This window comes from Liquorilactobacillus ghanensis DSM 18630 (assembly GCF_001435235.1).
Classification (GTDB): Bacteria; Bacillota; Bacilli; order Lactobacillales; family Lactobacillaceae; genus Liquorilactobacillus; species Liquorilactobacillus ghanensis.
Genome location: NZ_AZGB01000018.1, coordinates 290,172 through 335,703, shown reverse-complemented (window position 1 = coordinate 335,703; position 45,532 = coordinate 290,172). Strand labels below are relative to the sequence as shown.

The following is a 45,532-nucleotide window of genomic DNA, read 5'->3' as shown; positions in this document are numbered from 1 at the left end:
GTTGGCAAAAGATTGATCTATCCATTGATCAAACAAGAAAGCGATGTTGGAAACCATACTATTTCGATGATGTGCCAAGTATTATCTGTCAGCCGCCCCGACTATTACCGTTGGTTACACAAGCGGGAGCGTGAAACCAAAGATTTAAAGGAACGAATCAGTCGTATTTGGCTGACTAGTGAAAAGCGCTATGGCGCTGGTAAGATTCTTAGAAAAATCCTACAAGAACTAGTTCCGCTGAATCGAACTTGTAGTATAAAGCGGCTTCAGCGATTAATGAAACAGTTGGGTATTCGATCCATTACACGCAAAAAATGGCGGCCAGTTACCATTAAGGAAGCGACAATGCAGGAGCCTGTTTCGGGTGGTTCATCTAAAGGAAAGTGGGAATATATGTATACTTATGGTCCATATGCTTTCTTTAAAAACACTGCCACAGGTAATTGGAAAACTGTACAAATTATTTCTACTACTAAGTATACGATTAATGTTATTATTAACGGGTATGAACAGACATTTGAGCGATATTTAAAAGGTGAATATGCTGCTGGATAACGCAGTTAAGATAGAGAGATGATATAGTTGTTTAAATCAGACAAGCAAAAATATTTATTGGACTTCTTAGAAAAACACCCAAACTTGAATAAGACTGAACAACGGCTTATTGTGGACACCTCAGAAAATCTCAGTAATTCTAAGGTTGTGCAGGAACGTGAAATAGTAAAACTTACAAATTCTTTAAAAACATTATCCTTAAAAGGTCATCTATCAGATGATGGCCGGATTTTATTAAAAAAGTTAAATAAGGGTGGTTGGATTGGAGGACTAATTTACAATATGAATCTTTTTGGAAATTAGTACCCTTGTTCCTATTTCTCTTCTAAAAAAAATACTCATATATAAAGAAGTTTCCAAAACATGTTGCTTTGGAAACTTCTTTTGTATTATGCTCTTATCAAGATAAGAAAAGAGGAATTTGAATGAACGCCTTACCTAATAAATTACGCGAAGCTCGACAAGCTAACGGTTTTTCTCAAAATGAAATTGCAACTATTTTACATATTTCAAGGCAATCTATTTCAAAGTGGGAAAATGGCCGTGGATATCCAGATTTGGATAATTTAATTGCATTAAGTGACCTTTACAAAATTTCAATTGATGAACTACTAAGAGAGAACGAACAATTACAAAATAAAATTGAAAAAAATAATATTGAAATTAAAGAAAAGCAGCAAAAATTAAACTCGATAAATACAAAGCTCTATCAGAATAAAGACGAAGGTCTTTTATTGTTTATCGTTACCGTTATTTCTGCACTTATTCCTTTATTAGGATTAATCGTTCCAATTTATATATTATGGCGTAACAACAAGTATAATAGTCTTTATAAGACCATTATTACAGCTTCGATTTTGGTTATTATGATTAGTGCATATAATATTTATGCTTTTTCTGTAGAAAACTGGTTTATACCATCTCAAACAACAGTTGTTAAAGTCAAATAACAGTTACAATTATTTTGTGATTGTAATACTTAATTCTAAGTCCATATCTACTAGCAACGTAGCTTTACCAACTTGAAAAATTGTATAGTTGCGTCGGCCAGCTTTGAAATTATTGAGTAAAGTATCTTGAACCTTTTTGAGAACATTTAAATCTTTGATTGGTAAGACAACTTGTTAGTTATAGACCCTGAGGTACTTGTATAGGAATTTGCGTTAGGGTTTCAATGTTTTTTAGCTAGCACCCCCATACTGAACACAAAGGGACCATTACCGTGTTTGACTATAATAACTACTTACCAAAAAAGTGTGTTTTAATAAAATTTCCAACCAAAATAATAAGAGCCAACACTAGTGTAGCTTTAAAATCTGTTACAAATCTAAATATTAAAAATAAAATCAATCCGGCCACTAAACACAAACATAAAATCTTAATAATATTTTCCATATATCTCATTTTACACTAAGATACCAACGGCTGTAGTAATAATTGTTGCCGCCGTATTTGCAATTCCCTTAGGAACACCACATGACTGTAATCCTTTAGAAATTGTACTTTCCAAAGCAGCTCCAGTTGCAACACCAATAGTGTTATTCCAAATACTCATGAACTTAGCCTGACTAACTTTTTTACCAATTAGTTTTGTAACTTTCTTGTATAAAATCTTGGGTAACGTCTTAGTAACATATACTTTCCCATATTTGGCAATTAGCCGTGCCATTAACCCTAATGCCGCTCTAGATTGAAAACGTGGCGTTGTTGTCTCAATTGTAGGCGCACTTTGCAATAATTCAGATTTCAATTCTTCCAGAAGCTGAGTTGAATAGATATTAACCACATCTTCTTGTTCGGTAGTTAAATTATTCATGTCATATGTACCAACAATATTACCCAATTGATCTGAATTCATACTTTGATAATCAACTTTTGTAACAGATGAAGTTCCTGTTGTATCCGCAAAAGCAGATGCAACAGGAACAGCAGTACTACTTAAAGTTATAGTTGTTAATGCCAATGTAACTAACTGAATAGATTTTTTCATAAGAACCCCCGTGCCTAGAAATATATTTATCAATCTCATTCATCGATATTTATATAATCTCAAAAGTTTAGGAAACAAAAAAGAAACCACACATTTACGTAAACAATTAGTTTCCTCTGTATTAATGTTGTGTCTATAAAATTACCTAGCAAGCTATCCAAAACAAAATTCTTGACACTCCCTTGAATTTGAATGTAAACATATCTAAACCACACAGATTACCAATTTTAATTACAATTCAAATAATTTATTTATCAATATCATTGGCACAACAATCTTTTTTTCAGTATAAAAATATAGTATAATTAATAATAGTAATTACAGCTAAGGAGTTGGTTTCCTGTGAATCAAACTGATATTGACCGTGAAAAAGCCAAAAATAACATCAAAAAATTGCTGCAACAACTAGATCAAACATCGGCACGTCCAGCTGAATTGTTAGATATTATCGATGTCTTACTGCAAGTTTATTCTAAATTAGATCAAACGAAAGAACCTGCTGTTTTAATCAATCATTTAATCAATTATCTTCGAAGTACTGCCTTAAAAGGAAAATTGCATTTTCCACCAGCTGAAGAAAAAATAATCATTGAGTTGGAAATTTTGGGGCAAAAAGCCGGAATAAATGGTAATTATTTAGGTGGATATAACGATAAATCACAGTTTTACAATATTTTTGAACAAGTTCCTTATCGGAAATAAAAAAACGATTTGATACTGCTAACATTTCAGTATCAAATCGCTTTTTTATTTATAAAAATTATTTAACTGCTGCTTGTTCACACGCAGTTACTAACTGTTCAGCTGTTTGACTGCCAAAAATGACTGGTTGATCCGCAATCATTGTCGCTGGAACACTCATGATATGCTTTTCTTGTCGCAACTGTGGAAATAGCTGCAGATCCAACATTTCAGCAGAAATATTTGGGTTGATTACTGCCATATGCTGACAAGCAGCCACTACATCAGGACAAAAATGACAAGTTAATGCTACCCCAATTTTAATCTTCAGCGCTGGCAAAGCTTTAATTCTTGCAATTAAAGCTGGATCCATCTCTTGACCAGGACCAGCCAAATTATAGATTGCCAAAACTAAAGAATTTAATTCATGCCCTGTTGGTACACCGGCAAAGCTAATTCCTGTCGGTTGCAGTTGTTGATCTAACAATTCTAATCTTGGTAAAAATGTTTCATCACTTGCAGCTGGCTGAATTTGATAATCAAAATGTTGATCCAACTCGCAAAATTCTTTAACAAAACTTTGAAGTTCTTGACTCTTTTGACTATCATCACTCAAAACCTGCAATGTAACCTTTTTAGTTAGTCGGGCAAAAATCGATTTTAATTGCTGTTGCAGTTTGGCTGCAAACCATTTTCCTTGATGAGCAATCGGTGTTGCCGTTGCTTCAGCTAATTTGGTTGTTTGCCCAACTGGTTGAGCAGCTGGCTTATCCCGACGTTCAACTGGAATCTGCAACCGCTGTTTGAGAGCTGTCACATAGTGCTCAGCGCTAGTTGCTGCGACCGCACCATCACTAGCAGCTGTTACAATTTGCCGCAGTGGCTTTACTACTATATCTCCCGCTGCAAAGACACCTGGCAAATTAGTTTCTAAAGCGGAGTTAACTTTTAAATAACCACGTTTATCATGATCCAATTCAGCTGTCAATCCAGCTGTTGCTGGCTGTGTGCCAACATAGATAAAGATTCCGAAAGTCTGTTCATTTGGATCAGGCTGGTACGAAAACTCTTTTCCAGTTTGATTATTTTTAAAAACAGCTGTTTCCAGATAATCTTTCCCAGTGACACGCACAATTTCAGTATTAAACTTGACGTCAACCTTAGGATTATTCAAAGCCCGCGCTGCAGTTAACGGTGCGCAAGTAAATGCCGCTTCACGAGAGATAACTGTTACATGTTTCGCATAACGAGTTAAATAATCCGCTTCTTCTGCCGCTGCATAGCCGCCACCAATTACAAAAATCTGCATACCGGTAAATAACTCTCCATCACAAGTTGAACAAAAAGCTATTCCATGGCCACGAAATTGTTTTTCTCCCGGAAAATTTAATTCCCGTGGTTTAGCACCAGCAGCAATAATGACGCTGCGTGCATAATAATCATATTGACCATGCAGAACTTTTGTATCACCTTTCAACTCATAACCAGTAATTTGATCATGGACAATTTGTACTCCAAAATCAGCCGCTTGTTGCTGCATTTGATTCATTAGTGCAGTTCCATCAATCTTTTCAACTGCCGGATAGTTCCAAACTACTGAAGTTGTTGTTACTTGTCCACCAACTTGGTCAGCCTCGATTACTAAAGTATCCATCGTTGCTCGTCCAGCATAAATTGCCGCACTTAATCCGGCAGGACCAGCACCAATGATTACCGTATCATAAATTTTTTTATCTGCCATTGTCAGGCCCTCTTAAATTTTGCCGACTAAATCTAGACTTGGTGTGATTGTGTCATCACCCGGATGCCAGTGAGCTGGGCAAACCTTATCGCCGTGTTCTTCAACAAATTGAGCAGCCTGCAATGTCCGTAAAATTTCACCAGCATCACGGCCGATTCCCATGTCGTTAATAGTATATGATTTAATTTGGCCTTGTGGGTCTACAATAAAGACTCCGCGAAAAGCTTGACCAGCTTCTTCATCTAAAACACCAAAGAAACGAGCTAGTTTTCCGGCTGGGTCAGCCAACATCGGGTACTGAACTTTGCCAATCGTATCGGTTGCTTCTGCCCAAGCTTTGTGCACAAATTCTGTATCTTCGGAAACTGAATAAACCTCTGCGCCAGCTTGTTTGAACTCCGTATAATGATCCTGCAGATCACCTAATTCTGTTGGACAAACAAATGAAAAATCTGCTGGGTAAAAGAAGAAAACTGACCATTTGCCTAAAACATCCTGTAAAGAAACAGAGTGAGTCTTACCTTGTTGATAAGCATTAACCTTGAAGTCGGTCAACTTTTGATTGATAAAGTTCATAAAAGCACCCTTCCTTTGTAGTAATTTAGAATTTTTCTAATTCCATCACCTATTATAGAATTAATTGTGCACAATGTAAATAGCTAGCGCAAACTTATTGAAAAAATTATTTTACGCTAATGACTCTTGGTGGATTGTTTATGATTAATTCATCTGTATCAGTAATTGGTAACTCACATTAAATGTTTTTTTGTTTTATATTTAACAAGTTTAATACACCACCATTTAATTTTTCTTAGTCCTTTTGATCCCTTCCACAAGCCTTCCAGCAGGTATTATTACTGCTTAAAATCACAATTAATTGAAAAAATTTAATTTTATCATTGACAAACAATGATAGATAGATTAATATACAGACAACAAATAATTAAATTCCGGTTAAAAGCAATGACAAGGACAGTAATCTATATCAAATGTCAGGGAGCTGCTGGTTAGTGAAAAGCAGTCAGGAGATATCAGATGAACATCACCTTAGAGCTGTGAGCTGAATTTCTTAAGCTTAACTGTTTCCCTTCATTATCGGGGTGGTCAATTGATAGTAATAGTAGTTGACTAACTAAGATAAGACTAGCTTGTTTGATTATAGCCAGTCTAATAAAGGTGGTACCGCGTTATTACAACGCCCTTTAACAGCAGCAAATGTTGTTAAAGGGCGTTTTTTTAATTAGAATTTAAAATCCGTTTATAAGTGAGGTGGGGGATCGTGCATGATTCCAGTCAGATTAAAAATACCGATGATAGCCAGATTCAGATTATGAAGTCAATTATTAGTCAACCAAAACAACTGTCAGGTGCAGTTCTCTCACGTGTGGGCAACTGAACTGCCAAACATAAAAAAACGGAGGAATCAATTATGACTCAAACACAAACTGCAACAACTAAATTAACTGCTAATGAAGAAAAATTCGCTCAGGCATTGTATCAAGCTTATACTACCCAAAAGCCGCTAACTGAAAAAGATTGGCAAGCGACTGTTACCGATGATGCAGCTGCTTATAATGTCCAAGCACGCTTAACTGAATTAAAAAATGAAACGGTCGGTGGTTATAAAGTTTCTCTAACCAGTGAACAGACTCAGAAAATGTTTGCTTCTGATTCACCACTTTACGGAGCTCAAGTAAAAAGTCATTTTCTGGCATCACCAGTTAAACGCAGCTTAAAAACCTTAATGGAACCATTAGTAGAAGTTGAGCTTGAATTTAGAGCTAAAGAGGATCTCCACCCCAACGATTCATTGGATGATCTAATGAAGAAAACTACCGTTGCTGCTGGAATGGAAGTTCCCGACTCACGTTTTTCTAACTGGTTTCCCAAGCTTTCAAAATACATGGTTATGTCAGATGCAGCAGTTGGTGGGTTAGTTCTATATGGTAAAGAATTTGCTACAAATGATGTCTTTAAAGATGTTGCAGCGGCAGCAACTGTTAAATGTCAATTATTCCATAATGACAAAAAAGTTACCGAGGGGCTTTCTTCAGAGGTACTCGGCAACCCATTAAAATCCTTGCATTGGCTAGTTGCCAAATTAGCCGAACAAGGAAAAGTTTTTAAAGCTGGACAAATGGTTTCTTCTGGAACTTTTGTTTTACCACCTAAATTAACTGTTGGTAAATGGTCAGCCCGGTTTGATCATGGTTTGGGAAATGTTGATTTTGAAGTTACTGATTAATTAATACTAAGCAGCTGAGGGCCGAATGCTTATTCAGTCCTCAGTTTTTTTGCGTTTAATCGGTGGTCGTTTTTTTGAGTATAAACTAAAATTAATTAAAGAATTCATTAAAACAGCTGATTTTACTTAATAAAATTGTTTAAACCTCTTAATTGCTGTATGATTAATCAGTAAAACTGATTTTTGAATAAGGAGAATTTTTCATGTTTGATATTATCAAAGCAATTATTCTGGGAATTGTTGAAGGAATTACTGAATTTTTGCCAATTAGTTCAACTGGGCATCTGGTTTTGGTTGATGAATTCATTAAACTGCAGCAATCAAAACAATTTATCGATATGTTTAATGTTGTTATCCAGCTAGGTGCAATCATGGCTGTTGTTATCATCTACTTCCACAAGTTGAATCCGTGGTCTCCGAAAAAAAGCCGTTTGGAAAAAAAGAACACTTGGACTCTTTGGAAAAAAGTTATCATTGCTGTTATTCCATCCGTAATTGTCGGTTTACCGCTCAATGATTGGATGGATGAACATTTAATGAATTGGCAAGTAGTTTCAGCGGCATTGATTATTTATGGTGTTTTATTTATCATCATTGAAAATCATAATAAGAATACTGCTCCTCACTACGCTGATTTGAATACTTTGCCTTATTCAACAGCCATTGCGATCGGGATTTGCCAAGTCCTTTCATTAGTTCCAGGAACTTCTCGTTCAGGCTCAACCATTTTAGGTGCGATCACAATTGGAACTTCACGGTATGTTGCCACAGAATTTTCATTCTTCTTAGCAATTCCCACCATGTTTGGAGCCTCGATTTTAAAACTGCTTAAGTACTTTATGCACGGTGGTAGTTTAGCTGGTTTACCCGGCGTTGTTTTATTAGTCGGTGTGGTTGTTTCATTTGTTGTGGCTTACATAGCAATTCGTTTCTTACTGAATTACATTAAGAAAAACGACTTTAAAGTATTCGGCTGGTATCGTATTATCTTAGGAATTATTGTAATTGGCTATTTTACGCTGGTACATTAACCAAACTTAAACTAAACATTTAATAACTCTATTAACTCCTAAAGTTAGATTTTCAATCTAATTCTTAGGGGTTTTTGTTAATTTCAGAAAATTGATAGCACTTATCTCAGAGATTCAGCAATTTCTTCAGCAATCTGCTGACTTCGTGTTATTCCTTTATTTAACGCTGTAAAAAGGGGTGCTCCTGCTTGTAAGCTGTTAACAATTGCCTCAGTGACCCCACCTTTTGTTGCCATCTTTAAAAGATACTCTTGCTTTTCGGATGCAGAAGAAAACACTGGCAAAACTGTTTTCGACCATAAATAGACATCTCGAAACCAAGGATACTGTTGCGTCAATTTGGTAATTGCATACTGTATTTCTTTTTCATCAGTATATGTTAGCAGCAGTCCTGGCAAACAAACACCTGCTGTGAATGCATTTAAGTCACTTTCATGTGTTACCTTAAAAAGTCTCAAACCTATCATCCCTGTTAATATTTGCTCAGCCAAATGATCATTAGGGTACAGCATAGCAATTCCTTTTCCCTTCACGATAGTGTCTGGTCCGCTGACCATCATCCGCATAATAGTTCTGTTGAATATCTTTTTTAAAGTTCCAGTTGACAAGCCTGCCACACAAGAAATAATCTTCAATTTCTTTGGCACAGTCAGTTTACTTAAATCAATCACATCTTGGGGACGTACCGTAATAAAAACAAAATCTGCTTCACTAAATAATCGTTTATTATCTAAAATACAATTAGCTAGTCCCTTTTTTACAAGCTGCTTGTACGTGGCCGGATTACCATGATAAGAAACATAAATATTATTTTTATTGAACCCATGCATGAGCAATGACGTTGCAATCGCTTGGCCTAAATGACCACAGCCTACTATGCCGATCTTGGTATTATTTAGTTCAGTTAAAGCAGATAAATTCATTTTTTTGGCCTCTTTTTTATTTGAATTCATATCCAACGAATTTTATAGCTATATACTATCATTTGTGTGAACCATTTAACAAAAAAAGAGCTGCAGCTTTAGAAATTGCAGCTCAAAAACATTCAAAAGCCGAAATTTATTTTTAAATTAAGGATTTAACTCCTAAAATAGCCAGGAAAACACCAATAGCTGGTTTTAAATAATCTGTAATCTTTGTTTTTGCTAGAACAATGGCTAGACGTGGTGCAATCATCGCGCCAATTAAAGCACCGATCATTAACGGTAATCCTGCTTGCCAATCAACTTGACCACCAGCAATATGAAACAAGGCCCCCACCGTAGACATGAAAACCAGGACATACGTTGAGGTCGCAGTTGCATTAAAAGCTTTTAAACCCAATAAGAAAAGGCCCGCAATAATAACCGCACCGCCACTCATACCAGCGACACCAACCATCAAACCGCCTAAAATTCCATAAAGTCCCGCTTTCAACCGAGAATGCTTTGTCGCGCTAGGATGTTTATCGGTCGAATGTAATGAACGAATATATTGAACAAGCATATTAATCCCCAGAACGATCAATATGATTCCTATAATCCATTTATATATCCAATCAGGAATATAGCTTGAACATAACGACCCAATAATGACCGCCGGAATTGCCGTCAATAACATCTGATTTCCAATTTTAAAATCTATCTGTCCTTGTCGATAATAACTCCAGGCTCCCATAAAAAGACAAGGCAAAACGGTAACCAATGATGTAGAAGCTGCTGATGATGCTTTCAAACCAAACACTCCGGTTAAAATTCCCAAATAAATTGCCGCACCACCACCGCCAAATAAAATTACAAAGGTACCAATAATTAAACCAATGATTCCAAGCCAAATAATATTCATAAAATCAACCTTTCTCTGTATAATAAGTATTAGAAACAATGAAATTCATAACTACACAATGTAATTATAAACTTCATAGTGTAATAATAAAACACAAAAAATGGAGATAAATTATGAAACATCAGATATTAACCAAAGAAATCATCATAAAAACCAGTATTGAAATAATTGAAAAAGACGAAAAACTTACTTTTACGACTATCGCCAAAAAAATAGGAATTCGTTCACAGTCTTTGTATACTTATTTTGAGAACATAAATGAATTGAAATATGCAATTGTAGCCTGGGGAATTCAAACCATAAAAAAACAAATACAAGATCAATTATTTGGACAATCTGGAATAGAGGCTATCATTAACTTTTCAAAAGAACTTAGGCATATTGCCTTGCAGCATAGCAAACTAAGTCAATTTATCTTATTGTCCACACGACCGACAGATTATCCCGCTGCAAATGATGCATTTAAACAACTGCGAAACCTACTCTATAAATTACTAGAAAGCACCTTTCAAAATGAATCTGTTCGAATTATGGTCAGCCGTTGTCTCCGTGATTTAATTATTGGAGATATTATTAATATTGGAACTGGCTGGTTTACTGATGAAACAATTCCACCAGAGGAAAGTTTTGACAAATTCATCCAGCAAAACTTAGCTGCATTCCAAGAAATGGATCAAAAATCAAAAAATTAAAGTCGCTGATAACGATATGTTCATTGTACCGTTCTATTAATGAACTTAGTCGCTTTGCATCATTCATGGGCTCCAACTTAATTGTCGGAGTTCATTTTTTATTTAGAACTTGTTGGCTCTTTTTTGATAAACAACACACAATGACACATCAGCAGTAATAAAAATATAGTTATAACCAACTTCTTCCTTACTTAAAATTATCAAGCAAAATTAAACGGTAAGCCCCTAGTAAAATACTAAGAACTTACCGTCCAGAAAGCTGTTTAATTTTAAAAACCGATAACCAAGTTTATTACAAGTTACATCGATGGTTATTGTAATTAAGAAGTTTACTTATTTATAAATGTCAGTCATATCAATCCGTTCTTATAACCGAACTTCACAAGAATGAGCTACCTGATCTGCTACCATCCGGCCTTCATGGATTCCCCAGATAACCAAACTTGGACCACGGCGAGCATCCCCAGCTACAAAAACACTTTCCTCGTTAGTTGAGTAATCGTCATTAATCTGAGTAATTCCAAAGGCATCCATAACACTCTTTTGTGGTCCGGTAAAGCCCATAGCCAACAATACCAAATCAACCGGCTGATCTTGTTCTGTTCCAGCAACTGGCTTAAACAAGCGTGCTTTACTAGTGGTCATTTGTGTTACCCGACCATCCTTACCGCTAAAACCAACTGCAGTTGTTTCATAGGCAGTCAACTTATCACCAAACAAGGTTTGCGCCTCTTGCTGGCCATAACCCGTTTTAGCAACCATCGGCCACTGTGGCCAAGGATTGCTGGCTAAGCGCTGTTTAGGTGGCTGTCGAGTAATTTCCAGCTGATGAATCTCCGCAGCTCCCTGACGAACTGCTGTGGCGATACAATCATTACCAGTATCTCCGCCACCGATTACTACTACTTTTTTCCCAGCCAGCAATTTAGTTGCTTTCGTTCCATTTTGTAAAACTTCTTTGGTCGCTTGTGTTAGAAAATCAACAGCTTGCATGACCCCTTTTAATTCACGGCCGGGAACTGCTAAATCTCTAGCGGACCGAGCCCCAACAGTTAAAATAATCCGTTGATACTGAGCTTTAAGTTCAGCGGCTGTAATATCTACGCCAACTTCGGTATTGACAATAAATTTGATTCCGACAGCTTCCATTGCTGCAATCCGCCGGGAAACAATTTCTTTTGGCAATTTCATATTAGGAATACCATACATCGTTAACCCACCAGGACGATCATCCCGTTCATAAACAGTAACATCAAAACCAAATTTATTTAATTGCCAAGCAGCTGATAAACCAGCCGGTCCACTGCCAATTACGGCAATTTTTATACCATTTCGATGCTGTGGCATGCCACTGTCAATTACCCAGTCAAATTTAAAACCCTGTTCAATGATAAAACGTTCGTTATCTTTAATCGTAATTCCCTGTCCATTCAAAGCCTCATTACAAGCCACTTCACATGGTGCAGGACAAACCCGACCGGTAAATTCCGGTAAAGGGTTAGTTTTAGTTAATCGTTCAAAAGCCCTTTTATCTTCCTGACGATAGACCAGATCATTCCACTCAGGAATTAAATTGTCATTCGGACAGCCGCTGACGGCCTTGCCACCAGCATAGAAAAAGCCGGCATGGCAATGTGGAACCCCACAATTCATACAGCGAGCGGCTTGTTTACGCCGTTCTTCATCGCTCAGCGGCAGCTGCATTTCAGCAAAGTCTTTGATGCGTTCTTTCACATCACGGTAAGGGTTGGTTTCTCGCGGATATTTCATAAATCCAAATGGATCAGCCATAATGATTTCCTCCTTTACTTCATGAGTGTTGGTTGAGCTCCGACAACAACATCAAATGCTTTTTGCTGCAGCTGTGCAGCTGACAAATTTTGGTCGGCATATTGTGCCATAATTTCATTAATTTGCCGATACTCTTTTGGATAAACTTTAACAAAATGCTGCCGTTCCGTCTGCCAATTAGCTAATAAATACTTGGCTTTCAATGAACCGGTGTATTTATAATGCTGCTTAATCAAATTTAATAGCTGCTGTTCATCAGTCGCTTGCTCTAACTTGAATAACTCAATCATCTCAAAGTTACACTGCTGTGAAAAATTATCTGCTGGATCATAAACATAAGCTAATCCGCCAGACATCCCGGCTCCAAAATTGCGTCCAGTCGAGCCTAAGATTACAGCAACTCCATTGGTCATATATTCACAGCCATGATCACCAATTCCTTCAACCACTACCTTAGCTCCAGAATTACGGACACAGAAACGTTCGCCTGCTCGACCATTAAAGTATGCTTCACCACCAGTTGCTCCAAAACACGCAACATTGCCGACAATTGGTGCATTGCTGTATAGCTGCTTAGCATCTTCTGGAGCGCGAACGATTAATCGACCACCACTGAGTCCTTTACCAACGTAATCATTAGCCTCGCCAATTAATTCTAACTCCAAGCCTTGTGCCGCAAACGCTCCAAAACTTTGGCCGGCAACTCCGGTATATTGATATTTCAATCTGCCAGCTGGTAATCCAGTATTGCCAAATCGCTGAGCGATCCAACCGCTCATACGTGCTCCCACTGTCCGCATTCGATTATTGATTGGACTTTTGATAACGATTTGCCGCCGCCCAGTAATGGCTGTTTGCGCAAATGCATTTAACTCCGGCCATTGATCAGTCGGTGCAAATGGATCGGTGGTTTTCCGCTGAATCCCAATTGAAGTTCCTAAAATTCTTGAGAAATCAAGCGATTTTGCTTTGCCTTTCGCAATGAAACGCGGCTGCAGGTTTTCAGTATGACCAACTAATTCATCGATTGTTCGGTAGCCAAGCTTGGCCATTTCTTCTCGCAGATCTTCAGCCAAAAAACGCATGCAGTTTTTAACATGTTCCGGTTTGCCGACAAAGAATTTTCGCAATCCCGGATTTTGGGTTGCAATTCCTGTTGGGCAAGTATTTTTGCTGCAGACTCGCATCATAATACAGCCAATAGCAACTAATACCAATGAAGCAAAACTGAATTCTTCAGCCCCCAACATAATCGCAATTGCAATATCACGACCCGTCATCAACTTACCATCAGTTTCCAAAGTGGTCCGCTGCCGCAAATTATTTAATGCTAAAGTTTGATGAGCTTCTGCTAATCCCATCTCCCATGGAAGTCCGGCATCACGCACCGAATTCCGTGGTGCCGCTCCAGTACCGCCGTCATAACCACTGATGATAACCTTATCTGCCCCGGATTTAACTACTCCGGTCGCAATCGTCCCAACACCGGTACTTGAAACTAGTTTGACTGTAATTTTCGCAAATGGATTAACCTGTTTCAAATCATGAATCAGTTGTTTTAGATCTTCAATCGAGTAAATATCATGATGCGGTGGCGGTGAAATCAATCTGACTCCGGGTACTGACCCACGAATCTCCGCTACCCAAGGGAAGTTCTTATTACCAGGCAGTTGTCCGCCTTCACCCGGTTTAGCTCCTTGTGCCATTTTGATTTGCAGTTCTTCTGCACTCATCAAATATTCAGTATTAACGCCAAATCTTGCCGAAGCAACTTGTTTAATTTTGCTGTTTAAATTTCGACCATCTGCTTGAACTTTGAAACGTCGCCGATTTTCGCCGCCTTCACCACTATTGCTTTTAGCTCCCAATTCGTTCATTGCCTGTGCTATGCATTCATGTGCTTCTTGCGATAAAGAACCAAAGCTCATGGCCCCGGATTTAAAACGTTTAACGATTTGACTAACTGGTTCAACTTCACTCAAAGGTACAGTTGAATGAGTTTTCTTAATTCTCCATAAAGCTCGCAGGGTCGTTGGTGTCTGTTCTTCTTCTTGTCGCATTTCTTTAACATACTCTTGGTACAGTTGATAATCTCCACTACGAACAGCCTGCTGAAATTTATACATTGTCAGCGGATTATACAAATGATGTTCGCCGTCACGCCGATATTTGAAACTGCCACCAGATGGCAACGGTTCAACAGCTTTCATTCCAAAAGCTCGCTGATAGCGGGTTAAGTATTCTGCTTCGATCTGATCAAGCGTCAACCCGCCGATCCGACTTTCAGTACCGGTAAAATATTCATCAACAACCGCTTGCGATAGACCAATGGCTTCAAACAATTGTGCTCCCTGATAACCAACGATCGTCGATATTCCCATCCGGCTCATAATTTTAATAATACCTTTTTCTGCTGCTTGCCGATAATTTTCCAAATGATCTGCCAAACCATAAGCACTTAAAGTTGCATATGCTCCATAAGGATGAATTGCTGAAGCACCATAACCGAGTAAAGTAGCAAAATGATGAATTTCGCAAGCTTCACCAGTATCAACTATAATTGAAGCTAATTCTCGTTTGCTTTTCCGCACTAAGTAGTTATTCAAACCGGCAACTGCTAATAAAACCGGTATAATCAACTGATCGCGGGTTGCTCCCCGGTCAGTCAAGATAATCAAATTAGCTCCTTGATCAATTTGATTTTCAGCAGCTTTAAACATATCATCCAGTGCTTGTTCCAAACGGTTGGTCCGTAAAACATGCTCATAGCAAAGTGATATTTCAGCAGCCTTAAAACCAAATTTATCATTTAAGTGTCGTAATTTCTCATATGCTGCTGAGGTCAACAAGGGTGATTCCAATTTAATTTTTTTGGCATTTTTTTCTGCGTCGGCAGTGATATCACCGTCAGCCCCTAAAAACATTTCTTTTCCAATAACCAGCTTTTCGCGGATCGCATCAATCGGCGGATTGGTTACTTGGGCAAATTGCTGTTTAAAATAAGTAAACAATGATTGCGGTTGTTGACTAAGAACTGACAATGGTGAATCATATCCCATAGAAATAACCGGTTCTTCACCATTTTTTGCCATTGGGATCAACGCATCCTGAATAATATCCTCTGTATAGCCGTGCCGCCGCCAGAGAGTTTTTAAAGCATTATCGGACAAATTTTCATCAACATCTGCTTCTGGTAAATCAGCTAATGTTAACTGTTCATCCTTAAGCCATTTTTCATACGGATGTTGATTGGCAAAATGTTCTTTGATTTCCGCTGTACGATAAAAGCGGCCCCGTTTTGTATCAACTAAAATCATATCTGCTGGGCCTAAAATTCCTTTATCGAGAATATCAGCTGGCGCTGCATCATAAACACCTGATTCAGAAGCAACAATCAGGAAATTTCCCTTAACCAGCTGATAACGAGAAGGACGCAACCCATTACGATCCAATGCTGCACCAACTTGAACTCCATCAGTAAAACATAAAGCAGCTGGACCATCCCAAGGGGCGATAAAACTAGCATTATATTCGTCAAACGCCCGTTGCTGGCTGCTCAAATGTGTACCTTGTCCCCAAGCTTCTGGCAGCATCATTAATAAGATCTGAGGAATACTACGACCATGCCGGTACAAATATTCCATACAATTTTCTAGTTTTGCCGAATCAGAATCGTCTTCATTATAAATTTCAATATTGTGACTCGCCATCCAATTTTCAGTCCGTTTTAAGGTATTGATCTCCCCATTATGAGCCAAAAATCTAAATGGCTGCGCTCTTTCCCAACTAGGAAAAGTATTAGTCGAAAAACGTGAATGAATCAAAGCAATTGATGCACTCATCGTTGGCTGATGAAGATCTGGATAGAATTCGCCTACTTGATAAGCGTGCAACATTCCCTTGTAGCATAAAGTTCGACTGGATAAACTGACAATCGCAAATTCTTCCGCAGAAAATGTCTTTTCCAAATGCCGCCGCAATTGATAAAGCAAATCTTCAAACGGACGACCTGCTGCAACATCAGCTGGTTTACGAATAATAACCTGAGCAAATCCCGGCATTGCTCGTTGTGCTGTCGGTCCGCAACTTTCATAAACATAAGGTACATCCCGAACTGCTAAAACTCGAAAACCTGCTCCGGTAATTTCAGCCGTAACTGATTGCAGCATTGCCTGCTTTTCATTCTTACCTTGAGGTAAAAATAGCATTCCGACTGCATAATCACCGGCAGCTGGTAATTCAAAATCATTTTGCTGAGCATATTCTCTAAAAAACGGATCGGGTAATGAAAGCAAAATTCCAGCTCCATCACCGGTGTCAGGTTCTGCTCCAGTGCCCCCACGATGATTCATCCGCCGCAGCATAACCAAAGCCCGTTCAACCAGTTCATGACTAGCCTTGCCATCAATTTGGGTAATAAACCCCATCCCACAGGCATCATGTTCAAAAGACGGACTATACATAGTCTGCATTTTCGTTTTCATTGTTATTCCTCCACCTTTTTTACCAATAAATGTCACAAGAACTCATTATTCCGAACTTTCTAAATAAAAATTGTTTTAAAATAGTCTAATGTTCTTTTAATTTTAGTGACCTATTCAGAAAATAACAAGCTCGACCTGCCAATTCTTTGGAAATTAAACATTTTTACTGTTAAAAGTTTGTTATCGAATGTAATTTTTTTGTTAATAAAAATCCTAACTGACATTTTACTTCATTTCTTGTCAAGTTCCTAAAAAAACAACTACGAGTAATCCAAAATAAAGAGTGATGGCTATCTTTATCGAATAACCATCACTCCGAATCGCTTGATTAAATTCTCAAAACTCCACCAATCTCATTTGCCTTTAATGTAATTCTGACCATCAGCTGCCGGCGCAACCGCCTTGCCTAAAAATAAGACCAAAACAATCACTGTAATTACATATGGTGCTATTTCAAACCAAACAGAATTTACATGTGCTAAAACTGGAATGTAACCACCAATAATTGGCAGGCTTTGTGCTAACCCAAAGAAAATTGCCGCTGCAGTTGCTCCCAGCGGATTCCATTTGCCAAAAATCATTGCTGCCAGTGACATAAACCCTTGACCGGAAATTGTACTAGCTGAAAAGTTCAAAGTAATTGACTGTGCCATTACAGCTCCACCAATTCCACCTAAGAAACCAGAAAGCAAAACCCCAAGATACCGATAGGCCGCAACATTGATTCCCAGTGTATCAGCTGCCGTAGGATTTTCTCCAACTGAGCGTAATCGTAACCCGATATTTGTTCGATAAAGAAAATACCAGCTGCCAATTCCGACAATAATTGCTACATAGGCTGCCAATGACGTATGAGTAAAGAACATTTTTCCAAGTAAGGGGATGCGTGAAATTCCTGGAAAGGTAAAAGTGCCCATACTTTGATCTATAACCGGTGTCTGACCTTTTCCGGAATAAAAAATTCGTGTTAAAAACACACACAGTGCCGGTGCCATCATATTTAATACTGTCCCGCTAATAATATGATCAGCCCGAAAATTAATTGTTGCAACGGCATGTAAAGCTGAAAAAACCAATCCAAAAACAGCTCCAATTATCAACGATAGCCATGGGGTAGCTGCTCCAAAAAGGTTAGCAAAGCTAAGATTGAAAACTGTACTGCTAAATGCTCCAACAATCATCATTCCCTCAAGTCCGACATTGACAACTCCGCTATGTTCAGAAAATGCACCGCCTAATGCCGTAAAAATCAAAGGGGCAGCATAAATCAGTGTAGTTGAAAAAACTGTCATTAATATAGTGGCTAAACTCATCTGGATTTTACCCCCTTCACTGAAAAGTTATTTTTTTTACGACGTTTAGCTAAAATCAATTCAAAAACATATTTAATGCCAACAAAGAAAATAATTGCCGCAATTACAATATCAACGATTTCACTTGGAGTATTTGAATAAACGGAGATGCTCAATCCGCCAATCTGTAACGCTGAAAAAAGCAGTGCCGCAAAAACAATTCCAATTGGATTTTCAGCTGCCAACAATGCCACCGCCATTCCATTAAATCCGACTGATGGCAAATTATTTGAAACTGATATGTTTTGGAAATTTCCTAAACCGTCAATCGCACCGCCCAATCCCGCTAATAATCCCGAAATCAACATAGCTGTAATAATCGTCTTCTTAACATTGATCCCAGCATATCTCGAAGCAGCTTCATTTAAACCCACCGCTCGAATTTCAAAACCGGAACGTGTTTTATTAAAATACAGCCAAACTATAATCACGACTACTAAAGCAATAAAAAAGCCCCAATTAAAGGTTGAATTATTTGTAATTGATTTCAAAAAAGGTGTGTTTAAGTTGGCTTTCGCAACTATATTGGGAGATGAATCACTGCCTTTTTTGGCTAACCATGCTTTGACTGCATAATTAACAAAATATAATGAAATATAATTCAGCATAATTGTTGTAATAACTTCACTTGTGCCAAAATATGCTCGTAAAACTCCAGCGATCATTGACCAGACTCCACCAAAAATTGCCCCCATCAGCAAAGACCCACTAATTAGCAAAAATGTTGGTAAATGCGGAAACAACAGGGCAAATACAATTCCACCAAACCAACCAAACAGGTATTGTCCTGGTCCACCAATGTTAAAAAAGCCAGCCTTACTGGCGACGGCAAAACCTAGAGCCGTTAAGATTAACGAAATCATATTTCTCAAAGTTTCGCCAATTGAATAAATATCACCGAAGGACCCATTAAATAAATTTGCATAATTTTGCAGCGGATTATAGCCGAATAATAACATCACAATCGCTCCGACTAAGAAGCCGGCGGCAACTGACAGCAGTGGAATCGTTAATCCTTTAAATGTCCTTAATTTCAACGTTATCTCCCTCCGCTTTTTGAAGCAGTTGGTACTTTACCTGCCATTAATAAACCAAGTTCTTCACTCGTTGTTGTTGCTGGATCGATTTCACCAACAATTTGACCGGCATGCATCACTACTACCCGATCAGATAATTTTAATATCTCATCCAACTCAAAACTTACCAGTAAAACTCCATGACCAAGATTTCGTTGCTCGGTGATTTTTTCATGAATATATTCGATCGCACCAATATCAATTCCGCGAGTCGGATTAGCCGCGATCAACAATTCAGGAGCTGCTGAAATTTCTCGTGCTACAATCACCTTTTGTTGATTTCCTCCTGAAAGATCTGCCACCGGCGCTTTTTCTGTTTGCGTTCGAATATCAAAATCTTTGATTAACTGTCGACCACGTTGATTGATCATTCGATAATTCAACCAACCATATTTGCTGGCTGGTCTTCGATAATAGTTTTTCAGCATTAAATTTTCGGCCGTTGTTAACGGTAGAATCAGGCCAACCTGCTGTCGATCTTCTGGAATACAGCCAATCCCTAACTGACTAATTTGACGCGCATTTTTATGCTGCAATTGATGACCATTTAAGACAACTTGACCTGTTTTGATCTTGGTTAAGCCTGTTAAAGCTGCAATTAATTCGCTTTGCCCATTGCCATCAACTCCGGCAACGCCAACTATTTCTCCTTGATGAACGGTTAGACTTAAATTCTCTACTTTCTTTTGTCCATGAATCTCAACTGTTAAATCCTTAACCTCAAGGATTCTTTTGGTTTGATCGGTCTCCTTTTTAGCAACCGTAAATTTAACTTGGTGGCCAACCATCATTTCCGCCAATGAAGTTTCCGCCGTTTCATTTACTTGAACAGTCGCGACTACTTTTCCCATCCGTATCACCACACAACGATCAGCAACTTCTTTAATTTCCTTTAATTTATGGGTAATAAAAATTACTGATTTTCCTTCAGCCGCAAGGGCTCTAAAAATTTTAATCAACTGTTCAATTTCTTGTGGAGTTAACGCCGCTGTTGGCTCATCAAATATAAAAACATTCGCTTTCCGATACAAAGCTTTCATGATTTCTACCCGCTGCTGCATTCCGACCGTAATATCCTTAACTTTAGCCTGTAAATCAATTTCTAAGTGATATTTTTGGGCTAAAATTTTTATTTCCTGAGCAGCCTTGCGGTAATTAATTTTTAAACCTTGGGTTGGTTCATCACCTAAAATTATATTTTCTAAAACCGAAAAAGCCGGAATCAGCATAAAATGCTGATGCACCATTCCAATTCCCAATCTCTTAGCCGCTCGTGGTCCTGCTAGTTTAACTGCTTGACCACTAATCATTATTTGACCAGCAGTCGGCTCTAATAATCCGGAAAGCATCCCCATTAGAGTTGATTTACCAGCCCCATTTTCGCCTAGCAAGGCTAGAATTTCTCCGCGCTTCACCTGAAGTGAAATGTCATTATTCGCTTTATAATTACCAAATTGTTTAGTAATATGCCGCATTTCCACTATATAGGGCTCCATTGTGTCCTCCTTTAAATATCAGGGTAATAAAATGGTGAAGCATTGGCTTAACCAACTCTCCACCACTGATTATTTATTGCAATCTATTCTGATTTAGCTTGCTTATTTAGGACTAACTTTAATCGTCCCATTTTCAATTTTTTGCTGATAACTTTGAACAGCTTTCCAAGCTTTAGTCGACATATTATCGTTCACCAAACCAACACCATTATCTTTTAAATCATAAGTTACAGTTTTACCACCGGGAAACTTGCCCTTCATCGCTTGATTGGATAAATCTTTTACTGCCGTACCAACTTTTTTCACAGCCGAAGCTAAAGTAACATTGCCACCTTTATAAGCACCATCGGCTTTTTGGTCCTGATCAACACCGATCACCCAAACTTTTTTACCGCTTTTAGCTGCATTTTTAGCTGCGGTGAAGACACCGGCACCGGTTCCGCCAGCTGCATGATAAACAACGTCTTCATTGTTATTAAACATCGCCGTTGCTAACGATTGGCCAACATCCGCTTTAGTAAATGAACCAGCATATTTAACATCTACTTTAATATTAGGATTAACAGCTTTCACTCCCTGTTTAAACCCGGCTTCAAAAGTCTTAATAACATCACTTTGCATTCCACCAACAAATCCGACTTTATTGGTTTTAGTCGTTTCTGCTGCTGCTACTCCAGCTAAGAAAGAGGACTGCTCTGTTTTAAAAGTAACCGACGCAACATTCTTTCGTCCGGAAACTACAGAATCGATAATTGCAAAATTTGTTTTAGGATTCTGCTTAGCTGCTGAACTAATCGCATTATCCAGTTTGTAACCTATTCCAAAAATAGTCGCATACTTCGCTTTTATCAGTTTATTGATATTAGGCTGAAAATCAGCATCGTCACTTGATTGGGCATAGTTATAACCATTGACACCTTTTTTCAGATCATGACTTTTTCCCCAACTTTCTAAACCTTCCCAAGCTGATTGATTGAATGATTTATCATCAATTCCACCACCATCAGTTACTAATGCAGCTGAATGCTTTGTTCCTTGACTTGAAGCCTGACTACCACAACCAACTAAAATTGTCCCTAAAGCTAAAGTCGCTGCAATTACGGCCATTACTTTTTTCTTCACCTAAAAATCCCCCAGATCCTTTAATTTAATTATGTTTTTCAGTATACACATTCCCTTTGAATTAATCAATACATTTTTTTAATAATTTATTTTTTTGTTCGTATTTAGAAGAAAATAGTTGTTTAATATAATCTTTAAAAGAAATTATCACAGTTTTGACGAATATTATTGTTTAAAGTATACTGATTTATTAATGGGAGATTAAGCAAAATTTAGGAGGATTTTATGAATAAACGTGTCTATTTTAGTCATGATGGCGGCGTGGATGATTTAGTTTCATTATTTTTATTACTACAAATGAATGTCAATTTACTTGGTGTCAGCGTTGTTGATGCTGATAGCTATGTTGCTCCTGCGACAGAAGCTAGTCGGAAAATTGTTGATCGTTTTGGTCATGACAAAAATTTAACTATTTCAGTTTCTACAGCCCGCGGTGTCCATCCCTTTCCCAAGGAATGGCGATTAACCACTTTTCAACAAAATGCATTACCAATACTAAACGAATCAGGCACTATTCGGACTCCAATTGCCACACAACCGGCTCATCTTGATTTACTACAACATTTACAAACTGCTGCTGAACCGGTTACTTTATTATTTACTGGTCCATTAACTGACTTAGCCCGTGTATTAGAAATGGAACCGCAGATTTCTGCTAAGATTGAAAAATTGATTTGGATGGGTGGAACGTTTTTGGAAAATGGAAATGTGGCAGAACCGGACTCAGATGGAACTCAAGAATGGAACGCCTTTTGGGATCCAGCAGCCGTGGCAACTGTTTTTGCCAGCCCAATCAAGATCGATTTAGTAAGTTTAGAAAGTACTAACAATGTCCCGCTGACAGCAGCTATTCGTCAACACTGGGCGACTTATCGACGTTTTAGCGGTTTTGACTTTTTAGGTAATAGCTACGCTTTAGTCCCTGAGCTTCGCCAGTTTGCAACCAACTCGACTTATTATCTTTGGGATGTGCTAACAACCTGTTATTTTTATCAACCTGATTTGGTAAAAACCAAAAAAGTTCTTTGCAAAGTTAACACAACTGCTCCAAGCGATGGCCGACTTTACCAAGATGCCAACGGCCGAGAAGTTACTCTTGCTTATGACGTTAACTCAACTAAATTTTTTAAATTGCTGGATTATTTGGCAGCTAAAGCTGAATAAAACGATTTTGATTCAAGTTTCATATTTTTTAATTTCAGGAGTATAATGCTAGTTAGACAATTAATTTTGTTTTTCTTTTTACTTTATCCAGTGAAAGGTGAATCTCATGACAAAATCCACGGACATTCAACTGCCATCACTGCCGGAATTAGAAAAAAGTGTGCAGCTTTTTAAAGCCTTCGGTGATCAAACTCGTTATAAAATTCTTTTTTTGCTTGCAGAAAAAAGTCTGCCAGTTAACGAAATAGCTGAAGCTATTGGCATCTCCCAGTCAGCAATTTCACATCAATTAAAATTATTACGGCAGACTGGTCTTGTTTGCGGAATTCGAGATGGTCAAAAAATTAATTATCAGCTTTCCGATCGCCACGTGTTTACAATCTTTGAACAAGTTCGTGAACACGTTCGTGAAAAAAATGATGATTGAATCGGATTTAACTGATTTTATTTTTACAATACTAATATTCCTGGTACTAATTAACCCCCTTATTTGTCAGCTAACAAACAAGGGGGATTTTTTATTATTAAATTTATTTTCTATTTGACAATCTTGCCAGTTTTTTCACTTCATAAGCTAACTGTTTCTCGCTTTGAAAAATCATTTCAATGATTATTTTTTCCAATACATCAGTTTCTTGATACATACCTTTATCAATCCAAGCTAAAATTACTCCAATAATACCGTTAGAAACGTAAGAATAATAATAATCAAATTGATTATCCGTCAAATAAGTAATTTTTTGTTTCAGAGTAGGACGAATAGCTTCACGATAGCTTTTAAAAACATTTTCGAGAAAAGATTGTCCATACTCATGATTCATGGTTGCTTTAACTAAATTAACATCATTTTGCTTCAACACTTCAAAAATTGCTGGCAATAAATTTCTTTCGCCCTTTTCAAAACGTTGTTTAACTAATGCGATTGTTTGCTGAAAAAGTTCAATCCGTAATTGGTCAAGCAAATCGGAAACACTTTGATAATAGCGATAAAATGTTCCACGCGTTATTTGAGCAATTCGACAAATATCTGTAACTTTAATCTGTTCTACCTTTTCTTGATCCTTCAATAGCTCTAAAAAAGTTTGTTTAATCAATTTTTTGGTACAAACAGATCGATAATTTCTTTTCCTGCCAGCCAAAACTTTCTCTCCTAAAATCATTTTCTATTCAAGACAGCAACATACGGTTGCGAAGAAAATTATATTGTCAAACAACTGTTTCACATGAAACTTAACTAATTGTCTTCAACTGTACTTTCTGCAATTTTTTCACCAATTTGCTTTATCAAACCAACATCATGCCGATACTCATCAGCTGACATATCTACTAAAGAAAAGCACGAAGTCATCTTTTGTTTAATTTCACATTTTTTCACACGTGCCTTGCGACTTAAACAAATATATACTTTGCGAGCATCTTCTTTAGACCGTTTCCTATCCACCCACCCTTCTTTCTCCATCCTTCTCAATAAAGGCGTCAAAGTTCCATTATCCAAATTCAGTTTCTTACCTAATTCTTTAATCATCATCGGTTCATTATTTTCCCACAAGGCCAATAATGTAATATATTGTGGGTAGGTCAAACCATATTCTTTTAAAGACTCAACATAAAACTTATTATAAATTTTTTGAGTAGTGTAAATTGCAAAACACAATTCATCATCAAGTTTATCTGGTTTATGTTCTAATCCCATTATCATTCCTACTTTCTTTTTCCAACGTAAAAAATAGTATTTTTAATATTATATCATGTTAAAAATATAACAAAATTCTAACTACACAACTTTTCATTATTAAATACTTTCATTGATGCCAAACTGCACTTTACTATTAAGTTTTATTAGCTTTATCAATTTTTTATTTGTATTTATTATTTATTATCTAATTATATTATATCATCGAATCCTAAAATAGCTGTAAATTGACATTCGCTCATATAATTCAATTTGTTCACTAATTTTACTAGCTAATTCTTTTATTAGTTAACAATTTTTCCAACTCTTCAAGCCTACATTATTTAGTTGGCAGACGCAATTAAATCTGTATTTCCTAATGAAAAAGTTTTATTTTAAGCATTTGCTTATTCATACTGCTTCAATCGTTTTTTTCAAAACAATTTGTAGTAGAATAAACTTGTGGAATTAAAACTCTTCAAAAGTGAGGTTTTTTGATGGATAGCTTAATTGATACTTATGAATTGTCCAATAAGGTAAAGATCCCCGTTATTGGTTTTGGAACTTGGCAAACCCCTGCTGGTGAAGTTGCCAAAATAGCAGTTAAATCAGCATTAACTTCCGGTTATCGACACATCGATACTGCTGAAATGTATGGGAATGAGCAAAGCGTTGGAGCTGCTATCAAAGAAAGTGGCATTGCTCGTCAAAGAATCTTTTTGACCAGCAAATTAAACAATCATGCTCATAGCTATCAAGCTGCAACAGCAGCAATCGATCAATCACTCAAAGATCTTCAGGTGAGTTATCTTGATCTCTTTTTAATTCACTGGCCTAATCCAAAGTCAGCCAGAGACAATGACTGGCAAAAACATTTACAAGATACTTGGAGAGCATTGGAAGATGCATACCAAGCAGGTAAAATCAAAGCAATTGGTGTTTCTAATTTTCGTATTCGGCACTTAAAAATTCTTGCAGAAACACAACAAATCCAACCAATGGTCAATCAAATTCGTGTTTGTCCTGGCGATGTTGATCAAGAAACCATTAATTATTGTCGCCAAAACAATATTTTAATTGAGGCATATAGTCCTTTGGGTACTGGTAAAATCTTCAGTAATTCAACTTTAAAAGCCATCGCTGCCAAAAATCAGCGGACAGTTGCCCAAGTTTGCCTGCGTTGGTCATTACAGCATCATTTTTTACCCCTACCTAAATCAATTCATGAAAATCGAATTGAAGAAAATACTCAGCTGTTTGATTTTGAATTGTCCCCTGCTGACATGCAGACGATTGATCAATTAGATGGGATCGTTGGTTATGCGCCAAATCCAGATTCTGTTGATTTTTAACTTTTTTATTTTTGCAACAAACAGTTTCTAAACAGCCTTTTGCGCTGTTTTATTTTTTAAAATCATATTTCCACAATTTCCAATTATTTTTATTTCAAATCACAGTTAAGAAAGAGGTTTGCTAATGCATTCAACAGTAGATGAGACTCTAATAAAAAATGATTTATACCAAGCAGTTAATGGTGACTGGCTTAAAACAGCTAAAATTCCAGCTGACAAACCGTTAACAGGCGGTTTTGCTGATCTGGCTGACAATATTGAAAAAATCTTGATGAAAGATTTTGCTGAAATGAGCCCTGATAAACAGACAAATCAGCCATTAGCTGAATTTTTAAAATTTTATCACCTAGCGGCTGACTTTCAACAGCGAGATGCTGCTGGCTTTGAACCCGTCAGAAATTATGCTGAAAGAATTTTAGAAATCAAAGACTTAGATGATTGGGCTCACCAATTAGGAGATCTAGTTATTAATGGCTACCCTAATCCAGTGCCGGTATTTGTTGAACCCGATATGAAGGATACCTCTCATTATGCACTAATGGCTGATGTTCCAAATCTAATTTTACCTGACAAAACTTATTACACTCAAGATGACACTTCATCAGCAACTGCATTATTAAAAATTTACACTTCTATGCTGGAAGAAATTTTAACTAAAATCGGGTATCAGACTGATTTTGTTCAAAAAATTATTAAAGATACTTTAGCGTTTGATCGATTATTGGTACCGCACGTTAAAGACAGTACTGAATTAGCTGACTATGTTAAATCATATAATAAATACAGTCTAGCTGATTTTACTGCTACTAGTTCTCATTTTTCTTTAAGTCACTACTTAAAAGAACTACTTGGAACCCTTCCTGATCAAGTAATTGTCAGCGAACCTAAATATTATGCTGCATTAGATACTATCGTAAACGATGAAAATTTTGAAATTATGCGTAGTTGGTTATTTGCTAAAACTGTTTTAGGGTGCACTGGTTTGCTGTCTAATGAATTACGCATCCTTGGCGGAAAATACTCACGTGCTATTTCCGGCAGTAAAGAACCAATGAATCAACAAAAAAGTGCTTTTTATTTGGCCACTGGTCAATTTAATCAAGTCGTTGGATTGTATTATGCCCATAAGTACTTTGGTGCAAAAGCCAAGGCTGATGTTACCAATATGGTTGAGAAGATGATTGCTGTCTATAAAAAAAGACTAGCCAACAATACTTGGTTAAGTACGGCTACTCGTCAAAAAGCAATCTTAAAACTTGATAAACTTGGGATTCAAGTTGGATATCCTGAAAAGTTAGATAAATTATACAAAAAATTTAAAGTAACTGGAAATTCTTTAATTGAAAATGCTTTAGCATTTGAAAAAATTGCCAATCTTGATCACTACAGTAAATGGGGACAGACAGTTGATCGAACTCGTTGGGAAATGAGTGCTCATACAGTTAACGCTTACTACAATCCGTCATATAATATCATTGTCTTTCCTGCTGCTATTTTGCAGGCACCATTTTATAGTTTAAAACAGTCTTCAAGTGAAAATTATGGTGGTATAGGAGCGGTAATTGCTCACGAAATATCACATGCCTTTGATAATAATGGTGCTCACTTTGACGAATTAGGTAATTTGCATAATTGGTGGACAAAAGAAGATTTGAAACATTTCGAAAAACTCGCTCAACAGATGATTGATGAATTCGATGGATTAACAACCCCTGCTGGAAAAGTTAATGGCAAATTAGTCGTGTCTGAAAATATTGCTGATGCTGGTGGTTTAAGCTGTGCTTTAGAAGCTGCCAAAAATGAACCAGATGCCGATCTAAAAGCATTCTTTATTAATTGGGCTCGCATTTGGTGTGTAAAATCATCCCTTGAACGTCAAAAGTTATTATTAAATATTGATGTTCATGCTCCAAATGAGTTACGTGCAAATATTCAACCGAAAAATTTGACCGATTTCTACCAAGTATTTAATATTCAACCAGCTGATCAAATGTATCTTGCTCCCGAAAAACGAGTTAACATTTGGTAATCATAACCTTGTCCTAATCACAGTGCTAACTTATTAAAAAACCCCATCTCTTAGAAGAGATGAGGTCATTGAGATTTTTTAAATTAATTTACGGGATTGAACAAAGCACCACGCTTGTTCAATCCCGTTTTTCATTATGAATAACGATAGCCCATAAATTCTCTTTCTTCATTAATACAAATTCTCATAACCAAGTTCAGGTTTAATTTGCATTAGTTAGCAAAAGTTAACAATTTTGGGCTGGTTTTCTTATTCAAAATTATTTTTTCTTACTTTTAATTGCACGACGTTTAGCTTTTTTAAGTGCCCTTTCTCGCTGCTTTTGAGCTTGTTGTTTTTCTGCTCGCTGCTGATTAATCTTAAACGGATTATTGAACAATAATGTCTGTCCAACGGAAAAGGCATTGGCAATAACCCAATAAAGTGATAAAGCTGATGGCAAATTAACCGCACTAATCAAAATAACAACCGGCATCCCTAAAGTCATGATCGTACTCATCCCATTTTGTTCTGGTTGAGACATCATGCTAAGCTTAGAAGTTGCATACGTGAAAATTGCTGCTAAGATCGGCAAAATAAAATATGGATCTTTATCTCCAAGGTGCATCCAGAAAAATGACCCTGTTTTCAAAACTGGTGAACGGTAGATTGCTTGCCACAAAGCAAATAAAATCGGCATCTGAACTACCAATGGCAAACATCCAGCAACTGGGTTAGCACCTGCTTCAGCATATAACTTTTGTTGCTCTTGCCGTAATTTGTTTTGCGTATCCATATCTTTCGCCGAATATTTCGCTTGCAATGCTTTTAATTGCGGCTGCAATTCCGTCATTTTCCGCATACTTTTTGTTTGGTAGAAAATTAACGGCAGCAAAATAACTCGAATAACTATAGTAAAAGAAACAATTCCCCAACCATAATTATTTCCGAAAAGATGACTTAAAAATTCAATTGCCCGAATAAAATTCCAGACAATATAATGTTCCCAAATTCCTGTGCTGTGTGCCGTTACTGCGGATCGACCACAGCCTGACAATAAAAAGACCAACACTATAGAACTTAGAAACAGCAAAAAACGTTTGGTTTTCTTCATAGCCTGCCCTCACTCTGCACGACTGCTTTGACATACCATTAACCGAGCTAAGTGCAATACATGCAACAGATTTTTTTTGACAACTTTCATTGAAAGACCAGCTGCTGCTGGACGAGCTATCACAATAAAGTCGCAATCTTGTTTCAATTCAGGTTTCAGTTCAGTTAGGCTTTGACGAATTCGCCGCTTAACCCAATTTCGAGCTACAGCATTCCCAATCTTTTTCCCGACAGAAATACCAACTCGAAAATGTAATTGACCTGGTTTTTCAAGGACATAAAGTACGAATTGGCGATTAGCGTATGATTTACCTTGTTTAAAAACCTTTTGAAACTCAGCTTCACTTTTAACACGGTATGATTTTCGCATAATTCATCTCCAAATACCGGTTTAGCGCCTAAAATAAAAGACCACTGACGGTCAGTGGTCTATGCAGACAATACTTTTCTGCCTTTACGGCGTCGACGTGCTAAAACATTACGACCGTTACTTGTACTCATACGTTTACGGAATCCATGTACTCTTTGACGATGACGCTTCTTAGGCTGGTAAGTTCTCTTCATAAAGAATTCCACCTCCTTAATTAACTTAAATATACTCAACAATAATAAACATTATTTTAATAAAAAAAAATCAATTGTCAAGCCACACAATACTTGTTCATGATAGCATAGTTTTCTGCAACTTTAAAGATATTTTTTGATTTACAGATCAAAACTTATCCACAGAAAGCTAATTTTCTATTAGTTAAGCTGTGAATTACACTTAACCACCTAAATACATATCCACAGCCTTAATAACCACATTTTCACAAATCCACAGGCTGTGTTTTAGTTTTCCACAGCCAGCTAAATCACTGTGGAAAACTCCTATATATCCTATAGTATCAAGACTCAAAGTAAACAGTGTGTGTGTGGATAACTTAAAATTATTCCGTAATTTTTAATTTTACACTCCTTGTGGAAAACTGGCTTAACACCATGTGAATTCTCTGAATTCTTTTATACACAGCTGTGGAAAACTAAAATATATCATGCTAAAATAGATAAGTGATCGTTTACGAAAAGGGGGGAAATTATGTGCCGGATCTTGAAACATTATGGCAATACATTTGTGATGAATTTAAGGGGAAATTATCTTCAATCAGTTTTAATACTTGGTTAAAAGCCGCAAAACCGATTTCTTTTAAACAAAAAACACTTGTAATTGAAGTACCGACAGCCTTACATAAAGATTATTGGAAAGCTAATTTAAGTGCGCAAGTAGTAGCAATGATAAAAAACAGTATTAATCAAGAAATAACTGTAATTGTAAAGCTACCAACTGACCCTGATCCACTTCAAAAAGCTGCTCCAATAAGCAAAAATGAAGCTGCCTATCGGCAAGAACAAGCCAAACCAACATTTATGCGTGAAACAAAACTAAATGATAAATACACATTTGAAACATTTGTGATTGGGAAAGGAAACCAAATGGCACATGCAGCAGCATTGGTTGTTGCAGAAGAACCAGGTGCACTTTACAATCCATTATTTTTCTTTGGCGGTGTAGGACTGGGAAAAACTCATCTGATGCATGCGATTGGACATCAAATGTTGACCAACAACCCACAGGCCAAAGTAAAATACGTAACTAGTGAAGCTTTTGCCAATGACTTTATCAATTCCATTCAAACCAAAAGACAAGAAGAGTTTCGCCAGGAATATCGGAGTGTTGATTTGCTGTTAGTCGATGATATTCAATTTTTCGCTGATAAAGAAGGAACCCAAGAAGAATTCTTTCACACTTTTAATGCCCTTTATGACGATAAGAAACAAATTGTACTATCTTCAGATCGATTACCAAACGAAATCCCTAAATTGCAAAAAAGACTGGTATCACGCTTTAAATGGGGATTATCAGTTGATATTACGCCACCTGATTTAGAAACTCGAATTGCGATCTTACGGAACAAAGCTGACGCTGACCAACTTGCAATTCCCGATGATACCTTAAGTTATATTGCAGGCCAAATTGATTCCAATATTCGTGAATTAGAAGGAGCTCTCGTCCGTGTCCAAGCATACGCATCATTGACACACTTACCAATTACAACCAGTTTAGCTGCTGATGCTTTAAAGAATCTGAAATTAAATGGAAAATCCAATGAAATCTCAATTGCGGTCATCCAAGATCACGTTGCCAAGTATTTCCATATTTCATTAAGTGATTTAAAAGGGAAAAAACGAGTTAAAAATATCGTAATTCCTCGCCAAATTGCAATGTACTTGGCTCGTGAACTTACTGATGCTTCTTTACCTAAAATTGGTCAAGAGTTTGGCGGAAAAGACCATACAACAGTAATTCATGCCCATGAAAAAATTTCGGATACGTTAACAACAGATAACGATTTGCAACGTGCCGTAGCAGATTTAAAAGCAGAATTAAAAAAATAGCCTGTGGATTACTGTGAATAACTCAACTAGTTTATCCACAGGTTATTAACAGGTGGATAACTTAGATTAGACACTCAATTTAATGTTATCCACAGAATTAACAGGCCCTACTACTAGTACTATAAAATCTATTATTAATTAATATTATTTAGGAGGATCCTTTATGAAATTTGCTATCAAAAGAACAGCCTTTTTACAACAGCTAAATAATGTCCAACGAGCAATTTCAACTAAAACAACAATTCCCATTTTAACTGGCTTAAAATTAGAACTAACAGCTGATAAATTAACATTAACAGGAAGCGACGCTGATATTTCAATTCAAACAGTTATATCAATTGAAGATGAAAATGCTCAATTAGAAATTTCACAACCGGGATCAGTTGTATTACCAGCTCGATTTTTTAGTGAGATCATAAAAAAATTGCCAACAGATAACTTCTCGCTTGAGGTTAACGAAAATTTGCAAACAACAATTCTTTCAGGTCCGGCATCTTTTACAGTTAATGGATTAGATGCCGTTGAATATCCTCATTTACCAGAAGTTGAAAGTTCACAACAATTAACTTTACCAGCAGATCTTTTCAAAAAAGTTATTAACCAAACTACAATAGCTGCTTCTGATCAGGAAAGCCGTCCAATCCTAACGGGAGTTCATCTAATGATTGATCAGCAGCAATTAACAGCTGTTGCAACTGATAGTCACCGTCTAAGCCAACGGAAAATTCCATTGGAAAATGAAACAGCAGCATATGATATCATTGTACCCAGTCGATCTTTAACAGAATTGGCACGGATGTTACCTGATAGTACAGCTAAAATTGAGCTGCGAATTTCTGAGAATCAAATTCTCTGTTCTTTTTCACAAACAGTTTTTTATTCCAGGCTGCTTGAAGGAAACTATCCTGATACAACACAATTAATTCCGCAGACCTCAGAAACGGAATTGGAAGTCAATGCAGTTGAATTTTTAGCTGCTATTGAACGTGCCTCGTTATTGTCACATGAAGGAAATTATAATATTGTTAAATTGAGTTTAGACCCAGAACGACAAACTGCTCAAATTTTTGGAAATACACCAGAAATTGGGAATGTTGAAGAGAAACTTAAATTTCAAAATTTAACAGGAAAGAATTTAGAAATTTCATTTAATCCTGATTATATGAAAGATGCATTGCGTTCGTTTGGACAATCAACTGTTAAAATTGATTTTACACAGCCATTACGTTCGTTTACTTTAGTTCCAAGTGAAAATCAAACGGATTTTGTTCAATTAATTACGCCAGTTAGAACCTATTAATAAATATGCATAAGTAATACTAGTGGAGATTGAAGTGTATTTGAACTTCAATCTTTTTTTATAATTAAGCATTTGTTTCGGATATTGCTTTAAAAAGTAATCGTCTTTTTTTATATGCCATATTTTTACACTCTAAGCAATTTTATCTATTACAGATTAAAAGATATTAGCGATACTAAACATCGCTTAAATCGCTTATAGTGGCGATTCAAATTGTCATTAACCGTCAAAAAGGTTATAATTATTCTAAGTGCTAAAAGGTGGGTGAAGCAGATATGAAACGGCTTATACAATTAAAATCAACATATATGACTTTGGGACAACTCCTAAAACATATTGATGTGATTAGTTCGGGTGGCCAAGCTAAATGGTTTTTGCAAAATAATGATGTTTTAGTTAACGGGCAATCTGAAAACAGAAGAGGAAGAAAGTTATACGCTGGTGATCAAGTTGAACTTCCGAATAACGAAATTTGGCATTTAAGTTCAACAGCAGAGAATAGCTGATGTATTTAAGGGAATTAGCTTTAAATGATTTTCGCAATTATTCAAAAACAAAATTAACTTTTTCGCCAGTAACAAACATTTTGATTGGGAAAAATGCCCAAGGAAAAACAAATTTATTGGAAGCAATTTACGTTTTGGCAATGACCCGAAGCCACCGCACAAATAATGACCATGAATTAGTTCGATTTGAAGCAGATACAGCCCAGATTAAAGGAACGCTAATTAATCGTTTAGGGAAAACTAAGTTAGAAATTGATTTAAACCGCAAAGGCAAAAAAGCACGAATAAATCAATTAGAACAGGCAAAGCTTTCGCAATATATTGGGAAAATGAATGTGATTTTGTTTGCACCAGAAGATTTAGCGTTAGTTAAAGGGTCGCCAGCTGTCCGTCGCCGGTTCATCGATATGGAATTTGGTCAAATTGATGCACATTATTTATATAATTTAACTCAGTATAAAAGTGTCTTAAAACAAAGAAATCGTTACTTGAAACAATTGCAGCAAAAAAAGGCAACAGATTTACTATTACTCGATGTATTTTCTGACCAATTAGCGGCTTTTGGAGCAGAAATTATCGTCCGTCGGGTAGCTTTTCTTGCAAATTTAAGCAAATTTGCAGCTCAATTACAGTTGAAAATTACACAGCGACAAGAAAAACTGCAATTGAAATATGATTCAACTGTTGAACTTGAAGGACAAGAACGGCTTAAAACAGATCAAGTCTATCAAAAACTTAAACAGCAGTATAAACTTCAGCAAAAAAAAGAGATCTTTCAAGGAACTACTCTTATCGGTCCCCACCGAGATGATTTAATTTTTTTGATCAACCAAAAGAATGTTCAACTTTATGGATCTCAAGGACAGCAAAGAACAACTGCTTTGGCAGTTAAATTAGCTGAAGTTGATTTGATGCGGCAAGAAACAGGTGAGTATCCGATTCTATTGCTGGATGATGTTTTGTCGGAATTAGATGGGGCACGACAGACCAATTTGATTAAAGCTATTCAAAATCGGGTACAAACATTTTTGACGACACCGAGTTTAAATGATGTTGCGCAAAAATTAATCAAGAATCCTAAAATTTTTATTATTAACCAAGGAAAAATTAGTGAACCAACCCCGAAGGAGGAAAATAAAGAGTGACAGATAAAGAAAAGAAAGAACTTGCTAAAGAAGAACAAGCGAAAGAATATAATGCTAGTCAAATTCAGGTCCTTGAAGGCCTCGAAGCAGTTCGAAAACGTCCGGGAATGTATATCGGTTCAACTAGTTCACAAGGACTGCACCATTTAGTGTGGGAAATAATTGATAATGGGATCGATGAAGCGTTAGCTGGGTTTGCCGATGAAATCAATGTGATCGTCGAAAAAGATAATAGCATTACCGTTAAAGACAACGGTCGCGGAATACCGGTTGATATTCAGCCAAAAACTGGTCGGCCAGCTTTGGAGACTGTTTTTACGGTCTTACATGCTGGCGGAAAATTTGGCGGCGGTGGCTATAAAGTTTCCGGTGGTTTGCATGGCGTTGGAGCTTCCGTTGTAAATGCTTTAGCAACAACTTTAGCTGTTAAAGTAAAAAGAAATGGAAAAATCTACGCGATGGATTTTCACCGCGGAAAAGTTGCTCATGAAATGAAAATTATTGGTAGCTGCGGCGAACACGAACACGGAACTAGCGTCCATTTTGTACCAGATCCCGATATTTTTACAGAAACAACGGTTTATGATATTAATATTTTGACAACTAGAATTCGTGAGTTAGCTTTTCTAAATAAGGGTTTGCGGATCACAATCAGTGATCAACGACCTGAAAAACCGACACATAAGGAATTTCACTATGAAGGCGGAATTCGTCATTATGTTGAATTTTTAAATAAGAAAAAAGAAGTACTATTTGATGAACCGATTTATCTTGAAGGCCAGCAAAAAGGAATTACTGTTGAAGTTGCTTTACAGTATACTAATGATTTCCATTCTAATTTATTAACATTTGCCAACAATATTCACACATATGAAGGCGGAACACATGAAGCCGGTTTTAAAACTGCATTAACACGTGTGATCAATGATTATGCTCGTAAAAATAAATTGATGAAGGAAAATGAAGATAACCTTTCTGGTGAAGATGTTCGTGAAGGAATGACTGCAGTAATCAGCATTAAGCATCCTGACCCGCAATTTGAAGGTCAAACGAAAACAAAATTAGGGAATTCAGATGCTCGAACAGTTACTGATCGACTTTTTTCAGAACATTTTTCTAAATTTATGTTAGAAAACCCGGCAGTGGCACGCAAAATTGTTGAAAAAGGATTGCTGGCTTCTAAAGCACGGGTCGCTGCCAAACGTGCACGCGAAGTTACTCGGAAAAAGAATGGTCTTGAAATTAGTAATTTACCAGGGAAGTTAGCTGATAATACTAGTAAAGATCCGGCAGTTTCAGAACTTTTTATTGTCGAAGGTGATTCAGCTGGCGGATCGGCTAAACAAGGCCGTTCGAGACTGACTCAAGCTATCCTGCCGATTAGAGGAAAAATTTTAAATGTTGAAAAAGCGACACTTGATCGGATTTTAGCAAACGAGGAGATTCGTTCACTTTTCACAGCTCTAGGAACAGGTTTTGGAAATGATTTTGATATCGAAAAAGCTAACTACCATAAATTGATAATTATGACAGATGCCGATGTTGATGGTGCACATATTCGTACGTTGCTGTTGACTTTGTTTTATCGATTTATGCGACCGATGATTGATCATGGATATGTTTTTATTGCTCAGCCGCCTTTGTATCAAGTTCGTCAAGGAAAAATGATTAGATATATCGATACAGATGAGGAATTAGATCAAGTTGTTGGACAGCTTCCGCCAACACCGAAACCAATTATTCAACGCTACAAAGGTCTAGGAGAAATGGATGCAGAGCAATTATGGGAAACAACAATGGATCCTGAACATCGTCGCTTACTACAGGTCGAATTATCTGATGCTGAGGAGGCAAACCAGGTTTTTGAAATGTTAATGGGAGATAAGGTTGAACCGCGGCGTGAATTCATTGAGGAAAATGCTACTTTTGTCGAAAATCTTGATGTTTAATATTTCCTGGGAAATATTAAGACAGATAGGCTATTAAAAAAGGGGAGGTCAAAAATTTGGTAGATTTGCCAGATCGCGTTAAACAGGCTGATTTGTCTGGAATTATGCGTAAATCTTTCTTGGACTATGCAATGAGCGTAATTGTTGCACGTGCATTACCAGATGTCAGGGATGGTTTAAAGCCGGTTCATCGGCGAATTCTTTATGGAATGAATGAGTTGGGAGTTACACCAGATAAGCCATATAAAAAATCAGCTAGAATTGTTGGAGATGTTATGGGAAAGTTTCATCCACATGGGGATTCGGCAATTTATGAATCAATGGTTCGAATGGCACAAGATTTTAGTTATCGCTATATGTTAGTCGATGGTCACGGAAACTTCGGCTCAGTTGATGGTGATGGTGCAGCTGCAATGCGATACACGGAAGCACGTATGAGTAAAATTGCAATGGAAATGTTGCGGGATATTAATAAAGATACGATTGATTTCATTCCAAACTACGATGGCTCGGAAAGGGAACCAGTAGTATTACCGGCACGTTTTCCAAATTTATTAGTCAATGGTGCAACTGGAATTGCCGTTGGAATGACGACTAATATTCCACCGCATAATCTGGCTGAAGTTATTTCAGGATTGCATATCCTAATGAAAAATCCAGATGCAACTACGGCTGATCTGATGGACGCAATCAAGGGACCTGATTTTCCAACTGGTGGAATTGTTATGGGTAAATCAGGTATTAGAAAAGCTTATGAAACAGGTAAGGGTACAGTTATTTTAAGAGCCAAGGTTGAAATTGAAACCCAAAAAAACGGACGCGAACAAATTATTGTTAATGAACTTCCGTATATGGTTAACAAGGCCAAACTAATTACACGTATTGCTGATCTAGCTCGAGAAAAGAAAATCGATGGTATTACTGATATTCACGATGAATCTGATCGTGAAGGTATGCGGATTACGATTGATGTTCGTCGCGATACCAGTGCATCAGTGATTTTGAATAATCTGTATAAATTAACTTTAATGCAGACAACTTTTAATTTTAATATGCTGGCGATTGTTAATGGCACTCCTAGAATTTTAAATTTAAAACAGATTTTGGTTTATTATCTCAAACATCAAGAAACAGTTATTCGACGCCGGACTGAATTTGAATTGAAGAAAGCTCAAGCTCGGGCTCATATCTTAGAAGGATTGCGAATTGCGCTGGACCATATTGATGAAATCATTAACATTATTCGCAAATCTCAAAGTGGTGAAATTGCTAAGAATAAATTAATTGATAATTATGCGTTGTCAGACAAACAAGCCCAAGCTATCTTGGATATGCGTTTAGTTCGTTTAACGGGACTTGAACGTGAAAAAATTGAAGATGAATATCAGAAACTATTAGAAGCCATTGCTGATTATCAAGATATTTTAGCTCACACTGAGCGTATCGATCAAATTATTTATGAAGAATTAATGGAGATCCAGTCTAAATTCGGTGATCAACGGCGAACAGAGCTGATGGTCGGTGAAGTTTTGAGTATCGAAGACGAAGATTTGATTGAAGAAGAAAACGTTATGATCGTCTTAACTCATAATGGCTATATTAAACGGTTGCCAACTAGCGAATTTAAAACTCAGCATCGTGGCGGTCGCGGAATTCAAGGTATGGGAGTCCATGCTGATGATTTTATTGAGCATTTAATTAGTACCTCTACACATGATGAATTGTTGTTCTTTACAAATCTAGGAAAAGTCTATCGCATGAAGGGTTACGAAATTCCAGAGTATAGCCGGACAGCTAAAGGAATTCCGGTGATTAATTTATTGGGGATTGATGCTAAAGAAAAAGTCCAAACGATTATCAATGTTTCCCGGGAAATAAAACAAAGCCATAGCCAACATCAGAGCTATCTATTCTTTACAACAAAATATGGCACAGTTAAACGGACTGTGGTAGATGAATTTAGTAACATTCGTAAAAATGGTCTTAAAGCAATTACATTGAGGGACGATGATGAGTTAATCAGTGTTTTGATTACAAATAATCAACGAAATTTAATTATCGGAACCCACCAAGGTTATGCAGTCAGTTTTGCTGAAGAAAATGTTCGTCCGATGGGAAGGACTGCCAGCGGGGTGCGCGGTATTCGATTACGAGATAATGATTATGTCGTTGGAGCAGGAATTCTTGCGCCTGATAGCAAGGTCTTTGTGGTGAGTGAAAAAGGTTACGGCAAACAAACGCCAGCATCGGAGTATCCAATTAAAGGTCGTGGTGGCAAAGGAATTAAGACAGCTAATGTGACTGCTAAAAATGGATCATTAATCGGTTTAACAACTGTTCAGGGTGATGAAGATATTATGCTGATTACCGATAAAGGTGTAATGATCAGATTTAACATTCAAAGTGTTTCAACAACTGGACGAGCGACCCTAGGTGTGCATTTGATTAAAGTGGCTGAAGATACAAGTGTGGCGACGATGGCTAAGGTGGCTATTGAAGAAATAGATGAGACTGAAGTTAAGTCCGAAGATGATGACTAAAGAGAAAAAAATGATTTTTTACGTATTTAATATTAGCTGAACAAAATCAAGAACTGAGCCTTGCAATTTGAAGCAAGTAATGTTAAAATTTAAGCTTGTTAGTATCTAACTAGAAATAGTTTGGATTACTTTCCTTGTTCTTAATTTTAAGAACCATAAGTCCATAAGGAGGTGTAAACAGTCATGAAATATGAAATTACTTATATTATCAGTCCAGCTCTTGATGAAGCTGCAAAGTCAGCATTAGTCGATCGTTTCGATAAAGTTTTGAAAGATAACGGGACTGAAGTAATTGATTCAAAAGACTGGTCTAAACGTCGTTTCGCATATGAAATCGGTGGCTTTACAGAAGGTATTTACCATGTTGTAAATGTTAAAGCTGATGATGCAAGCGGAATTGATGAATTTGATCGTCTGGCTAAGTTCAGTGATGGCATTTTGCGTCATATGATTGTTAAACGTGAAGCTTAATAATATTTAAATTCCGAAGGGGGAACTGAACTTTGATCAATCGAGCAGTGTTAGTTGGTCGTTTAACACGTGACCCAGAATTGAGATATACGTCAAGTGGGGTCGCGGTTGCTAGTTTTACGGTTGCTGTTAATCGTCAATTTACTAATCAGCAGGGAGATCGTGAAGCTGATTTTATTGGTTGTGTGATTTGGCGGAAAGCAGCTGAGAATTTTGTTAATTTTACCCATAAAGGTTCATTAGTAGGGGTGGATGGCAGAATTCAAACCAGATCTTACGATAATCAGCAGGGAGTTAGAGTCTATGTAACGGAAATTGTTGTTGATAATTTCTCTTTGTTAGAATCAAAATCGCAATCTGAGCAATATCGACAACAGCATCCTAATGATCAGGGTTCTAATACCTCACAAAATGTTAATCCAGCAAACAATAATTTTGCTGGTTCAACTAATAATAGTACTCCAAATCCGAATCCGAATAATAAGCAAGGTAGCAATGCTGACCCTGCAAAGAATGCTGATCCTTTTGCTGATAGCGGGCAACAGATCGACATTTCAGATGATGATTTACCATTTTAAACAAAGGAGGTTTGTGAAGTGGTACAACAACGTAGAGGCGGACGTCGCCGTCGTAAAGTTGATTTTATTGCAGCTAACCATATTGAATATATCGATTACAAAGATACCGATTTATTAAAACGTTTTGTTTCTGAAAGAGGAAAAATTCTTCCTCGTCGTGTAACTGGAACAAGTGCCAAAAACCAGCGTCGTTTAACAATTGCAATTAAACGTGCTCGGATTATGGGGCTTTTACCATTTGTTACTGAAGATTAATAGTTAGTTAATGAGACTGACCAATACTGATAAAAATCAGTGCTGGTCGGTTTTTTTGTGTAAAGCTAATTTAGTAAAGTCCAGTTGTTTGTGATAAAATTGTATTCAAATGATTTAATGAATTCTTAGCAAGATACTTTATTGTATAGGAGAAATGAATGTGGGGAAAAAGGTCATGAAAAAAATTTTTTCAAGCAACTTCTGGCATTTACCCAGTTTTATGAAGAATAGTCAGTTAAGATTGATTGCGGTTTTTTTATTGGGATTAGCAATTATCTGTGAAATAATGGCATTTTTAATTAGTCCAATTTTAGGAGCAATACTGCTTGTTTTAGTTTTTTTGACTGTTGGAGCTGTTTTTTTGACACTCAAGGAACTCACAGAAGATACTAATGAGTATATCTCGGATCTATCTTACCGAATTAAACGTGGTGAACAAGAAGCGCTGATTAAGATGCCGATTGGAATGCTATTTTTTAATGATCAAGATGAGATTGAGTGGATTAATCCATATTTGCAAAAGTATTTCGGCAAACGCGAGGTATTAGGCAAAACCTTAAAATCAGTCGATGAGCAGTTAGCAGCTTTAATTGAAAAGAATTTCGATGAAAAAAAACCGATAGAAGTTGTTTGGGGACAAAAAAGTTTCCAATTATTGATTCAAAAAGAGATTCATGCGGTTTATCTAATGGATATTTCGGAGTATTCACGAATTAAAAAGCATGATTTAGAAACGGATGTTGTTTTAGGCCAGATTTTTTTGGATAATTACGATGAAATTACTCAATCGATGACTGATAAAACAATCTCAAATTTGAATAATTACGTTACTAATGAGTTAACCAATTGGGCACGCAAATATGAAATGTTTTTAAAGCGGATTGATAATGATCATTTCTTGGTAATTGCCTATACTAAGGTTTTGCAACAACTGGAAACAGAAAAATTCAAAATATTGGATCGGATTCGGGAAAGAACATCTAAACAAAATTTCCCGCTAACATTAAGTATCGGTTTGGCGTATGGGGATGATGATTTATCTTTGTTAGCTCAGACGGCACAAAGCAATTTAGATCTAGCCTTAGGCCGAGGCGGAGACCAAGTAGTTGTCAAAGCTCCAGACGAACAAGCTCGATTCTATGGTGGTAAGACTAATCCAATGGAGAAACGAACGCGAGTTAGAGCTAGAATGATTGCTCAAGCTCTACAGGAATTGGTTTATCAAGCTGATCAAGTATTTGTTATGGGCCATCAGAGACCTGATATGGACTCTATTGGGGCTTGCCTGGGTATCCGGAGAATTGCTAAAATGAACCAAAAGGAATGTTGGATTGTTTTAGATCAAACAAATTTACATTCAGATGTTGTTCGCTTAATGAAAGAATTAGCACAGTATCCAGAAATTAAGGGACGGATGATTACTCCTGAGGAAGCATTAGCGAAGGCGACACCGCAAAGTTTGTTGTTAATGGTGGATCACTCCAAGCCATCTATTTCGGCTAGTTCAGAGCTGTATCAGAAATTAGCTAACCGGGTGATGGTAATTGATCATCATCGGCGGGGGGAAGAGTTTCCAGAGAATCCAGTATTAGTTTATATTGAACCTTATGCTTCTTCAACTTGCGAACTGATTACAGAGATGTTTGAGTATCAGTCACGTGACAGTGAACCAATCAATAAAATTGAAGCAACTGCAATGTTGACAGGGATTATTATTGATACTAAATCATTTTCACTTAGAACTGGGACGAGGACTTTTGATGCGGCTAGTTATTTGCGCTCAGTTGGAGCTGACTTAACAATGACGCACCATTTTATGAAAGAAAATGTTGATAGTTTCATGCAGCGAAATCATTTAATTGATCGAGTTGAATTTATTGGTTCGCAGTTAGCTTTGTCTACAGGGGAAGCTGATCGGAGTTATGATCCGGTTACGGCAGCGCAGGCAGCTGACGAATTACTGAATGTCAGTGGAATTGAGGCTTCTTTTGTAATAACTAAACGTCAAGATGATAAAGTCGGAATTTCAGCGCGCAGTAATGGAACGAAAAATGTTCAGGTTGTAATGGAAGAAATGGGTGGCGGCGGGCATTTATCTAATGCGGCTACTCAATTGGAAGATACAACAGTTGAAGAAGCCAAACAGCAGTTATTAGAGGTTTTGCAACAAACTAAAGATTAAAAAAACATCAAGGAGGATTAAGTGATGAGAGTTATTTTTTTACAAGATGTTAGAGGAAAAGGTTTGCGAGGAGAAATTAAAAATTTACCAGATGGCTTTGCTAACTTTTTGATTAAAGCTAATAAAGTTAAGCCGGCAACTGCCCAAGCAATGAGTCAGCTCAATGGACAAAAACGGGCAGAAGAGAAAAAAGATGCTGCTTTACTAGCAGAATCAGAAAAATTAAAAGCGCAATTGGAATCCGGCAAAATGGTAGTGGAATTACAGGCGAAAGCAGGAACCGATGGTCGCTTGTTCGGTTCAATTACCAGTAAACAAGTTGCACAGGCATTAGAAAAACAGTATGGCTTGAAAATTGATAAACGTAAAATGGAAATGAATGAACCAATTCGTTCATTAGGGTACGTTAACATCCCAACTAAATTACATCCCAAAGTGGTTGCTAAAATTAGAGTGCACATTGCTGAAAAATAATTTTTAATAGATATGGAAAGGTGAAATTATGGCTGGAAATCTGTTGACAGATCGGCTACCGCCACAAAATATTGAAGCGGAACAGGCTGTTTTAGGGTCTGTTTTTTTAAGCGCAGCTGCGTTAGTAGATGCGATGGAGTATGTTCAGTCAGCTGATTTTTATCGTCGGGCACATCAGATAATTTTCCAAACAATGGTTGATTTAAATAATCAAGATGAAGCTATCGATGTGGTTACAGTTAATAATCGATTAACTGAACAAAATCAATTAGAGGATGTTGGCGGCGTTAGTTATATTGCCGAGTTAGCTGATGCAGTTCCAACTGCGGCTAATGTCGGTTACTATGCAAAAATAGTTCAAGAAAAGGCATTGATGCGAAAATTGATTACAACTGCAACCAATATTGTTTCGCAAGCCTATGATCAAGATGATGATGTAACCAGTCTTTTAGATAATGCTGAAAGACAAATCATGGATGTTTCGGAACAAAGAAACAGTAATGGTTTTCGACCGATTCGTGATGTTTTAAATAGTGCAATCGAAGAAGTTAATCGTCTTTATCAGAAAAAAGAAGAGATAACTGGTTTGCCAACCGGTTATCAAGATTTGGATAAGATGACTGCTGGTTTGCAACCAGATAATTTAATTATTTTGGCTGCTCGGCCTGCTGTTGGGAAAACTGCTTTTGCTTTGAATATTGCTCAAAATGTTGGAACTAAGACTGATAAGGCGGTCGCAATTTTTTCTTTGGAAATGAGTGCCGAGTCGTTGGTTAACCGAATGCTGTGTGCTGAAGGCAGTGTTAATGCTAATCATTTGCGAACAGGACAATTAAATGCTGAGGAATGGAATAATTTAATCGTAGCAATGGGATCTTTGTCACAAACGGAGATCTTCATTGATGATACACCGGGCATTAAAATGTCAGAAATCAGAGCTAAAAGTCGACGATTGGCAAAAGAAAATGGAAATTTAGGCTTAATTGTGGTTGATTACCTGCAACTAATTGAGGGTAGTAATAAAGAAAATCGGCAGCAAGAGGTTTCAGAAATTTCACGGCAACTAAAAAAGTTGGCAAAAGAACTTTCTGTTCCAGTAATTGCTTTATCGCAGTTATCGCGTGGAGTTGAACAGCGCCAAGACAAACGACCAGTTTTATCTGATATTCGTGAATCAGGTTCAATTGAACAAGATGCTGATATAGTAGCTTTTTTATACCGGGATGATTATTATGAACGAGATGATGATAACCAACAGCAATCAGACTCAGATGATGAGACACAAGATGTCGGAGAAGTTGAAGTCATTATTGAGAAAAACCGTTCAGGTCCGCGAGGCACGGTAAAACTATTATTTGTAAAGTCATATAACAAGTTTTCTTCAATTGCATATGTACCAGAACAACAGTAATTTAAGCGTTAGCGACTTAGTTATAATTTTTAAAATTTAACTATAGTTCGCTATTTTTTTACTTAACTTTAAAATGTGAGAATTAATATTCGGGATTTTCTTGAAATAATAGAGATTCATTGTTACAATTATCGAGGTTAGTGAATAAAAGGTATTTATAAAAAACAATGAGGTGAAGCCAGATGTCATCAGTAGTAGTTGTTGGTAGTCAATGGGGCGATGAAGGAAAAGGCAAAATAACTGACTTTTTAAGTCGGAATGCCGAAGTAATTGCTCGTTACCAAGGTGGAGATAACGCAGGTCATACGATTGTTTTTAATGGTGAAACATTTAAATTAAGATTAATTCCTTCGGGCATTTTTTATAGTGATAAAACCAGTGTGATTGGCAATGGAGTAGTACTTAATCCAAAGTCATTGGTTGAAGAATTGAGTTATCTTAATGAACGTGGAGTATCAACGGATAATTTACGAATTTCAGACCGTGCTCATGTTATTTTGCCTTACCATATTTTATTCGATGGTTTGCAGGAAAAAGCTAAAAAAGAGAATAAAATTGGAACAACTAATAAGGGAATTGGTCCAGCCTATATGGATAAGGCTGCAAGAATTGGAATTCGCATTGCTGATTTACTAGATAAAGAAGTCTTTGAAGAAAAATTGCGTCGAAATTTAGCTGAAAAAAATCAAGAATTAACAAAATTTTATGAGCATGATCCGCTTAATTTTGATGATATTTTCGAACCATATTATGAATATGGACAGCAGTTTAAAAAGTATGTAACTGATACGTCAGTGGTTTTAAACGATGCTTTAGACAGCGGCAAAAGGGTGCTTTTTGAGGGTGCTCAAGGAGTGATGCTGGATATTGATCAGGGAACTTATCCCTTTGTGACT

General features: G+C 36.9%; 40 protein-coding genes and 1 other annotated feature (1 of these 41 running past the window's edge). Of the genes, 24 read left to right on the top strand and 16 right to left on the bottom strand.

Going from position 1 to position 45,532, the window contains the following annotated elements:
• The 3 genes from FC89_RS12585 to FC89_RS08925 all read left to right on the top strand — a co-directional run.
• The coding region (locus tag FC89_RS12585; protein WP_201780767.1) for an IS3 family transposase at positions 1 to 555 on the top strand (555 nt) is incomplete at its 5' end.
• Positions 556 to 582: 27 nt separating this feature from the next.
• Positions 583 to 858: a hypothetical protein gene (locus FC89_RS08930; protein ID WP_057872207.1), complete on the top strand. Its 276-nt coding sequence runs from the start codon at positions 583 to 585 to the stop codon at positions 856 to 858.
• A gap of 122 nt (positions 859 to 980) precedes the next feature.
• Positions 981 to 1,505 (top strand): helix-turn-helix domain-containing protein, encoded by a 525-nt coding sequence (locus FC89_RS08925; protein WP_057872206.1) that lies wholly within the window; start codon positions 981 to 983, stop codon positions 1,503 to 1,505.
• A 455-nt stretch (positions 1,506 to 1,960) separates the two neighbouring features.
• Here the strand turns inward: FC89_RS08925 and FC89_RS08920 are convergent, their stop codons facing one another.
• A complete protein-coding gene (locus FC89_RS08920; protein ID WP_057872205.1) occupies positions 1,961 to 2,545 on the bottom strand; it encodes a hypothetical protein in 585 nt (194 codons plus the stop codon).
• A 342-nt stretch (positions 2,546 to 2,887) separates the two neighbouring features.
• On the opposite strand from FC89_RS08920, the gene FC89_RS08915 reads away from it, so the two are divergent.
• Positions 2,888 to 3,247, top strand: a complete 360-nt coding sequence (locus FC89_RS08915) for a bacteriocin immunity protein (protein WP_157060696.1) — start codon at positions 2,888 to 2,890, stop codon at positions 3,245 to 3,247.
• Positions 3,248 to 3,305: 58 nt separating this feature from the next.
• Here FC89_RS08915 and FC89_RS08910 read toward each other — a convergent pair whose 3' ends face one another.
• Positions 3,306 to 4,967 carry an FAD-dependent oxidoreductase gene (locus FC89_RS08910; protein ID WP_057872204.1) on the bottom strand — a complete coding sequence of 554 codons (1,662 nt, stop codon included), beginning with the start codon at positions 4,965 to 4,967 and terminating at the stop codon, positions 3,306 to 3,308.
• Positions 4,968 to 4,979: 12 nt separating this feature from the next.
• Positions 4,980 to 5,543, bottom strand: coding sequence for an alkyl hydroperoxide reductase subunit C (ahpC, locus tag FC89_RS08905; RefSeq protein ID WP_057872203.1), 564 nt, complete (start codon positions 5,541 to 5,543; stop codon positions 4,980 to 4,982).
• Between the two features lie 378 nt (positions 5,544 to 5,921).
• Positions 5,922 to 6,173, top strand: a binding site (T-box leader).
• Positions 6,174 to 6,396: 223 nt separating this feature from the next.
• On the opposite strand from ahpC, the gene FC89_RS08900 reads away from it, so the two are divergent.
• Together FC89_RS08900 and FC89_RS08895 are read left to right on the top strand one after the other, a co-directional pair.
• A complete protein-coding gene (locus tag FC89_RS08900) occupies positions 6,397 to 7,212 on the top strand; it encodes a 2-keto-4-pentenoate hydratase (RefSeq protein WP_057872202.1) in 816 nt (271 codons plus the stop codon).
• Positions 7,213 to 7,415: 203 nt separating this feature from the next.
• On the top strand, positions 7,416 to 8,243 hold the full coding sequence (locus FC89_RS08895) for an undecaprenyl-diphosphate phosphatase (protein WP_057872201.1): 828 nt from the start codon (positions 7,416 to 7,418) through the stop codon (positions 8,241 to 8,243).
• A gap of 101 nt (positions 8,244 to 8,344) precedes the next feature.
• Here FC89_RS08895 and FC89_RS08890 read toward each other — a convergent pair whose 3' ends face one another.
• Together FC89_RS08890 and FC89_RS08885 are read right to left on the bottom strand one after the other, a co-directional pair.
• On the bottom strand, positions 8,345 to 9,166 hold the full coding sequence (locus FC89_RS08890) for a pyrroline-5-carboxylate reductase family protein (RefSeq protein WP_057872200.1): 822 nt from the start codon (positions 9,164 to 9,166) through the stop codon (positions 8,345 to 8,347).
• A gap of 142 nt (positions 9,167 to 9,308) precedes the next feature.
• Positions 9,309 to 10,067, bottom strand: a complete 759-nt coding sequence (locus FC89_RS08885) for a sulfite exporter TauE/SafE family protein (protein WP_057872199.1) — start codon at positions 10,065 to 10,067, stop codon at positions 9,309 to 9,311.
• Positions 10,068 to 10,180: 113 nt separating this feature from the next.
• On the opposite strand from FC89_RS08885, the gene FC89_RS08880 reads away from it, so the two are divergent.
• Entirely contained in the window at positions 10,181 to 10,759 is a 579-nt protein-coding gene (locus tag FC89_RS08880) for a TetR/AcrR family transcriptional regulator (protein WP_057872198.1), read from the top strand.
• A gap of 366 nt (positions 10,760 to 11,125) precedes the next feature.
• On the opposite strand, the gene FC89_RS08875 is transcribed toward FC89_RS08880, so the two are convergent.
• The 6 genes from FC89_RS08875 to FC89_RS08850 all read right to left on the bottom strand — a co-directional run bounded on the left by FC89_RS08875 (position 11,126) and on the right by FC89_RS08850 (position 22,065).
• Entirely contained in the window at positions 11,126 to 12,550 is a 1,425-nt protein-coding gene (locus tag FC89_RS08875) for a glutamate synthase subunit beta (protein WP_057872197.1), read from the bottom strand.
• 14 nt (positions 12,551 to 12,564) lie between these two features.
• Positions 12,565 to 17,034 (bottom strand): glutamate synthase large subunit, encoded by a 4,470-nt coding sequence (gene gltB / locus FC89_RS08870; protein ID WP_057872196.1) that lies wholly within the window; start codon positions 17,032 to 17,034, stop codon positions 12,565 to 12,567.
• 353 nt (positions 17,035 to 17,387) lie between these two features.
• Positions 17,388 to 18,347 carry an ABC transporter permease gene (locus tag FC89_RS08865; RefSeq protein WP_057872195.1) on the bottom strand — a complete coding sequence of 320 codons (960 nt, stop codon included), beginning with the start codon at positions 18,345 to 18,347 and terminating at the stop codon, positions 17,388 to 17,390.
• Positions 18,344 to 19,423, bottom strand: a complete 1,080-nt coding sequence (locus tag FC89_RS08860; RefSeq protein WP_057872194.1) for an ABC transporter permease — start codon at positions 19,421 to 19,423, stop codon at positions 18,344 to 18,346. The genes FC89_RS08865 and FC89_RS08860 overlap by 4 nt, the downstream gene beginning before the upstream one ends.
• Before the next feature lie 2 nt (positions 19,424 to 19,425).
• Entirely contained in the window at positions 19,426 to 20,958 is a 1,533-nt protein-coding gene (locus tag FC89_RS08855) for an ABC transporter ATP-binding protein (protein ID WP_057872193.1), read from the bottom strand.
• A 102-nt stretch (positions 20,959 to 21,060) separates the two neighbouring features.
• Positions 21,061 to 22,065, bottom strand: coding sequence for a BMP family lipoprotein (locus FC89_RS08850; RefSeq protein WP_187329665.1), 1,005 nt, complete (start codon positions 22,063 to 22,065; stop codon positions 21,061 to 21,063).
• 240 nt (positions 22,066 to 22,305) lie between these two features.
• On the opposite strand from FC89_RS08850, the gene FC89_RS08845 reads away from it, so the two are divergent.
• Both FC89_RS08845 and FC89_RS08840 read left to right on the top strand, forming a co-directional pair.
• The gene (locus FC89_RS08845) at positions 22,306 to 23,244 is read left to right on the top strand and encodes a nucleoside hydrolase (protein WP_057872191.1); all 939 of its coding nucleotides are present in this window, start codon (positions 22,306 to 22,308) and stop codon (positions 23,242 to 23,244) included.
• A gap of 106 nt (positions 23,245 to 23,350) precedes the next feature.
• Entirely contained in the window at positions 23,351 to 23,671 is a 321-nt protein-coding gene (locus FC89_RS08840; protein ID WP_057872190.1) for an ArsR/SmtB family transcription factor, read from the top strand.
• A 103-nt stretch (positions 23,672 to 23,774) separates the two neighbouring features.
• On the opposite strand, the gene FC89_RS08835 is transcribed toward FC89_RS08840, so the two are convergent.
• Together FC89_RS08835 and FC89_RS08830 are read right to left on the bottom strand one after the other, a co-directional pair.
• Positions 23,775 to 24,383, bottom strand: a complete 609-nt coding sequence (locus FC89_RS08835) for a TetR/AcrR family transcriptional regulator (protein ID WP_057872189.1) — start codon at positions 24,381 to 24,383, stop codon at positions 23,775 to 23,777.
• A gap of 95 nt (positions 24,384 to 24,478) precedes the next feature.
• Positions 24,479 to 24,937, bottom strand: coding sequence for a MarR family winged helix-turn-helix transcriptional regulator (locus tag FC89_RS08830; protein ID WP_057872188.1), 459 nt, complete (start codon positions 24,935 to 24,937; stop codon positions 24,479 to 24,481).
• A 476-nt stretch (positions 24,938 to 25,413) separates the two neighbouring features.
• Here FC89_RS08830 and FC89_RS08825 point away from each other — a divergent pair, with 476 nt between their 5' ends.
• Together FC89_RS08825 and FC89_RS08820 are read left to right on the top strand one after the other, a co-directional pair.
• A complete protein-coding gene (locus tag FC89_RS08825) occupies positions 25,414 to 26,268 on the top strand; it encodes an aldo/keto reductase (RefSeq protein WP_057872187.1) in 855 nt (284 codons plus the stop codon).
• A 124-nt stretch (positions 26,269 to 26,392) separates the two neighbouring features.
• Positions 26,393 to 28,297: a M13 family metallopeptidase gene (locus FC89_RS08820; protein WP_057872186.1), complete on the top strand. Its 1,905-nt coding sequence runs from the start codon at positions 26,393 to 26,395 to the stop codon at positions 28,295 to 28,297.
• 259 nt (positions 28,298 to 28,556) lie between these two features.
• On the opposite strand, the gene yidC is transcribed toward FC89_RS08820, so the two are convergent.
• From yidC to rpmH, 3 genes are read right to left on the bottom strand one after another with little or no spacing between them, the layout of a single operon-like run.
• A complete protein-coding gene (gene yidC / locus FC89_RS08815; protein ID WP_057872185.1) occupies positions 28,557 to 29,390 on the bottom strand; it encodes a membrane protein insertase YidC in 834 nt (277 codons plus the stop codon).
• A 9-nt stretch (positions 29,391 to 29,399) separates the two neighbouring features.
• Positions 29,400 to 29,759 carry a ribonuclease P protein component gene (rnpA, locus tag FC89_RS08810; protein ID WP_057872184.1) on the bottom strand — a complete coding sequence of 120 codons (360 nt, stop codon included), beginning with the start codon at positions 29,757 to 29,759 and terminating at the stop codon, positions 29,400 to 29,402.
• A gap of 59 nt (positions 29,760 to 29,818) precedes the next feature.
• On the bottom strand, positions 29,819 to 29,953 hold the full coding sequence (rpmH, locus tag FC89_RS12410) for a 50S ribosomal protein L34 (RefSeq protein ID WP_003701411.1): 135 nt from the start codon (positions 29,951 to 29,953) through the stop codon (positions 29,819 to 29,821).
• A 516-nt stretch (positions 29,954 to 30,469) separates the two neighbouring features.
• Between rpmH and dnaA the strand changes: the two genes are divergently transcribed.
• From dnaA to FC89_RS08745, 13 genes are all read left to right on the top strand, one after another.
• Positions 30,470 to 31,825 (top strand): chromosomal replication initiator protein DnaA, encoded by a 1,356-nt coding sequence (gene dnaA / locus FC89_RS08805; RefSeq protein ID WP_057872183.1) that lies wholly within the window; start codon positions 30,470 to 30,472, stop codon positions 31,823 to 31,825.
• A 163-nt stretch (positions 31,826 to 31,988) separates the two neighbouring features.
• Complete coding sequence (dnaN, locus tag FC89_RS08800) at positions 31,989 to 33,125, top strand: DNA polymerase III subunit beta (protein ID WP_057872182.1); 1,137 nt, start codon at positions 31,989 to 31,991, stop codon at positions 33,123 to 33,125.
• A 275-nt stretch (positions 33,126 to 33,400) separates the two neighbouring features.
• Entirely contained in the window at positions 33,401 to 33,631 is a 231-nt protein-coding gene (gene yaaA, locus FC89_RS08795; protein ID WP_057872181.1) for a S4 domain-containing protein YaaA, read from the top strand.
• Positions 33,631 to 34,776 (top strand): DNA replication/repair protein RecF, encoded by a 1,146-nt coding sequence (gene recF, locus FC89_RS08790; RefSeq protein ID WP_057872180.1) that lies wholly within the window; start codon positions 33,631 to 33,633, stop codon positions 34,774 to 34,776. Before yaaA ends, recF begins: the two co-directional genes overlap by 1 nt.
• A complete protein-coding gene (gene gyrB, locus FC89_RS08785; protein WP_057872179.1) occupies positions 34,773 to 36,725 on the top strand; it encodes a DNA topoisomerase (ATP-hydrolyzing) subunit B in 1,953 nt (650 codons plus the stop codon). The genes recF and gyrB overlap by 4 nt, the downstream gene beginning before the upstream one ends.
• A gap of 56 nt (positions 36,726 to 36,781) precedes the next feature.
• Entirely contained in the window at positions 36,782 to 39,265 is a 2,484-nt protein-coding gene (gene gyrA / locus FC89_RS08780) for a DNA gyrase subunit A (RefSeq protein ID WP_057872178.1), read from the top strand.
• A gap of 183 nt (positions 39,266 to 39,448) precedes the next feature.
• Positions 39,449 to 39,736, top strand: coding sequence for a 30S ribosomal protein S6 (rpsF, locus tag FC89_RS08775; protein WP_057872177.1), 288 nt, complete (start codon positions 39,449 to 39,451; stop codon positions 39,734 to 39,736).
• Between the two features lie 32 nt (positions 39,737 to 39,768).
• On the top strand, positions 39,769 to 40,314 hold the full coding sequence (gene ssb, locus FC89_RS08770; protein WP_057872176.1) for a single-stranded DNA-binding protein: 546 nt from the start codon (positions 39,769 to 39,771) through the stop codon (positions 40,312 to 40,314).
• 18 nt (positions 40,315 to 40,332) lie between these two features.
• The gene (gene rpsR, locus FC89_RS08765; RefSeq protein WP_057872175.1) at positions 40,333 to 40,569 is read left to right on the top strand and encodes a 30S ribosomal protein S18; all 237 of its coding nucleotides are present in this window, start codon (positions 40,333 to 40,335) and stop codon (positions 40,567 to 40,569) included.
• A gap of 175 nt (positions 40,570 to 40,744) precedes the next feature.
• Positions 40,745 to 42,751: a DHH family phosphoesterase gene (locus FC89_RS08760; RefSeq protein ID WP_057872260.1), complete on the top strand. Its 2,007-nt coding sequence runs from the start codon at positions 40,745 to 40,747 to the stop codon at positions 42,749 to 42,751.
• Between the two features lie 24 nt (positions 42,752 to 42,775).
• Complete coding sequence (gene rplI, locus FC89_RS08755) at positions 42,776 to 43,225, top strand: 50S ribosomal protein L9 (protein ID WP_057872174.1); 450 nt, start codon at positions 42,776 to 42,778, stop codon at positions 43,223 to 43,225.
• Positions 43,226 to 43,253: 28 nt separating this feature from the next.
• Entirely contained in the window at positions 43,254 to 44,636 is a 1,383-nt protein-coding gene (gene dnaB, locus FC89_RS08750; RefSeq protein WP_057872173.1) for a replicative DNA helicase, read from the top strand.
• A 182-nt stretch (positions 44,637 to 44,818) separates the two neighbouring features.
• Positions 44,819 to 45,532: the 5' portion of an adenylosuccinate synthase gene (locus tag FC89_RS08745; protein WP_057872172.1), read on the top strand. 579 nt of this gene lie beyond the right edge of the window; the window shows 714 of its 1,293 coding nt (coding positions 1-714); the start codon lies at positions 44,819 to 44,821; its stop codon lies beyond the right edge, outside the window.

Excerpts from the sequence above, each read along its gene's own strand:
- FC89_RS08925 (WP_057872206.1), top strand. The coding sequence starts at position 981 with ATGAACGCCTTACCTAATAAATTACGCGAAGCTCGACAAGCTAACGGT.
- FC89_RS08920 (WP_057872205.1), bottom strand. The coding sequence starts at position 2,545 with ATGAAAAAATCTATTCAGTTAGTTACATTGGCATTAACAACTATAACT.
- FC89_RS08910 (WP_057872204.1), bottom strand. The coding sequence starts at position 4,967 with ATGGCAGATAAAAAAATTTATGATACGGTAATCATTGGTGCTGGTCCT.
- ahpC (WP_057872203.1), bottom strand. The coding sequence starts at position 5,543 with ATGAACTTTATCAATCAAAAGTTGACCGACTTCAAGGTTAATGCTTAT.
- FC89_RS08900 (WP_057872202.1), top strand. The coding sequence starts at position 6,397 with ATGACTCAAACACAAACTGCAACAACTAAATTAACTGCTAATGAAGAA.
- FC89_RS08895 (WP_057872201.1), top strand. The coding sequence starts at position 7,416 with ATGTTTGATATTATCAAAGCAATTATTCTGGGAATTGTTGAAGGAATT.
- FC89_RS08890 (WP_057872200.1), bottom strand. The coding sequence starts at position 9,166 with ATGAATTTATCTGCTTTAACTGAACTAAATAATACCAAGATCGGCATA.
- FC89_RS08885 (WP_057872199.1), bottom strand. The coding sequence starts at position 10,067 with ATGAATATTATTTGGCTTGGAATCATTGGTTTAATTATTGGTACCTTT.
- FC89_RS08880 (WP_057872198.1), top strand. The coding sequence starts at position 10,181 with ATGAAACATCAGATATTAACCAAAGAAATCATCATAAAAACCAGTATT.
- FC89_RS08875 (WP_057872197.1), bottom strand. The coding sequence starts at position 12,550 with ATGGCTGATCCATTTGGATTTATGAAATATCCGCGAGAAACCAACCCT.
- gltB (WP_057872196.1), bottom strand. The coding sequence starts at position 17,034 with ATGAAAACGAAAATGCAGACTATGTATAGTCCGTCTTTTGAACATGAT.
- FC89_RS08865 (WP_057872195.1), bottom strand. The coding sequence starts at position 18,347 with ATGAGTTTAGCCACTATATTAATGACAGTTTTTTCAACTACACTGATT.
- FC89_RS08855 (WP_057872193.1), bottom strand. The coding sequence starts at position 20,958 with ATGGAGCCCTATATAGTGGAAATGCGGCATATTACTAAACAATTTGGT.
- FC89_RS08850 (WP_187329665.1), bottom strand. The coding sequence starts at position 22,065 with ATGGCCGTAATTGCAGCGACTTTAGCTTTAGGGACAATTTTAGTTGGT.
- FC89_RS08845 (WP_057872191.1), top strand. The coding sequence starts at position 22,306 with ATGAATAAACGTGTCTATTTTAGTCATGATGGCGGCGTGGATGATTTA.
- FC89_RS08840 (WP_057872190.1), top strand. The coding sequence starts at position 23,351 with ATGACAAAATCCACGGACATTCAACTGCCATCACTGCCGGAATTAGAA.
- FC89_RS08830 (WP_057872188.1), bottom strand. The coding sequence starts at position 24,937 with ATGGGATTAGAACATAAACCAGATAAACTTGATGATGAATTGTGTTTT.
- FC89_RS08825 (WP_057872187.1), top strand. The coding sequence starts at position 25,414 with ATGGATAGCTTAATTGATACTTATGAATTGTCCAATAAGGTAAAGATC.
- FC89_RS08820 (WP_057872186.1), top strand. The coding sequence starts at position 26,393 with ATGCATTCAACAGTAGATGAGACTCTAATAAAAAATGATTTATACCAA.
- yidC (WP_057872185.1), bottom strand. The coding sequence starts at position 29,390 with ATGAAGAAAACCAAACGTTTTTTGCTGTTTCTAAGTTCTATAGTGTTG.
- rnpA (WP_057872184.1), bottom strand. The coding sequence starts at position 29,759 with ATGCGAAAATCATACCGTGTTAAAAGTGAAGCTGAGTTTCAAAAGGTT.
- rpmH (WP_003701411.1), bottom strand. The coding sequence starts at position 29,953 with ATGAAGAGAACTTACCAGCCTAAGAAGCGTCATCGTCAAAGAGTACAT.
- dnaN (WP_057872182.1), top strand. The coding sequence starts at position 31,989 with ATGAAATTTGCTATCAAAAGAACAGCCTTTTTACAACAGCTAAATAAT.
- yaaA (WP_057872181.1), top strand. The coding sequence starts at position 33,401 with ATGAAACGGCTTATACAATTAAAATCAACATATATGACTTTGGGACAA.
- recF (WP_057872180.1), top strand. The coding sequence starts at position 33,631 with ATGTATTTAAGGGAATTAGCTTTAAATGATTTTCGCAATTATTCAAAA.
- rpsF (WP_057872177.1), top strand. The coding sequence starts at position 39,449 with ATGAAATATGAAATTACTTATATTATCAGTCCAGCTCTTGATGAAGCT.
- FC89_RS08760 (WP_057872260.1), top strand. The coding sequence starts at position 40,745 with ATGAAAAAAATTTTTTCAAGCAACTTCTGGCATTTACCCAGTTTTATG.
- rplI (WP_057872174.1), top strand. The coding sequence starts at position 42,776 with ATGAGAGTTATTTTTTTACAAGATGTTAGAGGAAAAGGTTTGCGAGGA.
- dnaB (WP_057872173.1), top strand. The coding sequence starts at position 43,254 with ATGGCTGGAAATCTGTTGACAGATCGGCTACCGCCACAAAATATTGAA.